Consider the following 57,671-nt stretch of genomic DNA (forward strand, 5'->3'; position numbering starts at 1 on the left):
TGGGCCTAGGAGGACTCGAACCTCCGACCTCTTCGTTATCAGCGAAGCGCTCTAACCGCCTGAGCTATAGGCCCGCACACAGACGAGCGACGAGATTACCGCACCCGGGCGTCTGCACCCAAAACGCTAGTCCCGGTCGGCCAGCGTCACCTCGACGCCGCCGATCAAGTCGGTGGTCAAGTTGTAGATGAAAGCGCCGATCGTGGCCGCGGCGGTGAGCAAAACGATGTTCACCAGACCGATCAGCACCGCAGCGCCGAAGATCGTGCCGGCCGACACCAACTCGGCGCTGCCGCTGGTGTTGTTCAGCAGATCGCCGACGTTGCTGTTGAGCTTGCTCCAGACACCCATGCCGCCCAAGACCAAGTAGAGGAACGCCACCGCGATCATCCAGACGAAGAACAACGCCACCGACAACACCAGCGACACCTTCAAAGTGCTCCACGGGTCGACCCGCCGGATCTGCATGCTGGCGCGCAACGGCCCGGGCGTCCGCGGCGACGCCACCCGGATGCGGCCTGCCGACCGCACCGGTGCGGTCACGCTGGCGTCTCGCTCGGCCGCCGACTTCCGTTGTGCTGCGCGGGGAATCGCGCCAGACAGGTCGGGCAGTTCACTGGCGTAAGCATCGCTTTCCCGGCTCTCGTTCGGTGCGGGCGGCGCAGCGGCGTCGGGCGGTGGAATTTTCGAGGTGCCCGGTACGGCGGTGCCGGCGATGAACCGATTCAGCCGTGCCTCGGCATTGGATGCCGCCGCGCCGCGCCCCGGCACGCGCTGTTGCGCCGGCGACGGGCGGGCGGGCGGCCGCGTGCGCGGCGTCGCGGCAGTGTTGGCGCCTGTTCCGTTCGGGCCGTCGCCCGGTCCGGAATGGCCCGGCTCGTTCGGTGACGTCACCACGGCTCCTAACTGTGCACCCGGTCGCCTGCGCGGCCGGCGATCGCTTGCGCCTCGGCCCAGCCTAATCACCCGCTAGGCGTCCGCCTCCTCGTCGGGAGCCTCAGCCTCTTCGGCGTTGCGTGCAATGGCTAACAGTGTGTCGCCCTCGCCCAAGTTCATCAACCGAACACCCTTGGTCTGCCGCCCGGCCTTGCGGACCTGCTTGGCCTTCGTCCGGATCACCCCACCGCCGGAGGTGATCGCGTAGACCTCGCTGTCGTCGTCCACGATCAGCGCCCCTACCAGCCTGCCACGGCGGGAGTCGTACTGGATCGTCAGAATGCCCTTCCCGCCGCGGCCCTGCGCGGTGTACTCCTCGAGCGCGGTGCGCTTGGCGTACCCGCCGGAGGTCGCGACCAGCAGGAATGTGCCCTCACGCACCACGTTGAGCGACAGCAGGTAGTCGTCGGTGTTGAACCGCATGCCCTGCACACCCGAAGTCGCCCGGCCCATCGGCCGCAGCGCCTCGTCGGTCGCCGAGAACCGGATCGACTGGCCGAGAGCCGACACCAGCAGCAGATCGTCGTCGGCGGAACACAGCATCGCACCGACCAGCTCGTCGCCGTCGCGCAAGTTGACCGCGACAATGCCGCCCGACCGGTTCGAGTCGAAGTCGGTCAGCTTGGTCTTTTTGACCAGCCCGTTGCGGGTGGCCAACACCAGGTAGGGCGCATCCTCGTAGCTCTTGATCTGGATGACCTGGGCGATCCGCTCCTCGGGCTGGAAGGCCAGCAGGTTGGCGACGTGCTGGCCGCGCGCGGTGCGGGATGCCTCCGGCAGGTCGTATGCCTTGGCCCGATAGACCCGGCCCTGGGTGGTGAAGAACAGGATCCAGTCGTGCGTCGAGCACACGAAGAAGTGCCGCACGATGTCGTCCTGCTTGAGCCCAGCACCCTGGACGCCCTTGCCGCCGCGCTTCTGGCTGCGATACAGGTCGGTCTTGGTGCGCTTGGCGTAACCGGTCTCGGTGATGGTGACGACGACGTCCTCGCGGGCGATCAGGTCCTCGTCGTTGACGTCGCCGTCAGCGGCGATGATCCGGGTGCGACGGTCGTCGCCGTGCTTGTCGGCGAGCTCGGCGAGTTCGTCGTGGACGATCTGGCGCTGTCGTTCCGGCTTGGCCAGGATGTCCTCGAGGTCGGCGATCTCGGCCTCAATTTTTGCCAGGTCGTCGATGATGCGCTGGCGCTCCAACGCGGCCAGGCGCCGCAGCTGCATGTCCAAGATCGCCTGGGCCTGGATCTCGTCGACGTCAAGCAGCTCGATCAGGCCGGTTCTGGCGATGTCGACGGTCTGCGACGCGCGGATCAGCGCGATCACCTCGTCCAGGGCGTCAAGGGCTTTGACCAAACCGCGCAAGATGTGCGCGCGCTCGTTGGCCTTGCGCAGCCGGTAAGTGGTGCGCCGGATGATCACGTCGAGTTGGTGTGCCACGTAGTGCCGGATCATCTGGTCGAGCCGCAGCGTGCGCGGCACCCCGTCGACGATCGACAGCATGTTGGCACCGAAGCTGGTCTGCAGCTGGGTGTGCTTGTAAAGGTTGTTCAGCACCACCTTGGCCACCGCGTCACGCTTGATCTCCACGACGATGCGCAGACCGACCCGGTCGCTGCTCTGGTCCTCGATGTTGGAGATGCCGGCCAGCCGCCCGTCGCGAACCTGCTCGGCTATCGAGGTGATGAAGTTGTCGTGATTGACCTGATAGGGCAGCTCGGTGATCACGATCGAGGTGCGACCGCGCGAATCTTCTTCTACCTCAACGACTCCGCGCATCCGGATCGAACCCCGACCGGTGGTATAAGCATCGTTGATGCCCTGCGAGCCGACGATCAGCCCGTGGGTCGGGAAGTCCGGACCCTTGACCCGCTCGCACACCGCAGCCAGCGTGGTTTCCTCGTCGGCCTCGTGGTTGTCCAGACACCAGTACACGGCCTCCGCGAGCTCGCGCAGGTTGTGCGGCGGAATGTTGGTGGCCATGCCGACCGCGATGCCGCCCGAGCCGTTGGCCAGCAGGTTGGGGAACCGGCTCGGCAGCACCGTCGGTTCCTGCACCCGGCCGTCGTAGTTCGGGGTGAAATCGACTGTCTCCTCGTCGATTTCACGCAGCATTTCCATCGCGAGCGGGGTCAGCCGTGCTTCAGTGTTGTGGCTGACAAAGCCGTTGGTGACGAAGGCGTGGTCCTCCGTGTCGACACGGAGGCTGTACACGGGCTTTATACCGGCGCGAAGCACGGAAGCTACTCGTGCGAAGTAGAACCGACCGTCGGTCAAGTCCGTCGCGATGGCACGGACCTCGGGGTCGGCGATATGTGTCAGGATCTCCTCGCCGCGAGTTCGCCAGCGCTGGACGCGATCGACGTTGTGGCGCGCAAGCCAATACTGATCCGCCCGAGAGCCACCCGCATGCCGGCGGATGAACGCTGCCAACCCCGGGACATGGTCGCCATCCATGCCCCTACACGGAGGCAGGGAACTCAGGATTGCGTTGAGCTTCAGCTGCTTCGCACCACCGAAACCGATTTGGACCGCAAACAACTCGGCTTGCGCACGGTTGGTGATGACCACTTTGTGTTCGCCAACCGCGTGGAGATAGCGCCGCGACACGATACCGAATTCAAGGAGCATCTGTTGTACGTCAGCCGCGAGCTGCCGGCTTCTCGTCGAATACGAGATCTGAATTGCGTTGCGCGGCAATGCAGAGCAGGACCCGTCTCCTTCGAAAAGGGCCCCCAGGAACGCCCGCTTCACCGCCGCGGGTGACTGCCACAACCAATCTGGAACGACCTTGTCTTGCGATCGCTGGCCCGTTAGCTCACCGAGTCGACTCTGTTTCAATGCGGTCAGATTTTGGATGTCGAGTTCGTGCAGCATTGATCCCGAGGCGATTCGACGGGTCGAGACGTAACGTTGCCCCCCCACGACAGCGTCGTAAGCCGTAACCACCGTGGAGAAGTAATTACGGTCGAGGTTGTTGAAACCCGCGCGCCCCTCGGAAACGAAGCCCTCACTGATGAAGGCGCCGAGCAGCAGAGCTTCCATCGTCGGCTGCCAGTCGGCAGGGCCTAGCTCGATCGGCGGGGTTCGCTGCAGCACGACGTGGTCTTGATGACCGATTTCTGAGATCAGCTTCCACAACAGCGTGGGCACACCACCGATCTCGATGAGACATAGCAGGGGGTGGTTCGCCGTTCCAGTTAACTCGTAACCTTCGGCTGTGCAAACCGTGTACGTCTGGTGCTCACCCGAGTGAAACAGCCGGTCAGCCCGAACGGGGTTGCCGTGTCGGTCAACAACTTTCAAGTCAGCTTCGTTGTCGGAATTACGTACGGCGCCAGGGACGACATCTTGGATCCGCACCGACTGCCCTAACGGTAAGCGGACCAGCGCGTCACCGGTCACGCAGTAGCGCATCGCGGCCGCTGGGTCGTTGCCCGGTGAGCCGAAGTTTCCCTGGCCGTCGACCAACGGGTAGCGCAGCGACCACGGTTGCGCCATCCGCACCAATGTGTCGTAGATCGACGAGTCGCCGTGCGGGTGGTAGTTACCCATCGTCTCGGCCACGGAGCGGGCCGATTTCGCGTGTCCGCGGTCCGGGCGGAACCCCGAGTCGAACATCGCATAGAGCACCCGGCGGTGCACCGGCTTGAGTCCGTCACGTACTTCGGGCAACGCGCGGCCGACGATCACGCTCATCGCGTAATCGATGTAGCTGCGTTGCATCTCGTGCTGGATGTCGACGGGTTCGATACGGTCGCCGGCTTCGCCGGCCGGCGGCAGCGTGGTGTCAGTCATGGGTTCCTTCGGTCGCTGGAACTAGCCGTCTCGACGACTTAAACATCGAGAAAGCGGACGTCTTTGGCGTTGCGGGTGATGAAGCTGCGTCGGGCCTCGACGTCCTCGCCCATCAGGATCGAGAACAGCTCGTCGGCCGCGGCAGCATCGTCGAGCGTGATCTGACGCAGCACCCGCACCGACGGATCCATCGTGGTTTCCCACAGCTCCTTGGCATCCATCTCGCCGAGGCCTTTATAACGCTGGATGCCGTCCTCGGTGTTGATCTTTCGACCTGCGGCGCGGCCGGCCTCCAGCAGACCGTCGCGCTCACGGTCGGAGTAGGCGAATTCGGGCTCGCTGCGCTGCCACTTCAGTTTGTACAGCGGCGGCTGCGCGAGGAACACGTGGCCGTTTTCGATTAGCGGCCGCATGAAACGGAACAACAGTGTCAGCAGCAGTGTCGAGATGTGCTGTCCGTCGACGTCGGCATCGGCCATCAGTACGATCTTGTGATAACGCAGCTTGGTGAGGTCGAACTCGTCGTGGATACCGGTGCCCAGCGCGGTGATGATCGCTTGGACTTCAGTGTTTTTCAGCACCCGGTCGATGCGCGCCTTCTCGACATTGATGATCTTGCCGCGCAGCGGCAGGATCGCCTGAAACATCGAGTCGCGGCCGCTCTTGGCCGAGCCGCCGGCCGAATCACCTTCCACCACATACAGCTCCGACTTGCGGGGATCGGTGGAACGGCAGTCGGCCAACTTACCGGGCAGCCCGCCGATATCAGTTGCGCTCTTGCGGCGAACCAACTCTCGTGCTTTGCGAGCCGCCAGGCGGGCCTGCGCGGACGACACCGCCTTGTTGACGACGGTCTTGGCATCGGCAGGGTTTGCCTCGAACCAGTGGCTGAGCTGTTCGTTGCAGATCTTTTGCACGAACGACTTGACTTCGGTGTTGCCCAGCTTCGTCTTGGTCTGGCCCTCGAACTGCGGCTCGCGGACCTTCACCGAGATGACCGCCGCCAGACCCTCACGGATGTCGTCGCCGGTGAGGTTGGAGTCCTTCTCTTTGAGCAGCTTCTTGTCTTTGGCGTACTTGTTGACCACCGTCGTGAGCGCCGCGCGGAAACCCTCTTCGTGGGTACCGCCCTCGTGGGTGTTGATGGTGTTGGCAAAGGTGTGCACCGATTCCGAGTAGCCGCCGTTCCACTGCATGGCGATTTCCACTTCATGGCCGGGACCCTTCCCGGAGAAGTCGACGATGGTGGAGTGGATCGGGCTCTTGGTCCGGTTGATGTGCTTGACGTAGTCGACCAGACCGCCCGGGTAGTGGAAGGTGCGGTGCTTGACTTTGTGCGGCGCAACCGATTCCGCGACTTTCTCTTCCGCGGACTTGGGGGCTTCGGCGGTGTCGCTGACGACTTCGTCGACGACGTCTTCCCGGCTGACCCGTTCGTCGGTGAGGTTGATCGTCAGACCCTTGTTGAGGAAGGCCATCTCCTGCAGCCGGCGGGCTACGGTCTCGAAGTCGTAGTTCGTCGTTTCAAAGATGCCCGAATCCGCCCAGAACCGGACTGTCGTGCCGGTCTTCTTGGTTTTGTCACCCTGTTTGAGAGTGCCGGGCACAGAGCGGTCGTAGGTCTGATACCACTCCGAACCGTCGCGGGAGATTTCCACTTCGAGTCGAGTCGACAACGCGTTGACCACCGAGACGCCCACGCCATGCAGACCGCCGGAAACCGCGTAGGCGCCGTCGTCGCCGCCGAACTTGCCGCCGGCGTGCAGTTGAGTCATCACGACGTCCACGGTGGGAACTCCGGTGGCATGCATTGCCACCGGGATGCCGCGGCCGTTGTCGGTGACCTGGACGCCACCGTTCTCCAGGATCTCCACATCGACCGTGTCGGCGTAGCCCGCCATCGCTTCGTCGATGGCGTTGTCGACGACCTCCCAGACCAGGTGGTGCAATCCGCGCTCTCCGGTGGAGCCGATATACATGCCGGGGCGCTTACGGACCGCTTCCAGTCCCTCGAGAATGGTGATGGAATCGGCGCCGTACTCTTTCGGATTCTTCTTCGGGGCAGCCACGATCGGAAGGCTCTCCTTGGGGTGCGCGCGCAGGCAGTCCGATGACTGTGCGCTGGTTCTCGCCCAGTCTACCGTCACGACAGGTCCGGACTGATTCTGTAAGGGCGTTTCTACACAGCTATCTGAGCCGTGTACGGAATTTTTCGATCTGTCCTGCGTCCTGACGCTTGACAAGCGCCTTTTTCGCGTTGTGACGGCCCTCAGCGCAACGGTATCGCCGGCTCATCCGTAGGTGTCGCGCGGTCCTCGCCCGGCGATATGCAGCGGGCCCTTGCGCCACGACGGGGCGGTCGGGCCGGTGATCCGCAGGCTGGTGACCACGCCGTGGCCCACCTCCGCCGCGATCTTGGCCAGCACCTGGTTCTGGATGAGACGTAACTGCGTGGCCCACGCCGTGGACTCCGCCGTGACGCTGAGCACCCCGTCGCGCAGGCCGGTCGGGGTGGCGTGTTCGGCGATGTGGGCGCCGACGACTTGCGGCCACTGACCGAACACCGCGCCCTCGGCGACCCTGGACGACCATCCGTTTTTTTTCGCGACGTCACGGGTGGCGCTGGCGAGGGGCTGCGGGTCGCGCGCGTCGGGGCCGGGCCCGGACCAGCGCCGGCGGCTCGCGCCGGCCACCCGGCGGGCCGGGGGTAACCGCCGACCGCGGCCGACGTCTTTACCTTGGATGCGGGCCGCGCCACGGGCTTCTTCCAACACCCGTCGCACCAGATCCATCCCTTGCATTCCACTCAGATGTTCGGGCGGTACAGAGCCCGGCGTCTCGTCGTCGTTCATCCCGTCACCGCCGATACAGGTCCGTTGTCGTCGTCGTTCATCCCGATGTGAACCCAGGTGGCATCCCAGTCGCGCGGAATGTCGTCGGGCACCGCCGCGGTCACCAGCACCTGCTCCGCGGATCCAGCCACCGCGGCCAGCGCTTCGCGACGGGCGACATCGAGTTCGGCGAATACGTCGTCGAGCAGCAGCACCGGATCGCTGCCGTCCGCGCGAAGTAATTCATAGGCGGCCAGTCGCAGCGCCAGTGCCACCGACCACGATTCCCCGTGGCTGGCGAAGCCTTTCGCCGGTTGTTCACCCAGCCGCAGTTCGAGATCGTCGCGGTGCGGGCCCACGAGACACACACCGCGCTCTAGTTCGGCACTGCGGCGCGCCGCCATTTTTTCCAGCAGCGCCGCCTGCAGAGTCGCGACGTCAAGCCGATCGGGTTCGACCTCGACGCTGGCGCGGTAGGCGATCGCGACCGGCCGCGACGCCGGTGCCAGCAACTGGTAACTCTTTTGTACTTCTGGCGCCAACTCGTTGGTCAAAGTCATTCGGGCGGACATCAATTCGGCGCCGTGCGCGGCAAGCTGCCGGTCCCACACGTCGAGGGTGTCCATGGCGCCGCGGTCGCCGCGAAATCGCGCACCGGACGCCGACTTCAGGAGCGCCGTGCGCTGCCGCAGCACCTTGTCGTAGTCGGCCCGGATCCCCGCCACCCGCGGACGCCGCAGCGCAGCCAGATCGTCGAGATATCGTCGCCGATCGCCGGGGTCGCCGCGGACCAATGCGAGATCCTCCGGTGCGAACAACACCGCCCGCAGCACGCCGACGACTTCGCGCGGACTGCGCACCGGCGAGCGGTTGAGCCGCGCCTTGTTCGCCCGGCCTGCGGCGATCTCCAGATCGACCGCGCATTCCCGACCTTCGTTGACGACGATCGTCGACACCACGGCCCGTTGCGCACCGATCCGGACCAGCGGCGCGTCAGTGCCGACCCGGTGCGATCCGAGAGTCGACGAATACCACAGGGCTTCAACAAGATTCGTCTTACCGAAACCGTTGGAGCCGACGAAGACCGTCCGCCCCGGTGGCAACTCTAGCTCGACGTTCGCCCAGGACCGAAAGTCACGTAAGCCGAGATGGCGGACGTACACCGGACGACTAACCGGGCAGACGAACCGGCATTAGCAAGTAGACGTAGTCCGTCTCGAGAGCCGGGAAGGGTCCAGTGCCGGTGGGTTGGGCGTGGTCGCCGGCCGGTCGTAACACCGCGGGACGGCTCGGCGTGGTAAAGCCGAACGCCACCCGGTCGGAATGCAGTGAGCTCAGGCCGTCGGTGAGATAGGTCGGGTTGAACGCGATGGTCAGCGGTTCACCGGCGAATTCCGCCGGAACGTCTTCCTCGGCGCGACCGACATCGTCGGCTCCGGCCGACAGCCGAAGCGTGTCGTCGGCGAATTCCATCCGGATCTGGGCGCCGCGGTCGGCGACCAGCGCCACGCGCTTGATGGCCTCGGTCAACTCGGCGACTACGACGGTGGCGACGGCTGTGTGTTCGCCGGGCAGCAGTTGGCGAAATTTCGGGAACTCCGCATCGAGCAGCCGGGTGGTGCTGCGCTTGCCTTTTCCGCTGATACCGAGCAACCCATCTTTGCCGACGGACGAGCCGGCACCCAACGACAAGTGCACGTCGGCGCCGTCGGTCCCGCTCTTGGCCGCCTCGGACAGCGTCTTGGCCGGCACCAACACCGCGGCCTCGACGTCGGGTGCGGCCGCCGACCAGGTGAGCTCGCGAACAGCCAGCCGGAACCGGTCGGTCGCGGCCAAAACCACTGACTGTCCAGAGATTTCGACTCTGATGCCGGTCAGCATCGGCAACGTGTCATCGCGGCCGGCGGCGACCGCGACCTGGCCGATCGCCTCGGCGAACACATCCACCGCCAGCACACCGGTCTCGTCGGGCAGCGCCGGCAGCGTGGGGTAGTCCTCGACGGCCATCGTCGGCAACGAGAATTTCGCGCTTCCGCAGGCCAGCGCGACCCTGGTGCCCTCGACCTGCACCTCGACCGGCTTGTTCGGTAGGGCCCGGGTAATGTCAGACAGCAACCGTCCTGACACCAAAGCTTTTCCCGGAGAACCTATTTCGGCCGCCAGACGGACTTCGGCAGACACCTCGTAGTCGAATCCGGAAATTGTCAAGCCGTCATCGGAGCCGGTCAGCAACACACCAGCCAGCACCGGCACCGTCGGCCGGGACGGCAGGGTGCGCGCCACCCATGCCACTGCGTCAGCGAAGTCGTCGCGCACCAGGCGGAACTTCAAGTCGGTCAGGCCGACGGCGGTCGTCGCCACGTCCATTGCGTCCCTTCAATCACCTCGAACAGCACGGCTGACTTCAGCGGCTGCGCCCCATCTGAGGCGTGCTGTTTCCCGCCGACGGACGCCCGTGCCCGTACTCGTTGCGACCACCGAACCGGCTGTCGAACCACAACCGTAGAGCGTCGGAGGCCATCTTGAAAGCTAATCGGAAGCAGGGACATGCGGGCCTTTCGAGGCTCACGGCCGGGATGTGGAACGGCTCGTCCCCAACAGCTTTTTCTGAAGAGCAAATTACTGAGATATCTCAATAACAGTAATAAGGCCTGTGCAGTTTGTGGACAGCCTGGTGTCTGGGCTGCTGGAAGTGCCGGGTGGGTTGTGTATGACCTGGGGTCGGGTTGGGTGGTTTGTGTGCATCGGTTGGGGAGTGGTCGCGGTTGTGCACGGACCGGGTGGTCGCACGACGGCTCTGCGCAGGTTGCGCACAGGGGCGTGCACAGGCTTGTGCTGTGACTGGTGGTGCCGACGGGGCCGAAGTTTTTTGAAATTCCAGGTGACGAAGGGCCCTGGTGAGCCCCGGGTGATAGCCGACCGGTGGTCCAGACCGATCAACGCTTGGAGCGCTGACGAATCCGAGTGGTGAGTTCTTTGACGTGATCGAAGACTTCACGGCGCTCGGCCATTTCGGACAGGATCTTCTTCTGGGCGTACATCACCGTGGTGTGATCGCGGCCGAACGCCTGGCCGATCTTGGGCAGGGACAGATCGGTCAGTTCGCGGCACAGATACATGGCGATCTGTCGCGACTGCGCCAGCGCCCGGGTTTTGCCGGGTCCACGCAGTTCTTCCACCGTGGTGTCGAAGTACTCGGCAGTGGCGGCCATGATGGTCGCGGCGCTGATCTGCATGGTGCTGGCATCGGCGATCAGGTCACGCAACACGATCTCGGCCAGGGACTTGTCGATCGGCGCCTTGTTCAGCGAGGCGAATGCGGTGACGCGAATCAGCGCGCCCTCGAGCTCGCGGATGTTGCGTTCGATGCTGCTGGCAATCAGCTCGAGCACATCGTCGGGCACATTGAGCCGCTCCATCTGCGCTTTCTTGCGCAAAATGGCGATGCGGGTTTCCAATTCCGGCGGCTGAACGTCGGTGATCAGTCCCCACTCGAACCGGGTTCGCAGCCGATCCTCAAGTGTCGCAAGTTGTTTGGGCGGACGATCGGAGGAAATCACGATCTGCTTGTTGGCATTGTGCAGGGTATTAAAGGTGTGGAAGAACTCTTCTTGGATGCCTTCCTTGCCTTCGATGAACTGGATGTCGTCGACCAGCAGCACGTCGACATCGCGATAGCTGCGCTTGAAGGCGACCTTGCGGTCGTCACGCAGCGAGTTGATGAAGTCGTTGGTGAATTCCTCGGTTGAGACGTACTTGACGCGCATCCCGGGGAAGAGTCGCTGGGCGTAGTTACCGGCGGCATGCAGCAGGTGCGTCTTGCCTAGGCCCGACTCGCCCCAGATGAAGAGCGGGTTGTAGGCACGGGCCGGTGCTTCGGCTATTGCCAGCGCCGCGGCATGGGCGAACCGATTGGAAGCCCCGATGACGAAGGTGTCGAAGGTGTAGCGCCGATTCAAGCTCAGGCCGGCGGCGGCCTCGGCGGCTTGGCTGTGTGGGCGTTCGGAGAAATACGACGGCCAACTCTGGTGTGCACTGGCCAGGGCTTCGCCGTCTTCGTCGATCTCGTCGATCTCGTCGGCGTCTTCGAATGCCGTGTTGGTTCGGTCGTCGGATTCATTGGAGGCCAGTGGGGAGATGCGTACGCCGAGTTCGATCTGCTGTCCGAGCCGGCGGCTCAGCGCATCGGTGATCTGGGTTCGCAGGTGTCGTTCGATTTCGTTTTGTACGAAACTGCTCGGTACGGAGAGCAGGGCGAAACCTTCGACGATCGTCAGGGGCTGTACCAGGTTGAGCCACGCCCGTTGCTGCGGTGTCAGTGGCGACACATACGGTGCGCCGACAATTGCGGTGCCGTCTGTGGAAAGTTCACCATTGAGTTCCGAGACGACCGCACTCCAGACCGTCGCGAAGTTTGATCCGGGGTCCTCGGTCAACGACGGGTCCCCCTGAACTGATGTGAAAGGTCTACCGATGGTTCCGACGACGAACTGTCCACACCGTTATCCACAGGTGTGGACAGGACAGCGACCAACGAGGCACAACTCACCCCGGATAGCCCGACGGGTCGGCGCTCGAGACGGCCAGTAAAACGTAGCTGGCTAGGAGGCCGATCTGCCACCCTTACTTCGTTGTCTAGCGCCGCTTCGGTATGAAACAGCACCGACCGAAGCTAACAGCTTTCGCCGCTTGCAGCCAACCGTTCTGCAACATTTAAAACCGGTTGACCAAGATCGCCTGCCGGACCGGTGGCGGGTGTGGCGGCGGTCGAAGGTATTCCTGGCGTCGGCGCGCGATTTAGCCTGGTTTGACCGGGCGAACGCCGGTCAGTACCCTCAAACAGTCGTCCCGAAAGCGGGCGATACGGCTGCGATTCGGACGATTCGGTCCGGACGGCGCGTCGACTACCAGCAAGACATGAAGCCTATCGAGGCGTCGTGGGGACACGTGTGACCCACCGACACGGGAGACCGGGTCGGGCGCGACGTCAGATGCAGCAAGGAGAGAGTCGTGGCAAAGGGCAAGCGGACCTTCCAGCCGAACAACCGGCGCCGTGCCCGTGTGCACGGCTTCCGGCTGCGCATGCGAACTCGGGCCGGCCGGGCCATCGTGTCGAGCCGGCGCAGCAAGGGCCGTAGTTCGCTGACTGCCTGATCTTTCGGTGTAGTGGCGGTGCTTTCCGCGCGTAACCGCATGACGCGGTCGACCGATTTCGATGCAACGGTCAAGCGGGGAAGGAAAGCCGTCCAACCGAACATGGTCATCTACATGCGACGTGCAACCGGAGACCCCAAACTCGGGCTGATCGTCTCGCGATCGGTCGGGTCTGCCGTGCAGCGGCATGGGCTGTCCCGCCGGCTGCGGCACGTCGCGCGTGACGTGCTGGCCGACCGCAACGGTTCCGAGCACGTCGTGATCCGTGCGCTTCCGAGTAGTCCCGGTGTCCCGTCGGCCCGCCTGGGTGAGGAGCTGCGAGCCGGCCTGCGCCGTATCGAAGCGGCGGGGCGCAAGCGGTGAATGCCATAACGTCAGGGATGCGCGGCGCCGAGTCCGCCGCCGTCCGCGGCGTCATCTTCGTCATCCAGCTGTACCGGCACATGGTGTCGCCGCTGCGATTGCCGACGTGTCGCTTCACCCCGACGTGCAGTCAGTACGCGGTCGACGCGCTGGCCGAGTACGGGCTGATTCGGGGGAGTTGGCTGGCGACCGTCCGGCTGGCGAAGTGTGGTCCGTGGCATCGGGGAGGATGGGATCCGATACCGGAGCGCCAGCGAGCCGCGGCCCAAGACCGGGAGAACCCAGCAACGCCAGGGGCCCGTCGTTGCTAAGGAAGAGTGATTCTGTTGTCGTTTGATCCGTTCAGCCTGGACTACTTCTATTACCCGGTCTCGGCGATCATGTGGCTCTGGTACAAGGTATTCGCCTCGTTCCTGGGAGCGACGAACTTCTTGGCCTGGACACTGTCGGTGATGTTCTTGGTTTTCACCCTCCGGGCGATTCTGTACAACCCCTTCGTCCGGCAGATCCGGACCACGCGGCAGATGCAAGAGTTGCAGCCACAGATCAAGGCGCTGCAGAAGAAGTACGGCAAGGACCGCCAGCGGATGGCGTTGGAGATGCAGAAACTGCAACGCGAACACGGATTCAATCCGATTCTCGGCTGCTTGCCGATGCTGGTTCAGGTGCCGGTGTTCCTCGGGCTCTATCACGTGTTGCGTAGCTTCAACCGCACCACGAGCGGCCTCGGTCAGCTGGGTTTGTCGCCGGAGCGCAACCGGGCGCTCGGCAACTACGTCTTCAGCGCGCAGGACGTCGGGCACTTTCTGGACGCCAACCTGTTCGGCGCGCCGCTGGGCGCGAGCATGACTCAGCGGGGCTCGAGTCTGGCGGCATTCGAGGGTTTCGACTTCAGCCGCCCGGCGGTTGTCGCGGTGGGCGCCCCGGTGATGATCCTGGCCGGCATCGCCACCTACTTCAACAGCCGCGCGTCGGTGGCCCGGCAGAGTGTTGAGGCCGCGGCCAACCCGCAGACCGCGATGATGAACAAGCTGGCGCTCTACGTCTTTCCGCTCGGCGTGGTGGTCGGTGGACCGTTCCTGCCGCTGGCGATCATCTTCTATTGGTTCGCGAACAATATCTGGACCTTCGGTCAGCAGCACTACGTGTTCAGGATGATCGAGCAAGAAGAAGAAGAGAAGAAGCGCGAGGAGATCGAACGCCGGGCCGCCAACGCGCCGGTGCCGGGGGCGAAGCCGAAGCGATCAGCGGCCAAGGCGACGGCGGGCGGCGACGGCGAGGGCCCGGCCACCGGGCCGCCGCAGCCCGACAGCGGCAACCGGACGCCGCGGCCGGGCGCCAAGCCGAAGAAGCGCGGGCGCTGAAACACCACTGTCGGATTATCGAACCGGACAGCAGACTTCACCGGGCGAGGCCCGGGCACGGGAAGGGAAGTAGGCACGAGATGACAGACCCGCAAGCAGCGACCAACGGAAACGACGCGCACGACGCGCCGGCCGAGCACGAGTTGGAAGGCTTCGCCAATGGCGCCGCGCCGGCCGAGGGCGACGGCGATGGTGAGGGCGACCAGGAAGAGCGACTGGTCGCCGAGGGAGAAATCGCCGGCGACTACTTGGAGGAACTGCTCGACCTCCTCGACTTCGACGGGGACATCGACCTGGACGTCGAAGGCAGCCGCGCGATCGTGAGCATCGACGGCAGCGAGGACCTGAACAAGTTGGTCGGCCGAAAGGGCGAGGTGCTCGATGCACTGCAGGAGTTGACCCGACTGGCCGTGCACCACAAAACGGGTGTGCGTAGCCGGCTGATGCTCGACGTGGCGAGCTGGCGCCGGCGCCGACGCGAGGAGCTCGCCGCGTTGGGGGACAAGGTCGCCAAGCGTGTACTCGAAAGCGGCGAACGCGAAGAACTTGCACCGATGACGCCGTTTGAGCGGAAGATCGTCCACGACGCCGTCGCCGCTGTCAGCGGGGTGCACAGCGAGAGCGAAGGCGTCGAGCCGGCGCGCCGTGTGGTCGTTCTGGCCGACTGAACCAAGGACATAGTTACACCTGTGTAGTTCGGGTTCGCCTCGGCGGCGGGTACGGACGGGAGGAATGTTTCACGTGAAACATGTCAATTCCCGCGACCGCGAGAGGGCGCTCTTGCCGGTGCCAGATACGGCGCCGCCGATATTCGGCGATCGGTTGAATCTCGCCGAACGCTACGCTCGACTGCTCGCGACTGCCGGCGTGGAGTGGGGCCTGCTGGGTCCGCGTGAGGTCGACCGGATCTGGGATCGACATCTGCTGAACTGCGCGGCCGTTGCGGAACTGGTCGAGGCGGGCGAACGAATCGTCGATATCGGCAGTGGCGCCGGGCTACCGGGACTCCCGATGGCGATCGCGAAACCCGGCCTGCGGGTCGTGCTGGTCGAGTCGTTGCTGCGGCGCACCGAATTCCTGCGCATGGTGATCGACGAACTCGGCCTCGACGCCGAGGTGGTCCGCGGCCGGGCCGAGGATTCCGAGGTCCGCAAGATGGCCGGCGGAGCCGACGCGGTGACGTCGAGGGCGGTGGCATCGCTAGACAAGCTGGCACGCTGGAGCCTGCCGCTAGTCAGGCAAGGTGGTCGGCTGCTGGCGATCAAAGGGGAGCGTGCATCCGACGAGGTGCGCGAGCACCGGCGTGTGCTGAGCAAGTTAGGCGCCGTGGATGTCAGGGTGGTGGAATGTGGCGTGAGTCTTTTATCCCCGCCGACAACGGTGGTGGTGGCTCGGCGGGAGAAGCCGGAATCGCTCCGGAATCCGCCGCGCCGACGATCGAGCAGGGAGAGCCAATGAGCGCGCCAGACAACCCCCTCGGCCCGGGCGCCGGCCTGGTTTCACGTGAAACATCGGAGTTGGACACCCCGATTGGAGCGGCGGCCGAGCGGGCGATGCAAGTGCTCTCCAGGTCCTGCACACCGCTGAGCCGCCCACCGCAGCGCCGCCTGTTCACCATCGCCAATCAGAAGGGTGGCGTCGGGAAGACCACGACGGCAGTCAACCTCGCGGCCGCCCTGGCCGTCCAAGGACTGCGGACGCTCGTCGTTGATCTCGATCCACAGGGCAACGCAAGCACCGCGCTGGGCATCGAGGACCGGCACTCCGGGACCCCGTCGTCCTACGAAGTACTCCTCGGTGAGATACCGCTCCAGGACGCGATGCGGCAGAGCCCACACAGCGACCGACTTTTCTGCGTGCCGTCCACCATCGACTTGGCCGGCGCCGAAATCGAGTTGGTCAGCATGGTGGCCCGCGAGAACCGGTTACGCACCGCACTCGCCGAACTCGACCGGCTCGATCCAGCAGCCCCCTTCGACTACGTCTTCATCGACTGCCCGCCGTCGCTGGGGCTGCTGACCATCAACGCATTAGTCGCCGCACCGGAGGTGCTGATCCCAATTCAGTGCGAGTACTACGCGCTGGAGGGAGTATCGCAGTTGATGAACAACATCAATCTGGTCAAGGCGCACCTGAATCCCGGACTGGACGTCACCACCGTCGTCCTCACCATGTACGACGGGCGGACCAAGCTGGCCGACCAAGTGGCCGACGAAGTCCGCCGCTTCTTCGGCCCCAAGGTCCTCAAGACCGTGATCCCGCGCAGCGTCAAAGTCTCCGAAGCGCCGGGCTACGGCATGACGATCATCGACTACGATCCCGGTTCGCGCGGCGCGCTGAGTTACCTCGACGCCAGCCGCGAGATCGCGGAGCGGGGCCTGACGACAGCTGATGGAGGGGACCAACGATGACTCAACCGACGCGTAAGAAGGGCGGCCTGGGCCGGGGACTCGCCGCGCTGATTCCCACCGGGCCAGCCGACGGGGAGACCGATCCTTCGCGCCGCGGGGGTCTACAGATCGGCGACGCGGCTGCCGACATTCTGATGGGCGGCCCGCCGGCCGCGCCCGGGTCGGACATCGGCGCGGTGTATCGCGAAATCGACCCGACTCAGATCCAGCCGAACCCGCGTCAGCCGCGGCAGGTCTTCGACGAAGAAGCGCTCTCCGAACTCGTGCACTCAATCCGCGAGTTCGGGCTCATGCAACCGATCGTGGTCCGCGACCTCGGTGCGACATCCGGCCCGCGCTACCAGCTCGTCATGGGGGAGCGGCGGTGGCGCGCGGCCCAGACCGCCGGCCTGACAGCCATCCCCGCGATCGTGCGGGAGACCGCCGATGGCAACCTGTTGCGCGACGCCCTCCTGGAGAACATCCACCGGGCACAGCTGAATCCATTGGAGGAGGCGGCGGCGTACCAGCAACTGCTCGACGAGTTCGAGGTCACCCACGACGAATTGGCCGCCCGGATCGGCCGGTCCCGTCCGTTGATCTCCAACATGATCCGGTTGCTCCGGTTGCCGATTGCCGTCCAGCGCCGAGTGGCCGCGGGGGTGCTGTCGGCCGGCCATGCCCGTGCGCTGCTGTCGCTCGAAGCCGGAGCGGAGGCGCAGGAGGCACTCGCCGCGCGGATCGTCGCCGAGGGTCTGTCGGTCCGGGCGACCGAAGAGGCGGTCACGGTCGCCAACCGCAGCGAGCCCAGCAAGCCGTCGTCGCCGAAACGCAAGCCGATCCACATGCCCGGGCTGCAAGATATCGCCGAGCAGCTGTCGGACGCCTTCGACACCCGTGTCACGGTCAGCCTGGGCAAGCGCAAGGGCAAGATTGTGATCGAGTTCGGCTCGGTGGACGATTTACAGCGCATTGTCGACTTGATGAAATCGTCGAAGAACTGACCGGGGCTACCAACCCGTTACGTCACTGTGACATTCCGCCCGATCAGGCCGCGCTGACATGCCGAGAACCACCGAATCCCTTTGTGCGCGAAGCGAACTCGCTACGAAGGCCCAGGCGGGCCGGACCGGGGACCGGTCGCGGGTCCGAAACCTCGCGTCGGCCGGAATCCGGACGGCCCGAGCCCGGCCCGCGCGGGTTCCGCGGCCGTCGGCATCGGGGTACGCTTTGCTGCGGGGTGGGGGACCACCCGCTCGCGGGGAAGACGGACCGCAATGGACCGCCCCCCACGGAGGCCCAGGAGTTCAGTGACTGCTCGAATCACACCGCTGCGACTCGAAGCCTTCGATCAGCTTCCTAAACACGCGCGCCGCTGCGTCTTCTGGGAAGTCGACCCCGCGACTCTCGGTCAACAAGATCAACTCGCCGACCCGGAATTCGAAAAGGAAGCGTGGCTGTCGATGGTCATGCTGGAGTGGGGATCGTGCGGTCAGGTTGCCTCCGCGGCCGCCACCGATTGCGCCGAGGGGGAATCGACGTGCCTCGGCTACGCCTTCTACGCTCCGCCGCGGACTGTCCCGCGAGCCCGCCGATTTCCGACGGCGCCGGTGTCACCCGACGCCGTCTTGTTGACCTCGATGCGGGTCGAGCCCGGACCCGACGCTGACGAGTTGCCCTACAGTCTCGTCGCGCAGGTGGTCGACGAGTTGGTCCGGCGCGGCGTGCGTGCGCTGGAAGCGTTCGGCCGAACCGAGGGCGTCGCCGACTTGGCGAGCGTGCCAGACGTCGATCCCGAGCTGCTGCCGGTGCTCGAAGTGCTGGGGGACTGTTCGGCCGAGCAATGCGTGATCGATGCCGAGTTCTTGCTCAACGTGGGATTCGTTGTGGTGGCTCCGCATCCGTACTTCCCGCGGTTGCGGCTGGAGTTGGACAAGGGCCTGGGCTGGAAAGCAGAAGTCGAGGCGGCCCTGGAGCGGCTGCTGGACAGCGCGGCGTTGCAACAACCGCTCGCGGCGGGAGCGCGGAGCGGCTCTTCGGCGTCTGCTAAGAGCCGCTGGCCCGGCCCGCCTGCTCGACCGCCAGTTCGTGGGCGAGCAGCTCGGCGAACGTGAATGTGCCAGTGGGCCGGTCGTTCTTGCCGAGCAGGTAGAGCCGCTTGATGGCCGCCAGAATTCCCTCGGCTATCGCGTCGCGGGTCTGGGTAGTGGTCAGCATCGCGCGGTCTCGCGGGTTGGTGATGTAGCCGACGTCGACCTGCACGGTGGGCATCCGGGTCAGCCGCAGCAGATCCCAGGTCCGCCCGTGGCTGCGGCAATCCCGTAAACCTGTGCGCGCCACCACTTCTCGCTGGACGAAGTCGGCAAGACTGCGGCCGATGGTCGAGACCGAACCGTGTGAGTTGCCGAAGTGGAACGAGGCGACCCCGCTGGCCGAGGGGCCGGCCTGGGTTTCACACCGCAGGCTGATCATCAAGTCGGCGCCGACGGCGTTGGCCGTCGCGGCGCGCTCGTGGTTCGACGGACTGCGATTCGTGGGCCGCGACAGGAAGGTCTCCATGCCGATCGCGGTCATCCGACCTTCGAGTCGACTTGCCAAGTCCCACAAGATATCCGCTTCACTGATCGGACCCTCCGGCCCGTGGGCGATCAGACCGTGGTCGGTGCCGCCGCGACCGGGATCGATGATGATCCGCTTGCCCGACAACCGCGGGCCCGATCGACGCACCAGCTCCTCTTCGCGAATCGCATGCAGTGAGCCGCCGGTGACCCGCGAGCTGAGAAAGTACAACGACCGCAACGTTTCTGGGCCGCAGATACCGTCGGCGTACAGCCCGTACTCGCGCTGGTAGGACATCAGACCGGTGTGGGTCTGCAAGCCGAAGTACCCGTCGACCAAGGCGGTGTAGAAACCGAGATCCTGCAGCCGGGCCTGCAGCGTCGCCACGTCGTCGCCGTACATCGGCGCACCGAACTGGTGGTGCAGGGTCCGAGCGCCCAGTCGATACGACGCTTCACGCAGCGCGCGGTGGGTGGCTTCGCCGACGATGCCGTCGACCAGCAGTCCGCGATGCTGCTGAAATGCCCGAACCGCGTGGTCGAGATCGGCGTCGAAGACATCGGCCGCGACGTGACGCCCGGTGCTGAGGTCGGTGTCTTCGCCGTCGAGATGACCGAGCGCGATCAGCGCGACGCGAATCTCGGTGACCGCGGCGCTACGGTCACCACGGCGCAGCTGATCGCCGTCGCCGCGGTGCGGTCTTGACATTGCAAGGCCTCCGGTGAGCCGTGTGCGCCGCCCTGCCGCTCTTTGACAGGCTTTGCGGTATTGTCGCAGACGCTCGGCGATTTAGGGAAAACGCCAGGCTGATCGCGCCGATCTAGCCGAGGCCCGGAACAGCGTCGGAAAGCTCACGCAACAGCGCCGCTTTGCCCTTGGCGCCGACGATGCGTTTGACCGGTTCGCCGTCCTGGAACAAGATCAGCGTCGGGATCGAGACGACGTCGAAGTTGCGGGCGGTCTCGGGATTGGCGTCGACGTCCAGTTTGGCGACGGTCAGTCGGTCGGCGGCGTCCGCGGCAATCTCGGCCAGCACCGGCGCGACCATCTTGCACGGCCCGCACCAGGTAGCCCAAAAGTCAACCAGCACAGGTGTTTTGCTGGACAGCACGTCGCTGTTGAACGAAGCGTCGGTAACATCCACCGGCGTTCCGGCCGACTCGGTCTGTGTCATCGCAGGTACTCCAATCAGAGGGTTGCTGTCGCCGGTTCTCCGGCGGCCTTGGTCTGGGTGCGCTCGCCCAGGTCCGCGTGCTCGGCCAGCCAGCGCTCGGCGTCGATGGCGGCCGAACACCCGGTGCCGGCGGCGGTGACCGCCTGCCGGTAGGTGTGGTCGACCAAGTCGCCGGCGGCGAACACACCGGCGGCGGAGGTGTAGGTGGTGCGGCCCTGGACCAACACGTAGCCGTCCTCGTCGAGGTCGATCTGGCCGCGCACCAGTTCCGAGCGCGGGTCGTGGCCGATGGCGACGAACACCCCGGTCACCGGCAGGGTCGATGCTTTGCCAGTTACCGTGTCGCGCAGCTGCAGGCCGGTCACGGTGTTCTCGCCCTGGACGGACACGACGGCGCTGTTGGTCACGAACGTGATCTTGTCGTTCGCGCGGGCGCGGTCGAGCATGATCTTGGAAGCCCGAAACTCGTCGCGGCGGTGTACCAGAGTGACGCTGCGCGCGAACTTCGTCAAAAACGTCGCCTCTTCCATGGCCGAGTCGCCACCGCCGATCACGGCAATGTCCTGATCCTTGAAGAAGAATCCGTCGCACGTCGCACACGAGCTCACGCCGCGGCCGAGCAGCTCCTGCTCACCCGGTACGTGCAGGTAGCGGGCGGCGGCACCCATGGCCAGAATCACGGCACGAGCCGCCACGGTCTCGCCCTCGGACGTCGTGACAGATTTCACGGCGCCGTCCAGCGACACCGACTCGACATCTTCCATGCGCAGGTCGGCGCCGAAGCGCAGCGCCTGCTCGCGCATCTGGTCCATCAATTCGGGACCCTGAATTCCCTCCCGAAAACCCGGGTAGTTCTCCACCTCGGTTGTCGTCATCAGCGCCCCGCCGAACGAGGTTCCCTCGAAGACCACCGGAGCCAGTTGTGCACGAGCGGCGTAGAGCGCCGCGGTGTACCCGGCGGGCCCGGAGCCGACGACGATCACGTCATGAACGGTTGAGGAACGCATTCCACCCTTTCCGATACTTAGAACTCGTCTCACTGGAACGCCAGGGTAGGCGGTGCTGTTCCCGCGAACATTACGGACGGCGGACGATCCTGTCAGCCGACAGGCCGGTGTTGACGGAACTGCAGGTCGGCGCCACCGCGAGCGCCGCAAACGTGTCCGGCGCGTCGCCGGCCAGCACGAGCAGCACGGCCGGATGTCCGGCGATGTCGATCGGGCGGGCGCCGAGCACCGGGGCGTTCGCCGGATAGCCCAAACCGCCCAGGCACGACGCGCGGCGGCGCGGATCGGCCAGCGGCCCGAGGTCCGGGTCGCGGTCCAGCAGGGCGAGGATCTGTTGATCCGACAGCGGAATTGTCTGCGGCGGCCGCGACACCGTGATGTGTTCGATGGTGGTGGGCCGGCTCGGCAGCGGTGCCGGCGCTGTGATGAGTGCGCGGGTTCCGAGCCAAGCCGCGACGGCGACCGCGGCCAGGCCGGCCGCAGCCACTGTCATCCGCGCCGCGCGTGGTAGCCGCCCGCGTTGCACCGCATGCGCCGCGCGCAGGCCGGCGCCGATACGAACGACAACCTCGGGGTCGACCGGTGGTGCCGAGGACTCGTCGGAGCCCAGCGCGGCGACCTCGCGCCGCACCCGGTGCAACGCCGCCATCGTCTGGCGGGCGTCGGGGTCGATCCGGATTCGCTTGCGCAGCCGGGCCGCGGTGTCGTCGTCGAGCAGTCCTGCCTGCAGGTCCGCCAGAGAATCGGCGGTCGGCGCATCGTCACGCCCGTCGTGATCCATCTCCGCCATTGTCCGTCATGCGCACGCGGACCGACAGCTGATTCGGCGTCCAGTAATGCCTACGCGAGAGATAGGCCGGTTTGGAGTGTGCTGCTGCATCGACTGGGCATGCCGACCGCGTCGGAGTGCGCGCCCAGATCCCCTCAACCGAACGGTAGAGGAGCGGAATCGTTACCAGCACAACATCTTTGACAGACCCAATGGTAAGCGGCACCGCCACCACGCTGGCGTCGGGTGGCCCGCTGTGCGGGGGTGTCCGGTGCCGCGAGTTCGGACCGGTAGTGAGGTCATGAGCAGTGCGCGCCCACACGACCGTATCGAGGGGTTCGGATGACGCCGACCGGCTCCGCATATACCCCCCGTGGTATCGTGGTGGCTGGTCCCGGGCGCACCATCCGCCCAGCATTGGCGAGACCCGCGCGGTTTCACACGTGCTAACCCGGCAGACCGATGGGAGTAATGCATGGATGCCAAAACGTGGGATGCCCGCTACGGTCAGGACGACCTGCTTTGGGGTACAGCGCCGAACATGTTCGTGGCCGACGAGCTGTCGACGCTGGAACCCGGCCGGGCATTGGATGTGGCGTGCGGTGAGGGGCGCAACGCGATCTGGCTGGCGAGCCGAGGCTGGCAGGTGGTCGGCGTCGACTTCTCGGAGCAAGGACTGAAGCGCGCAGGGCAGCTGGCAGGCCGAGCTGGGGTCGTCGAACGAGTCGACTTCCGGCTCGTCGACGTGGTGACCGACGCGTTGCCCGCCGAATCGTTCGACGTGGTACTCGTCGCCTACCTGCAGCTCGAGCAGGGCGCGCGCCGCGCGGCGCTGCGCAACGTCGCGGCAGCGGTTGCCCCGGGCGGCACCATGCTGGTCGTCGGCCATGACACCACCAACCTCACCGTGGGCACCGGCGGTCCGCAGGACGTTGCGGTGTTGTTCTCCCCGCAGGACGTGGTTGCCGACCTCGGCGGCCTGCCAGGGCTTGCGGTGCAGAAAGCGCAGCGCGTCCGCCGGCAGGTTCCGGGCAGCGAACGCGACGCGGTCGACGTGTTGGTGCGCCTGCGGCGTCAAACGGGCGGGGAAGAGACTCCGCCGTGCGGCTAATCGGTCGGACGCTGCTGGGCCGGGTCGGCCTGCAAGTAGCCGAGGATCGCGGCAAGCCGGGCCCGGGCGCGGGCACAGCGACTTTTCACCGTGCCCTCGGCCACCCCTAACAGGCGGGCGGTGTCGGCGACCGAGTACCCGTGCATGTCGACCGCAACCACCGCGGCGCGCTGCTCGACGGGCAGCCGCATCAGCGCCCGCTGCACCGCGATCGCCGTCTCGACCTGCGCGGTTCGATCCGGGACGGGGTAGGCGTCGTCGAGGAGCGTGGTCAGGTGAGTCTTGTTGCGCCGCAACCTATCCAGGCAGGCGTTGACGACGATGCGATGCAGCCAGCTGCTCACCGCGGCATCGTGCCGAAACGAGCCGGCGCCGCGGTGCGCGGACGCCATCGCTTCCTGCAGTGCGTCCTCGGCGTCCTCGGTGCAACGACTCGTCAGCCGGGCAACGCGGTGCAGTTGCCGATGGTGGCGGTAGAACAGCTCCTCGAAGGCGAAGCGGTCTCCTGCGACATGCGCCGCCAGCAGCTCAGCGTCGCTGCGTTGTCCCGGGCGTTGCCGGCGAACCTTCGTGGAGCCCACCGCCGGACAGTAACCAATAGACCGATGCCCGGCACTTCACCCGATCAGGCCGGTCAGGACTTGGCTTGGACGGTGACATCGGAGAGGCTGGCACGGCTGACCCCGTTCTCGGTTCCGAGCGTCGAAATCCACACCAGCACATACTGAGTCGGCGAGGACGCTTTGACCGCAATGGTGTTGTGCCCCGGGTGCATTGCGGTCGGTTGGGACAGCACCGCGGTGTCTTCGAGCGTGCCCGGCGTGGCTGTCGCCGACGAGCGGATCTGGATCTTCGTCCCAGTGCTGGCCAGGTCGACGTTGACGGCCCCGACCACGGTCGGTCGCGGCAGCTTCAGGAGCAGGCCCACGCCGCTCTTGAAGCCGGGGAACGGTGCCGGGTCTTGATAGATGTCGGTCTCCCACGCTGTGCCCGGACTGCCGTCGATCGCGAGCGCAGCCGAGGCGGGGTTGTCGGCTGCACCGCCGGGGGAGTACACCGTCGCGCTGACCGGCTTGATGATGCTGCCCGCAGCCGCAGCGGAACTCGAACTGGTCGAGGGTCCGTTGAGGCCCAGCTGGTCCTTGTCGAGGCCGCCGACGTCGCCGAACATCTTGCTCAGCACCGACGCCAGGACCAGCAGCGTGACCACGATCACCGTCGCAGCGGCACCAACCCCGATGGTGATGGCCCGGCGCCGACGGATGCGTACCTGCGCCGCGTCCGCGGAACCGGCGCGCTCGGTTCGGGAGGGCTCCGGCGGCGGCCCGCTCTCGTCGATCGGGGTCAGCAGCTCGGTCCGGTCGGCTACCACGGTGGCCTGCTGCAGGAGGTTCACAAGCGTTGCTGCGCTGCGTATCTTGCCGTCCAACTGGATCGAGTGGAGGGCTGCCGCGGAAATCTGGAAGGGGATCTCCTCGTCGATCGCACTCGGGTCGAGGGCGTAACCGGCCGAATCGCACGGTGCCGGAGCCATCCCGCTGGGCTCGCCGTGTTCCGGTAGCGGCCACCGGTTGACCAGCAGCGCATACAACGCGGCGCCAATCCCGCGGATGTCGGCCTCGGGGCTGATGCCGGGCATCGTCGCCGGGAAGGCCAGCACCACGTCGCCCTCGATGCTGACACGCACCCGGCCGGGATGATCGATCGACAGGGCGACGCCGGCGTGATGGGCGGCCTCGGCCGCAGCGGCCAGGGTCTGCATCGCGCGCGCCGCGCCGGCGGCCGACGGCGAGGTGTCGGCGACCTCCTGCAACGAGCCGCCCCGGACCCATTCGGTGACGACGAGTCCGCCGGTCCCGATGTGGACGACGTCGAGGATGCGGGCGATCCCCAGCTTGTCGATGCGACTCAGCTTCATAGTGCGAGCGAGGATCTCGCGGACCTGCTCGTCGGGAAGCTCCCCGTCGGGATCCACGAAGGTCAACGCCACCTGCCGATTCAGCGCGGTGTCCAGCGCCTGCCAGAACTGCAGGTGCGGCGCGCCGCCGTGGAAAACCAGCAACCGATAACGCCCGCGGGCGATGCCGGCACCCGGCACCAGGTGCTGTTCGCCGGAGCGCGCGGCCGACTCGATGGGCACGTCGGGATGGAAATCGTCTGCCACCGGTGACGATGCGGGTGGCGCAGCCGCCCGGGAAGGAGCCGGAACGGCTGGGCTGGCGGGCGCCGAGGATGAGTCGGAGACGGCGTTTGCCACGGCGCCGTCCGACGAGCCGTCGTTCATCTCCGCTCCTCTCCCCAGCCCCTCCCTGATCGACCGTCCCGGGTGCCTGGCCAGGAGGGACTCCGCCGCGTGGTACCCCGCCGCCGCAGCCGGAATCCTGCGCTCAGGGTACGTGACGATGCCGGGGCGCAACAGTTGATCTCGGCCAACGACTTTCAGCGACGAGACGTCGGCTGACCTGCCAGAAGGCGGCAGCGGCGCGGCTTTGCCGCCAGCCGCACCGGCACCGATCCAGCCGCGGACCTTGGCCAGCGCCGCCTGAGCCTCGGGCACCTGTGCGCGGACCATGACCACGGCCACGATCGGCGCCATGATCAGCGCAAGCACGAACAACCGGAGCAACGAGCCGGCGCCGCCATATGCGGTCAGCCGTTGCATGCCCAGCAGCACGTCCACTACGTACGCGACCAACCCGGCCAGCAGCGACGCGGTCGCCGTGACCAGGATCGTCCGGACCTCTTCGACACCGAGGAGGTGACCGCCCGCTGTCCGCAACGCGTTGCGCAGCAGGACGTAGCCGGCGACCGCGCCGGCCAGGAAGCCCAGCCCATTGGCCAGCCCCAGGTAGCCGGCGACCAGGTCGGGGTTGGCGGTGAGGTGCGGCGCGACCAGCGACGCCGCGATCTTGACGATTGTGATGACCACGATGATCGCGAGCGGAATCCAGGGCTGCTGGCGGGCATAGAATACCCGCAGCATCAGCAGCACCACGGCGTACGGGAGCAGCGTGAACGCCGACAGTGCGATCGCGGCGCCCAGGTGGCCGGCGTCGACGTCGCCGAAACGGCCGTAGGCGAACAACGCGCTGCCCATCGCCGACCCGCCGACCGTCATGAACGCCACCGTCGGGATCAGCGTGATCATCGTCAGTCGGGTGGCCAGCGACAGGTCGGCGAGTACGGCACCGGTGTCGTCGGCGGCGGCGTTGCGGCTCAGCCGCGGCATCACCACCGTCAGCACGGTCACGCCGATCATGCCGTACGGCAGCATCAGCACCAGCCAGGTGTAGTTGTAGATGGCCGGCCCGGAAGCGGCTGCGGTGCTTGCGATCTGGTTGGTGACGATCAGTCCGATCTGACTGATCAGCACGTAGAGCAGCATCGCGGCGGCCATCGCGCCGAAGCGCTTGAGCCGGGCGTCGATGCCCCACAGCGGGCGAAGGCTGATGCGGCGGCGCCGGACGGCCACCACCAGCACGGCCGTCTGCGCGAAAACGCCCAGCGTGGTGCCGATGCCGAGGATCAGCAGCTTGGCGTTGCCCATTTCCACCGGATCGACCGACAGCTGTCCCGGTGCCGCCAGGTAGGCGCCCAGGGTGGCGATCGCGACGACGTTGTTGACTACCGGCGCCCAGGCCGGCACCCCGAATACGTTGCGGGTGTTGAGGATTGCCATGAAGACCGAGGACAGGCCGTAACAGATCACCTGCGGCAGCAGCAGATAGGCGAACGCGACGGTCAGCGGTTCGTTCACCTGCGGGTCGCGGCCCAGCATCAGCCGCACCAGCAGCGGCGCGGCCGCCACCGACAGCAGCGTCGCGCCGAGCAGCACGGTGGTGGCCAACGTCACCAGGCGGCGCACGAACGCCGCCCCGCCGTCGGGGTCGTCCTTTTCGGCGCGGGCCAGCACCGGCACGAAGATCGCGGTGAACGTCGCTTCCAGCACCAGCGCGGCGACCAGGTTCGGCAGCTGGTTGGCCACGGTGAAGGCGCTGGACAACGCGGCGCCCAGGATCGCGGCCAGCAGCACGATCCGGGCGAAGCCGGTGACGCGGCTGACCAGGGTCGCCAGCGCCATGCCCCACGACCGGGACACCAGGGCGGCGTCGGAGAGCTCAGGGCGGGCCGGCGGCTGGGAGCCTTGGGACGACACCAGGCCGGTCGGCGGCAGCGCCCCGGTGGGCGGTCCCGAAGTGCGGCCGTGGCGCTGCGGCCCCGGCCCGGCCCGGCTCATGCGTTCTGCCCGGCGTCGACGGCGTCCGGCGGGTCGGGCGGACGATCAAGGTCGGCGCGGTCCGGCTGACCGCGGAAGCGGTGCCACAGCCGTCGTCCCGCCAGCGCCACCAACACCGCGGCCGCGCTCATCGTGATCGCGAACAGCACCTTGCCGTAGGCGTTCGAATGCACCGAGAGCCGCACCGGCTCACCGAGCGGCACGCCGCCGGGAGTGTGCAACGCGGCGTCGATCGCGACGCGCTGGGTGAAGTTGACTTCGATCGGCACCCGCATCGGCAGGTATCCCGGTGGCAGTTCGATCTCGCCGGGATCGGCCACGGTCATCCCGGGCGGCACGTCCAGGTGCAGCCGCACCCGGATCGGAACGGCCAGGCCGTTGTGCAGCGCCAGCGGCAGCGGGCTGTGCTCGGTGGCCAGCGTGTAGGAGCCCGTCGGAGCGACGATGGTGACCGCCCCGAACAGGTCGTCGAGCACGTGGGCGACCACGTCCAGCTGCTGGGCAGCCAGCCCGTTGCGGGTGTCCGGCGGGTCGGCCTGGCTGACCGAACGCAGCATGTCTTCGCGTAGCGGCGCGGTGTAGCTCACGCCGGTCAACCCGGTGCGGGTGTCGGTGGTCAGGGCTGCGGTCAGGCCGTCCAGCCGGGTCATCTCGGCGGAGATCTTGGCGACGACGGCGTCGCTGAACCGGCCAGGTGCGCCGGCGTCGGGTTGCGCAGTGCCGTTGACCGCCGCAACGGTCGACGCCTCGCGGATCAGCGTAGGCAGCGGGCGCGCTACCGCCAGGCCGGAGTGGATCGCCGTCGCCAACGCGGTGAGGATCGCGCCGGCGTCGTCGGGTCGCAAATTCCAATTGCTCGGCGGCAGCAAGATCTGGGTGCGCGGGTCGACCTTCGGCTGCAGCGCGCGCCACAGCATCGAGCCCAGCGCATCTTGACGACGAGCGACGTCCGAGTCGTGCCGAAGCCGAATCTGTAAGGCGGAGTTGAGGTAGCTGGGTGTGACCGGATCGGACCCGGCGGCCGCCAAGGCGGCACCGACGGCCGGGTCGAACGGCGCGAACACCACTTGCTTGGACAGCCGTTGCGGAGCCGTGTTCGGGGTTGGCGGCAGCGGGGCTTCGGAGTCGCCGACGGCGGAGTCGGCCGGGGCGATCACGACGGTGTTGCCGTTCGCGCTGAGCAGCTCGACGCCGCGGCGGGTCAGCGAGCCGTCCGGGAGCAGGGTGGCGCCACGAACCGCGGCGACCCCCAGGATCTGGTCGACGATGTCACCGGCCCCGCTGGTGGCGGTCACGCCGAGGCCGGGTTCGCCGGTCCGCTGGACGGCGTCGAGGTCGGCTAGCGCGTAGGGCAGCGGCGCGACGCACATCCGGTGCGCCAAATCCCGCAGCCGGTTCAACCAGGTGGTCGCCGCTGCCTGCCCGATCCCGGGGTGGGTCGGGGTGCCGGGCTCCTGCGCGGGGCCGGCGGGTGAGTCGGAGACGACGTAGCCGGCGGTCATCGCGTTGACGGTGACCAGCAGGTCGGGGTCGACGGCCAGGCATACCGAGCGGCCGACGGCCCCGTCCGGATCGACGGCATGGCTGGTGGCGAACTCCGCAGCGCCCAGCAGCACGTCCAGCCGACCGCCGCCGGCCAGCGACGTGGCGAGCTCGTCGTCCATCAGTCGTACCGGAATCGTGCCGCCGGGGACGCCGGGCGCCAGGCGCGGCCGGTCGGCCAGCGGCCACAGCATGGTGACCGAGACGGGTCTGGCGGTGTCGGGCGCGATCACGGCACCCAGCGCGTCCCCTGAGGTGTCCAGCGGATCCGCCGGCACACCCAGCACGGGCAGCAGGAAGCGGGCGTTGTCCAGGCGCGCCGGCTCGCCATAGTCGGGCGTGCCGTTGACGTTGACCAGCAACGGGTAGACGCCGGGCGTGTCGATCTCGAGTGAGTGCTTGGTCGCGGAGCGCATCGGGGCCGTCAGCGTGAACGCCGTCTGCTGGCCGCGTGGCAACTCGTGGGAGACCGTCTGGAAGTCCATCGCAGCCTCGTACTGGTCGGTGTCGCCGTCGAGGTTGGTGCGCAGGCCCAGCGACGTGGGCACCGCTGGTGCATGCTCCAGGCGAAGCATCACGTCGTGGACCGGCCGGTCGCCGATGTTGGTGACGGTGCCGACGACGGTCACCACCGGCTCGCTGGTGGTGGTAGCGACCTGCGGGGTGACCTGGTCGATCCGGACCTGGACGAACGGGTTGGCGCCGGGCTCACCCGCCGCGGCGGTCGGGACGACGCCGACGCCGAGCATCCCGGCTACTGCCACAAGGCGCGCCCACGCGCCCCACCGGAGTCGCGGCGCCGCCGACCCGCGGGTCGTCCTCGCACGCGGGCGGCGCCCCCACCTCACATTGCTCTGCATCGTCATCGGCGGCTACGGCCCGGGACCGCGACCGTTCTTGCGGCCCCGGACGGGCTCGTCAGCCCGGCGGATGCGGGTGCGTGAATGGGTTTGCGGACGCCGACGTGGCGTGCTGGGCGGCAGCGGCGGAAGCGCGGCCTCGCCGTCGCTCTGCAGCTTGTCGATCAGCTCGTCGGCCACTTCGGCCAGCTTGCGCTCGTCGGCGTAGGCCAGCCGGGACGGCAGCTCGGGGATCGGCACCCACGCCACCTCGGCCACCTCGACGTCCTCGTCGCACAGCTCGCCGCCGGAGAAACGCATCAGATAGTGATGAACGGTCTTGTGCACCCGCCGGCCGTCGGTGACGAACCAGTAGTCGATGCGGCCCAGCGCCGCCAGCACGCTGCCCTGGATCCCGGTCTCCTCGGCGACTTCCCGGATGGCGGTCTGTTCTGCCGTCTCACCGAGTTCGATGTGGCCCTTGGGTAGGGACCACAGCATCCGGCCGCGTCGATCCACGCGACCGATCAGCGCAGCGACCTGCTCTGCTCTCGGACGGTCGATGTTGTCGATGACCAATCCGCCGGCCGAGGTCTCGTGCACGGTCCGCAGCCGTTCCACACCTCGGCTTGCCGGACGCCGCGGGCCGGCCTTCGCCGGCTTGGCGGGCGTGCCGGCGGTCGGCGGCTCGATGCCGGATTTCGCTTCGCCTGACCCTGCCGAGCGCCGACCGCGGCGCCTCCCCCGACGCCGACGCGGTTGCGGATTTTCGCCGTCGGACACCCAAGCGATAGTAGCTGGCGTACTCGGACGGGCTGGGCGCACTCGCCGGTAGTGAGCTGCGGGATCGGGCTGTTAGCCCGGATTGCCGGGCTCCTCGGCGGCGGCGCGTCGCCGGACTAGTCTGCTTCCCGTGCCCCAGGATGCCGAGGATGCCGAGCTGCTGGCCGCCGCCGCGGTCGCGTTGAACAGTCACGCCGCCGTCCTGCGCGAGCTCGGCGCGTTGTTCGCTGGCGCCGGACACCAGCTGTATCTGGTCGGCGGCTCGGTGCGCGACGCCGTGCTGGGGCGGCTGAGCAACGATCTGGACTTCGCCACCGACGCGCGCCCCGAGCAGCTGCAGAAGTTGCTGCGCTCCTGGGCCGACGCGCTCTGGGACACCGGCATCGAGTTCGGCACCATCGGCGCCGAGAAGAACGGTCAGCGCCTGGAGATCACCACGTTTCGGGCCGACCGCTACGACGGGGTGTCACGCAACCCGGAGGTCCGATTCGGCGACTCGCTCGACGACGACCTGGTGCGCCGCGATTTCACCGTGAACGCGCTGGCGGTACGCGTAACCGCCTCTGGGGCAGCTGAATTCGTCGATCCGCTGAACGGTTTGGCGGCGCTGCGGGCGCGTGTGCTGGACACCCCGGCGCCGCCCTCGGTGTCGTTCGGCGACGATCCGTTGCGGATGCTGCGCGCCGCAAGGTTCGTCTCGCAACTGGGTTTCAGCGTCGCGCCGCGGGCGCTGGAGGCGATCATTGAGATGGCCCCGCAGCTCGAGCGGATCACCGCCGAGCGGGTGGCCGCCGAGCTGGACAAGCTGTTGCTGGGCGCCGATCCGGTGGCCGGCATCGACCTGATGGTGCAGACCGGGATGGGCGATGTGGTGCTGCCCGACGTCGGCGGCATGCGGATGGCCATCGACGAGCACCACCAGCACAAGGACGTCTACGAGCATTCGCTGACCGTGCTGCGGCAGGCCATCGCGCTGGAAGATGACGGGCCGGATCTGGTGCTGCGCTGGGCGGCGCTGCTGCACGACATCGGCAAGCCCGCCACCCGCCGCCACGAAGCCGACGGCGGGGTCAGCTTCCACCACCATGAGGTGGTCGGCGCCAAGATGACCCGAAAACGCCTGCGCGCGTTGAAGTATTCGAAGCAGCGTGTCGACGACGTCTCGCAGTTGGTCTATCTGCACCTGCGGTTCCACGGTTACGGCGGTGGCACCTGGACCGACTCGGCGGTGCGGCGCTACGTCACCGATGCGGGACCGTTGTTGCCGCGGCTGCACAAGCTGGTACGCGCCGACTGCACTACCCGCAACAAGCGGCGGGCCGCCCGGCTGCAGGCCAACTACGACGAGCTGGAGACACGGATCGCCGAGCTGGCCGCCAAGGAAGACCTGCAGCGGGTGCGCCCTGACCTGGACGGCAACGAGATCATGGAGCTGCTCGGCATCCCGGCGGGTCCGCAGGTGGGCCAGGCGTGGCGCTACCTCAAGGAGCTGCGCCTGGACCGTGGACCGCTGACCCACCAGGAGGCGACGGCCGAGCTGACGTCGTGGTGGGCAGCGCGCGGGAACCGGTAGCCGTCGGCGCCCGTCGGATCAGGCATGGAGTACTGCCTGAGCGCCGGTGACGGCGCAGCGAACATGTGGGACCGCGGCCCGGATCTCGACCTCGACGGCGACGGCCGCCTCGATGCGGTCGCCCTCGACGTCGATCACGACGGTCTGGCCGACGACGCGCTGGCCGACCTGGACGGCGACGGCATCGCCGACCACGCCGTGCTCGACGTACACGGCGCCGAAGAGCGGTATTTCACCGACGACGGCACCGGAACCTGGGCGGTCGCCGCCGAACGGCCGCCGCGACCGGCCACCGGCCTGCGTTGGTTCGGTCTCGACGGTGTCGAGCACACCGGCGCACCGCTGACCGAGTTCGGCGCCGAGGGTGTCCGCTTTCTGGACAGCGACGGCGACGGCCTGGCCGACCGCGCGCTGATCACCGGGCCCGACGGCGTCACCGGCTACGTCGACACCGACGGTGACGGCCGGTGGGACGTCAAGCTGACCGACACCGACGGGGACGGCGCCGCCGACGCCGCCAGCGCGCTGCCGCCCGAAACGTAGGTCCCTGGCTACCGGCCGGGGCCAGGCGGACCGGCGAACGCCTGCGCGATCGTCAGCCAGTGCGCGGCGTCGTCGCCGACGGCGGTCACGTCCAGATCCCGCAGCGGGCGTCGTTGGGTGACCAGGAAACAGAAGTCCTCGGCCGACCCGGTGACCCGTTGCGCCGCCTCGACAGGTCCCCACGTCCAGGTGCTGCCGTCGGGCGCGCACAGCTCCACCCGGAACGGCTCGCTCGGCGGCGGCAGCTCGTTGATGACGAACGCGAAGTCGCGGGTGCGCACGCCGATGTGGGCGATGGAACGCAGCCGGGCCGTCGCGGGCCGGGTGACGCCGAGCGCGTCGGCGACGTCCAGGCCGTGTGCCCAGGTCTCCATCAACCGGGCGGTCGCCATCGACGGCCCGCTCATCGGCGGGCCGAACCACGGCAGCTTGCGCCCGCCGTCCACGCTCAAGAGCGCGTCGTGCAACTGCACGCGCGTCGCCCGCCAGTCGGCGAGCAACGCGGCCGGCGGAACGGCGGCCAGCTCGTCGGCGGCGGCGTTGACGAACCCGATCGGGTCCTCCAACGCGGTCGTCACCACACCGGCGAAGGCGTCGGCGTCGGTGACCGACATCAGCGCGGCGCGGTCGGTCCACAGCAGGTGCCCGATCTGATGCGCCACCGTCCACCCCGCGGCGGGTGTCGGCGTGGTCCAGCGATCGTCGGCCAGCGGCGTAACCAGCGCGTCCAGCTCGTCACTCTCGGCACTCAGGTCGTCGACAATCTGCCAGAGGTCGGTCATCTGGGTACCTTAACGATTCGCCGCGCGCCCGATGACGACGTGTGCGGCCAGGCCGCAGAGGTAGACGACGCTGCCGGCCGCGACCAGCGCCGGCGAGCGCCCGTCGTCGGGCATGACGAAGGCCGCCACCGTGATCGCGGCCAGGAACGACACCCAGAACAGCGAGTCCTGCACGGCGAACACATGCCCGCGCAGCGCGTCGTCCACGTCGAGCTGGATCGCGGTGTCGGCGCACAGCTTGACCACCTGGCCCAGACCCCCGAGCAGGAAGCCACCCGCCACCAGCACCCACAGCTGCAGACCGACGCCGACAACCTCGACGACGGCGGCGATCGCCAGGGCGCCGTTCGCGGCGGCGAAACGCCCCCACCGGCGCACGGCCACCGGCGTGACCAGGTTGGCCAGAAATGATCCGGTGCCGGCCGCGGCGACGAACAGCATCGCGTTGCCCAGCGCCGAGACCGGGCCCGGGTCGCCGCTGCGCACCAACAGCAGCACCAGCAGCGAGTTGATGCCGAACACCATCCGATGCGCGGCGAGCCCGGCCAGCGTGGCCGCGACGGTGGGACGATCCAGCACGGTCCGCACGCCGTGCAGCCAACCCGTGATGACGGCATAGACGACCGACCCGTGGATCGCGCGCTGGGTGTCGTCGGGTCCCAGCACGTGGTCGGCGAACCGCAGCGAGAATAGCAGCGCGATCAGCAACGGGACGATGACCAGAAAGATGGTCGACGCGGCGCCGGCGTTGCCGGACCCGAACAGCTCGCGCGGCACCAGCATGAAGTTCGCGCCGAGGAACGCCGCGATCGCGCCGACCGCTGACGCGATCGAGTTCATCGTGACGACCTTCTCGCCCGGCACCACATGCGGCAGCGCGGCCGACATGCCCGACGAGACGAAGCGGGCCAGGCCGGTGACCACCAGCGCGCCGCACAGCACCAGGACGTCGCGGACCCCCAGCGCAAGGCAGATTCCCACCAGCGCCGCCGACAGCACCCGGCCGATGTTGGCGGACACCAGCACCAGCCGACGGTCCCAGCGGTCCATCAGCGCGCCGGCGAACGGGCCGAGCAGCGAGTACGGCAAAAACAGCACCGCGAATGCGCCCGCGATGGCCGGCGGGCTCGAGGCCCGCTCGGGGTTGAACAGCAGCGCTCCGGCCAACCCGGCCTGGAAGAGGCCGTCGGCGAATTGGCTCGCCAGTCGCAGTTCCAGCAGCCGCCAGAAATCGGGCAGCGCCCGCACCGAGTGCCAGGCGGCCACCGGCGCGCGCGGATGAGTCACGGAACCTGCTTCCCATGGCCCAGGCGGTGTCCGGGGCGCGGAGCTACAACACTACAAATTCTCGTCCAGCGGAGCACTTGATGACCATGGCCGTCGGGCTTGGATGCCATGATGGGGGAGTGGCGCAGCCCGAGGACCCAGAGGATTTCATCGCCCCTGCCGCACACCGAGTGCGGGCGGGCACCTTGCTTCTGGCGAATACGGATCTGCTCGAGCCGACGTTCCGCCGCAGCGTGATCTACATTGTCGAGCACAACGACGGCGGCACGCTGGGGGTGGTGCTCAACCGCCCCAGCGAGACCGCCGTGTACAACGTGTTGCCGCAGTGGGCCAAGCTGGCGTCGAAGCCGAAGACGATGTTCATCGGCGGACCGGTCAAACGTGACGCGGCGCTTTGCCTGGCGGTGTTGCGAATCGGCGCCCCTGCTGACGAGGTGCCGGGGCTGCGCCAGGTGGCCGGCCGGATGGCGATGGTCGACCTGGACGCCGACCCCGGGGTGATCGCCCCGGCGGTGGAAGGCGTCCGCATCTTCGCCGGATACTCCGGCTGGACGATCGGCCAGCTAGAGGGCGAGATCGAGCGCGACGACTGGATTGTGTTGTCGGCGTTGCCTTCTGACGTCCTCGTCGAGCCGCGGGTGGACCTCTGGGGCCGCGTGCTGCGACGTCAGCCGCAGCCGCTGTCGATGCTGGCCACCCACCCGATCGACGTCAGCCGCAACTAATCGGGGGCGCGCCGGGTCGAGTCGAGCGCTAGGCACAATGCCGGCAGCGCATCGGGGCGAACACGATGGAACATAGTCATGCCACGACGCTCCGCTCGGGGCCAGCGCCGCAGCCAACTCTCGCGCAGGGATGCGGTGCATCAAAGGCTACTGAGGCGGGATTCCTCCAAATCGAATCCCCTTTCGATGGAACGCAATACTGACGCGTTGATGCGTCCTTCGCGCCGAGCATGCAGCACTTCTGTGCGCTCGACGCCCAGCATCTCGAGCCGCAACGCCAGATAACGGCGCCGTTCATCGCCATCACCTTCAGCGGCATCCGACTCATGATGAGACGGGGCGGTCATTTGCAGGCGCCGCACCCTCGCCGCGTAGAGGGCGCGCAAGGACTCTGCGGTGTCATCGGCGCGCTCATCGCTGGGCAGTTGTGCGTCCAACCACTCCAGAGCGGCACACGCTGCGCGCAGGCGGGCTGCGGTCTCTTCGCCCTGGAAACCCTTGAGCCGCAGCCCGAGCCGGTGCAGCAACCAAGGAAGGCTCGCGCCCTGTATCACCAGAGTGGTAAGGACGACCGCCCCCGCTATCAGGATCACCAGGTCACGATCGGGAAAGGGTGAGCCGTCCGCGCGACGCAAGGGAACGGCCAACGCGGCGGCAAGCGATACACCGCCGCGCATGCCGGCCCAGCCCACGACGACGCGCTGCCGCCATCGACTCGGCTCTACCGGTTGACCGCGCGACCTCTCCAGAATCGGTCCCAGCAGCGTGAATAGGAACCGCATCAGGACCACAGCGACAAATACCACCGCTAACGTCAACAGCAGGTGCGGGATCGGTCTGCTCGGCGCCGACCAGTGCACTTGTCGGTGAAGTTGGATACCAACCAGAATGAACAGCACCGCGTTGAGCAGGAAGACCAACACTTCGAGGAAGGCCAGTGCTTGTAGGCGGGCACCCGGCGAATAGATGTCGCTCATCCGAGCACCGACGTAGATGCCGGCGATGGCGGTGGCCAGAACTCCTGACATGCCGGCGGCGTCGGCGGCCGCGTAGGTGAAGTACGGCGTGGCCAAAGAGACGGTGATTTCCAGCGCCGGATGGTTCATGCGTAGCCGCACCCTCACCATCAACCAGGCAATAGCGAGACCAAGGGCCGCGCCGCCCACCGGTCCCAACAGCAGCGTGAGGACGAGGTGGCCCGGGTGTACTGCCCCCGCTACCGCGGTGCCCACGGCGCCGGTATAGAGCACCAGAGCGCACCCATCGTTGGTGAGGCCCTCGCCCTCGATGATCGTCGTGAGTTCCTCCGGCGCGTTCAGTCGGCGAAAGACCGCGGTGGCCGAAACGGTGTCCGTTGGCGCCACAATGGCGCCCGTCACGAGGGCCACCACAAACGACAGCCCGATGAGGCCGGTCAAGATGACTGCTACCGCAACCGTGGTAGCCAGCACCAATCCGACCGCAAGCAGGACGACAAGCCGGGCATGCCTGCGCAATTCGTCGGGAGCTACAAAAAGCGCCGCATAGTAGATCAGTGGCGGCAGGAACAGATAGAAGACGACTTCGGGCGAAATTTCCGGGGACGGGGTCCACGGAAACCAGCTGAGGAAGACGCCGACGCCAACCAAAAAGATCGGGTAAGGCACCCCGACGCGCTCAGCCCCCCAAATTGCAGCGATGGCCGTTGCCGGGCCGCACAGCAACAAGATCGTGTAGGTGACGGGTATCAAATCCGCGCCTTTCGTGGGAACGGGCGGCTCACTGACGATGCTGCGGCTGGCTGGGAACAGGTCCTACGGCGGCAGGATGAAGATCCCTGGACCCCCGTCCAGTCAGGTCAACGAACCTGTCCACGACTTCCTACGCTAGCGCCGCCGACGTCCATCGAAAATGGCCGTCACCTGGTGAACGGCTGCCGTTTTTGGACGCGCTTGGAGGGGTAAAGCAGAAAACATGACGATAACGGCCGGTGAACGACAGATACCGCGGTCCTTCTCGGATGTGATGAAGCGGGTGTTTCTCGGCAAGCCGCTGACCACTGACGCCTTGAAATCCGAGAAGCTGTCGAACCCCGTCGCACTAGGGGCGCTGTCACCCGATGCGATCTCGTCGACCTCCTACGGCGCAGAGCAGACTTTGCTCGAATTGCTGCCGCATGCCGGGCTGGCCGCATTCGTCTTGCTGCTGCCCATCACCGGCGTCATCTTGGTGATTCTGACGCTGGTGTCGGCGTCCTACCGGCAGGTGGTGATGACCTACGCCCGCGCCGGCGGATCGTACATCGTCGCGCGGGAGAACTTCGGGCCGCGGGTGGCCCAGGTGGCTGCCGCGGCACTGCTGATCGACTATGTCGTGACGGTAGCGGTGCAGGCGGCGGCGGGCACCGTGGCTGTGGTGTCGGGATGGCCCACGCTCGGCCCCTACAGCTTGGAGATCACCGTCGCCGTCGTCATCTTCATCTGCTTCGCGAACCTCCGGGGGCTGCGCGAAGCGGGCCGGCCGTTCGCGATGGCCACCTACGCCTTCGTGGTGATGATCACGGCGACGATCGTCACCGGCGTCATCCGCGACGTTTTCTGGGGCCTGCCGAAATATCACCCCGAGCACCTGGCCGGGGCCGTGCCGGTGCATCAGGGCAGCGGTCTGGTGATGGGCGCCACGATCCTGGTGTTATTGCGCTCGTTCGCCAACGGTGGCTCGTCGCTGACCGGGGTGGAGGCGATTTCCAACACGGTCGACCTCTTCCGAAAGCCGCAGGGCCGCAACGCCCGCCGGGTGCTCACCGTGATGGCGTGCATCCTGGGTTTCCTGTTGGCCGGCGTCGCCTACCTCGCGTACACCACCCACGCCAGCCCGTATCTCGCCGGCTACCCGTCGGTGCTCTCCCAGATCGCCGAAGCCGTGTTCGGCAACGGGTGGATCGGCAAGGCGTTGTATGTCCTGGTCCAGGTGTCCACCGCAGCGATCCTGTTCACCGGAGCCAACACCAGCTTCAACGGTTTCCCGGCACTCACCAATTTCGTTGCCGGGGACCGTTTCCTGCCGCGACAGTTGAGCAAACGCGGCCATCGTCTGGTTTTTTCCAACAGCATCGTCGCGCTGATGGTGTTGGCGGTGGCGCTGCTGGTGGCCACCGGCGGATCGGTCAGTGCCCTGGTGCCGTTTTACGCGATCGGGGTGTTCACCGGCTTCGCGATGGCCGGCTTCGGCATGAGTAAATACCATCTCTCGCGCCATGAGCGCGGGTGGCGACGCAAACTGGTGATCAACTTTTCCGCCGGGGTCATGTCGGCTGTCGTCGTAGGCATCTTCGCGGTGGCCAAGTTCACCGAAGGCGCGTGGCTGGTCGTGGTCGTCTTCCCGGTGCTGGTGCTGGCGTTGATGCGGTCCAATCGGGAGTACCGGTCCGAGGCCGCGATCTTGGAAGCGTTCCGAAACGATCGTCCTGAATTGACCAGGTACGCCCGGCACCGGGTGTTCGTCTTGGTCAACTCGGCCGATCTCGCGGTGCTCGAAGCCCTGCGCTATGGCAGGGGCCTGCGCGCGGATGAGATGACGGCGGTACATTTCGTGCTCGACGCGACCTATGCCGGGCAGGTCCAAGAGCGCTGGGACTACCTGCGCCTGGACGTCCCGCTGCGGTTGGTGGACTGCCCAGACCGGCAGATCAACCGGGCGGTGCAAGAGTTGGTCATCACCGCACTGGAAGAACACGTCGACACCAACGTCACCGTGCTATTGCCGCACCGGATGTATGCGCCACTGCCCGGGCGATTCCTGCACGACCGCACGCCCGAGAAGATCGCGCGGGCTGTCGGTCGGATCCCGGACGCCGCTGCCACAGTCGTGCCGTATGACGTGCAGTCCCGCATCGACGACGCTTTTCCCGGGAGATTGGGGCAACGGATCTCTGATCGGTTCGGCAGGCTGGAAGCGCGGATATTGCGAAGCGACAGCCACATTGTCGACCAATACGAACATCCCGAACAGCCGTCAACCGTGACCGCGGTGGATGACCTCATCCCGGGGCGCCAAGCAACCATGCAGGGCCGGGTCAGTCGAGTCGAGGACGTCACCAAGCACCGACGGACATTCCGCTCGGTGGTGATCGGCGACGACAGCGGCGATCTGCATGTCACGTTCACACCGGGCCGGAAAGGGACGGATGTCGAGCCTGGCCAGGTGCTGCGGATCACCGGCAAGGCGCACCAAACCGACAACGGCCCGGTAACGATGACAGACCCCGACTTCCAGGTGATCGAGCAACCGGCGCAGCATTCGTCGAAGGACGACTGACGGCCGCGCTCCAGGACTTGTTGCGGGCCGCCGAGTACTCGTCGCCCGGGTAGCGACCCCGACGGAAAGTTCGACTGGTGGCGGCCAGGGCGGCTTCGACGGCCCGCGCTTCAGCCGCGATGTCAGAACGCAGGTGGGCGGCGCTTCAATGGCAGCTGAGCACACAGGCCGCGCAGGTGCCGGCGCAACTTCCCGCGGACTCGTCCTGACGCAGTGCGAACCGCGCGGTCTGGTACGACCCGGCGGCGACGGTGCCCAGCGCACCGACGATGCAGACGCAGACGACAGTCAGCGCGGTGGCCGCCGGTGCGGCCAGGGCCACCGCTCCGGCGACGGCCAGCATGGTTGCGGCGGCCAGTTGTGGGGGCGCGACAGATCGCATCACCAGCCCGACGGTGCTGGTGCCGGCGGGACGAGCCAGCGACCGCAACCCGAGAACGGCCAGGACCACCGCCACGCCGACGCACAGCACTCCTGCGATGAGCATGGGGACACCATACGAGGCGTCCGGGTCCGGTGCAGCGCCGGTGTTAGTGAGCCAAGGCCTGCGGCGGCGCGATCGGCGCGGCGACTGCCTGCGGCGGGGCGACCGGCGGCGCGGCTGCCGGGGGTGGCGGCGCGGGCTGGTTGGACCCCGGCGGTCCGGCCCGAAAGCCGTTGATGATGCCGTCGGTGGCCTGCGCCTCGCCGACGCCTCCGCCAGCCTCGGTGGTCACGGCCAGCGACACCAGGTACTTATCCGGTCCGGACGCGACGATCAAGTGCCGCCGCGAGGTGTTGAGCATCATCTCGTTTTGCCGATAGGTGCCCTCGATGAGCGACGACGGGGAGCCGTTGTAGTCGACCAGCGAGGCGTCGGTGTCACGCCAGCCGGGCAGCTGCCGGCTGTCGATGTAGCCGTGGCTGATCGCCTCGTGCGGATCGAAATCGCCGACCAGCCGGTACACCACGAGCTGGGCGTTGGGCGTGTAGAGGCTGGGGCTGCGGCGATTAGCGATCACCACGAACGCGTCGGGCACATTGGGGTCGGGAACCTGGGTCCAGCCCTGCGGCACCGGCAGGACGAGGTCGAGCGCGGTGAAGCCGGCGGCTTTCTGCGGCTCCATCTGCACGCCCTTGCTGGTGAAGAAGTCGCGCAGCGTCCCAGCGGTGGCCGGCACCAGCGCCGGCGGCGCGGCAGCGGGCGGCTGCTCCGCGGCGGCGGGGGCGACCGCGGGCCCGGGCTGTGCGGCCTGCGGTGCCAGCCCCGGCATCGGGTTGCCCAGCGCTCCGGGGTTGCCCAGCGCTCCGGGGTTGCCCAGCGCTCCGGGGTTGCCCAGCGCTCCGGGAGCGGCTTGCGGTGCGGGTGCGGGGATCGGAGCGGGAGCGGGAGCGGGCCGGGGCGGAAACACCGGGTCGGCCGACGCGGTGGGGCCCGCAGCGCCCAACACACCGGCGGCGCCGACGGCAAGCCCCGCGACCGTTACTCGCCAGCTACGGGACAAGTGCTTCATGAGGGTCGGTCCTTCCGAGATTGCCCGGGTGTTTCGAAGACGCAGAAATCGACTGTAACCAGGGACAAGCAGCGGCTTCCAGCGCTGCAACCGACCCTTGACACACCTGGAATGAACCCCTGACCGGTCTGCAATCCAACCGAGACCGTCGGTGGTCGGCGGGTCGCTCGACACCGCCCTTATAACCTGTTGGGCGTGACCGACTCCGACCCCGACGCGCCGCGGTACCGCTACACCGCGGACCTGGCCGGCCGCATCGAAGCGACCTGGCAGGACAACTGGACCAGGCAGGGGACCTTCAACGTGCCCAACCCGGTCGGCTCGCTGGCGCCGACGGACGGCACCGACCTCTTCCAGGACCCCGACGCCAAGATGTTCGTCCAGGACATGTTCCCCTACCCATCGGGCGAGGGATTGCACGTCGGCCATCCGCTCGGTTACATCGCCACCGATGTCTATGCCCGCTACTTCCGGATGCGGGGCCGTAATGTGTTGCACGCGTTAGGCTTCGACGCTTTCGGGTTGCCTGCCGAGCAGTACGCCGTGCAGACCGGCACCCACCCGCGCACCCGTACCGAAGCCAATATCGTCAACTTCCGACGCCAGTTGGGCCGGCTGGGTTTCGGCCACGACAACCGGCGCAGCTTCTCCACCACCGACGTCGACTTCTACAAGTGGACGCAGTGGATCTTTCTGCAGATCTACCACGCGTGGTTCGACGTCGCCGTCGGAAAAGCCCGCCCGATCTCCGAGCTGATCACCGAATTCGACTCTGGTACACGCCAATTGGACGATCGTCGGGAGTGGTCGACGTTGTCAGCGGGTGAGCGTGCCGATGTGATCGACAGCTACCGGCTGGTCTACCAGTCGGACTCGATGGTGAACTGGTGCCCGGGCCTGGGCACCGTGCTGGCCAACGAAGAGGTCACCGGCGAGGGCCGCAGCGAGCGCGGCAATTTCCCGGTGTTCCGCAAGCGCTTGCGGCAGTGGATGATGCGGATCACCGCCTACTCCGATCGGTTGCTCGACGACCTCGACGTGCTGGACTGGCCGGAGAAGGTCAAGACCATGCAGCGCAACTGGATCGGACGTTCCACCGGCGCGGCGGTGCTGTTCTCGTCGTCGGCGGGCGACCTGGAGGTGTTCACCACCCGGCCGGACACCCTCTTCGGCGCAACGTATCTGGTGCTGGCGCCCGAACACGAGCTGGTCGACACCCTGGGCGGGGCGCAGTGGCCCGACGGCGTCGACTCGCACTGGACTTACGGCGAAGCGACCCCCGCGCAGGCGGTCGCCGCCTACCGGAAGGCGATCGCCGCAAAGTCCGACCTTGAGCGACAGGAGAACAAGAACAAGACCGGTGTCTTCCTGGGTGCCTACGCGACCAACCCGGCCAACGGCGAGCAGGTGCCGGTCTTCATCGCCGACTACGTGCTGGCCGGATACGGCACCGGCGCGATCATGGCCGTCCCCGGACACGACCAGCGCGACTGGGAATTCGCCGGCGAGTTCGGCCTGCCGATCGTGGAAGTCATTGTTGGTGGCGATGTTTCGCAAGCGGCCTACACCGGCGACGGCGTCCTGGTGAACTCCGACTACCTCAACGGGTTCGAGGTCGAGGCAGCCAAGGAGGCCATCATCGCGCGGCTGGAGTCCGACGGCCACGGCCGGGGCAGCATCGAGTACAAGCTGCGCGACTGGCTTTTCGCGCGGCAACGCTATTGGGGCGAGCCGTTTCCGATCGTTTACGACAGTGACGACCGCGCGCACGCGTTGGACGACGCCGACCTGCCGGTCGAACTGCCGGACGTGCCGGACTACTCGCCGGTGCTGTTCGACCCCGACGACGCCGGCAGCGAGCCGTCGCCTCCACTCGGCAAGGCAACCGACTGGGTCAACGTCGAACTCGACCTCGGCGACGGGCTGAAGCCCTACACCCGCGACACCAACGTCATGCCGCAGTGGGCCGGCAGCTCCTGGTACGAGCTGCGTTACACGGATCCGCACAATCCAGACCGGTTCTGCGACAAGGAGAACGAGGCCTATTGGATGGGCCCACGGCCGGCCGAGCACGGACCGGACGATCCGGGTGGCGTCGACCTCTATGTCGGCGGCGCCGAGCATGCGGTGCTGCACCTGCTGTATTCACGGTTCTGGCACAAGGTGCTCTACGACCTCGGCCACGTCAGCTCCCGCGAACCCTACCGGCGACTGATCAACCAGGGCTACATCCAGGCCTTCGCCTACACCGATTCCCGCGGTGCTTACGTGACGGCGGCCGACGTCGTCGAGCGTGACGACAAGTTCTGCTATCCCGGGCCGGACGGCGACATCGAGGTCTTCCAGGAGTTCGGCAAAATCGGTAAGAGCCTGAAGAATTCGATCTCGCCGGACGAGATGTGCGACGACTATGGCGCCGACACCCTGCGGGTGTACGAGATGTCGATGGGCCCGATCGAGGCATCGCGCCCGTGGGCCACCAAGGATGTGATTGGGGCACAACGTTTTCTGCAGCGGGTGTGGCGACTGGTGGTCGACGAGAACTCCGGCGAGACTCGGGTGACCGATCGCTCAGAGCTGGACACCGGCACGCTGCGGCTGCTGCACCGCACCATCGCCGGCGTCGCGGAAGACTATGCGGCCCTGCGCAACAACACCGCGGTGGCCAAGCTGATCGAGTACACCAACCACCTGACCAAGCAGCACCGCGACGCAGCGCCTCGGGCCGCGGTCGAGCCGCTGGTGTTGATGCTGGCACCGGTGGCGCCGCATCTGGCCGAGGAGCTGTGGGAGCGGCTCGGGCATCCGAGCTCGCTTGCCCACGGCCCGTTCCCGGTGGCCGATCCCGCCTATCTGGTCGAGAACACCGTCGAGTATCCGGTGCAGGTCAACGGCAAGGTCCGCGGCCGAATCACGGTGTCCGCCAGCGCCGATGCCGATGCGGTGGAGGCCGCGGCGCTGGCCGACGAGAAGGTGCAGGCGTTCCTGGCCGGCGACACACCGAAAAAGGTGATCGTGGTCGCCGGAAAGATGGTCAACCTGGTCGTCTAGGGTGCCAGCCAGAAGCCAGGGTTGTGCATAACGGAAAATCACCACCCTGGCTTCTACTTCGCGGGAAATGCGCGTCAGCCGCGAGGCCGCAGGATGACCTCGTGCAGATGGCCGTCGGGCGGCGTGTGGATCGCCTGTGCGACCGCCGCGGCGACGGTGTCCGCCCGCAGGAATCGCTCGGCGTCGTATTCGCCGCCCTCGAAAGACACCAACTCCCGCTGCATGTCGGTGTCGGTGCGGCCAGGGTAGACGGTGGTGACCCGCAGCGCCGGCTCGCTCAGCCGTAACGAGTCGGCGAACGCGCGCAGCGCGAACTTGCTTGCCGAGTACGACGCCATGTTCTCCGACGCTCTGCGGCCCGACCCGGAGTTGATGAACACCACTTGCCCCGCGGCGCGTCGCAGCGCTGGCAGCAGTGCAAGTGTAACAGCCACCGCGCCAACGACATTGACGTCGAACGTAGTGCGCCACTGCTCGACGGTCGATTCGGCGATGCGCCCGGGAATCGACACGCCGGCATTGTGCACCAGCACGTCGAGCGCACCGATCGCGGCGGTGACGTCCGCGATGGTGTCGGTGTCGGTGTCGGTCACATCCAGCGGCAGCGCCGTGGCGCCGAGCCGCTCCGCGGTGGCCTGTAGCGCAGGCGACGGTCGCCCGGCCAACACCAGAGTGTGTGTCGGTGCCAGGGCGGCGGCGATCGCGGCGCCGATCCCGCGGCTGGCGCCGGTGACGAGTGCGGTCCGCATGGCTGCCAGAGTAGCCAAGCTCGACAGCGACTTACGCGGTCGCGCCGCCGTTGGTCGCGGCGGCCGGTGCAGCCGCCTCGCTGGCAGCCAGGTGCTCCAGCGGCGCCAGCGCCGCGGTCAGCGCGTCCACTTCAGGCTGGCTGAGCTGACTCAACAGCGTGACCAGGGCGGTGATCCGGTTGCTCAGCGACTCTCGGTGCACGGCCAGGCCCCGCGGGGTGATGTCGACCAGCACGGCGCGCAGGTCCGACGGGTCCCGCGAGCGCTTGACCAGGCCTATCTTCTCCAGCCGACGGATCGCCACCGTCGTGGTGGGCGTGCGAACGCGTTCATGAGCGGCCAGGTCGGTCATCCGGATCGGGCCTTGATCCAGCAGAGTGACCAAGATCGACAGCTGTGCCAGGGTGAGGTCGTTGGCCGTCGCGGCACCGGCGCTGGGATCGCCGCGGCGCAGGATCGAAAACAGCTTGGAAAGCGTACGGTGAAGTCCCTCCGCCAGCTCGGTGAGCTCGGGCACGGTGGCTTCAGTTTCCGCCATAGTTCGTCAGTCTAACCTGTCTGCTGTTCGGAGGCCCACATTCGGGTTGCGCTCTCACAGCACCTGTGACAAGAAGCGCTGCAGCCGCTCGGTTTCCGCGGCCTCGAAAACCTGCGCCGGCGGGCCGGTTTCTATCACCCGACCGTGGTCCATGAACACCACGGTGTCGGAGGTCGACCTGGCGAAGGCCATTTCATGCGTCACGACCAGCATCGTCATGCCGTCGGAGCCGAGGTCCGCGATCAGCGCCAGGATGCCCTTGACCAGTTCGGGATCCAGTGCCGAGGTCGCCTCGTCGAACAGCATCACCTGCGGTTCCATCGCCAACGCCCGCGCGATTGCGACGCGTTGCTGCTGGCCGCCGGACAGCGCCCCGGGCCGGCTGTCGGCCTTGTGCTTCATGCCGACCCGGTCCAATTGGGCCAGCGCCGATTCGCGGGCCGCGTCACGGGACAGGCGCTTCAGCTTGCGCGGCGCGAGCATGACGTTGTCGAGCACGCTGCGGTGCGGGAAGAGATTGAAGTGCTGAAACACCATGCCGATCCGCTGACGCACCAAGTCGGGGTCGTCGCTCAGCACCGATTCACCGTCGAGCAAAATGTCGCCCTGGTCTGGCTCGTGCAACCGGTTCAACGTGCGCAGCAGGGTTGACTTCCCGGACCCGGACGGCCCGATCACCGCGACGGTGTTGCCGGCGGGGGCGGATATGTCGACGCCGCGCAGCACCGTGTCGCGCCCGAAGGCCAAGTGAATTCCCTTGCCTTCCAGGGATACTGAGCTGGTCATATGATCTCCTGACTGGTGGGCAAGGCCTGCGGATCGGCCGGTCTGCCGTGCCGAAGCCGATGGTCGACGACGTTGACCAGGTGGGTCAGCGGGATGGTCAGCATCAGGTAGAAGGCGCCGGCGGCGACCAGCGGCGACAGGCTGCCGGTTTGCGCGTTCAGGTCACGGGCGACCTGGAACAGCTCGCGCTGGCCGGCGATCAAGCCCAGGAAGTACACCAGCGCGGACCCCTTGAGCAGCGCGATGAACTGGTTGACCAGCGCGGGCAGCACCCGTCGGATCCCTTGCGGAATCACGATCAGCCGCATCGACGCGCGGTAACTCAGCCCCAACGCGCGGGCGGCGTCGAGTTGCCCGGGCTCGACGCTCTGGATGCCGGCGCGGAAGATCTCTCCGATGTAGGCCGCCGCGGTCAGCCCCAGCGCGGCGATACCCAGCGGATAAGGGTTGTTGTCGGTCAAACCGCCCACGATCGGGCCGATCCCGAGCCCGATCAGCAGGATGATCACCACCTCGGGCAGGCCGCGGAAGACGTCGGTGTAGATCCGCGCCGGCCAACGCAGCCACCGGGCCCGCGATATCCCGGCGACGGCCAGCCCAATGCCGAGCGCCAACCCGATCACACCCGAACTCACCGTCAGCAACAGCGTGTTCGGCAGGCCCGTGGTCACCATCGCCGGGATGGACTGCTTGTAGAGGTCCCAATCGAAGAAGGAATCCCGCAACTGCGTCAGCGTCGACTTCGGCGGCGCGGCCTCGTCGATTGTGCGGTGATTGCGTTCGGCGATCGCCGCGAAGTCCGGAAGATGCGGCGTCGGCGCCGATTTCGACCCCGGTTGCCAGCCGCGCGGCAACGGTCGCGGGACCCAGTCGGTGTACAGCTGCGACCAGGTCCCGTCGGCGATCACCGCGTCCAGGCCGGCGTTCAGCGCCGCGATCAGTGGCTGGTTGTCCTTTGACACCGCGTAGGCCACGAAGTTGCCCAGCCCGAAGGTGTAGCCGGCGACGGCGGCAGAGTCGCCCGGCCGCATCACGTCGGCGGCCTCCATGGCGGGCGCCACCCAGGCGTCGATCTGATGGGTCTTCACGCTGGTGTAGACGCCGGTGAAGTCGGGGAACTTCACCGGCTCGATATGCAAGGTGTCGACGACGTAGGCCTCCTCGACAGTGCCTTGGACGACGCCGATTCGCTGTCCGGGCCCCAAGTCGTCGAAGCCGTCGATCGGCGAACCGGACGGCACGATCAGGGACAGGTAACCGAAGTCGTAGCCGTTGGTGAAACCGACTGTGCGACGGCGCGCTTCGGTGGCCATGATCGACGACGAGGCGACGTCGAAGCGCCGCGACGCGACCTGGGCGAGCAGGCCGGCGAATTCGGTACCGGCGAAGACGACCTGCAGGCCGAGCTTGGCGGCGATCGCCCGCAGCAACTCGTTGTCGTAGCCGGTGTAGCGTCCGGCGCTGTTCAGGCAGCTGGTCGGCGGGCCACCCGACTGGGTGCCGACGACGAGCGTCCCGGGTGTGCGCAGGCCCAGCGCGTTGATGTCCACCGAACTCAACGGCTCCACATCGGCGGTCGTGTACTTGTCCTCTCGCGGCCGGTTGGCGGTGGCCAGTTTTCGCGGCAGCGCGACCGCGCCGTCTTTGCCCACCGGCTTGCACAGGTTGTTGTCCGCGGTGGCGGGTGCGATCGGGGCCAGGATGTAGGTCAGCAGGACAGTAGCCAGCAGGGCAACAAGTTTCGACGCGCTGGCGGTCATGCCCGATCACGCCACCGGCACAGCTGTTCGGCGTCGCCCAGCTTGCGATAGTCGGGGGAATTGACATTTCCCCCAACTGAAGTCGGAGGATTCCGCGCAGCGTCCGGCTGTCTCGGCGCGGCAAGCCGCGCCGCCGTAGGCCGCCCGCTGAAGGCGGTTCGGGCCGACTCGCTCTGTCCCTTGCGGGCGCCACAACCTGCCTTGCCAGCGGCCTCGCGAGTTGGTATTGCTCGGGTTCCGGCCCCAGGCGATGTCCTGCCCTGCGAACCCGCGCAAAGCATAGCCGGTAGGTCCGACACCGACAGCCAAGCCCACGCGCTCTTTGAACGCCGGGCTGCGCCCGGCGACATGCGGGATGGCCTCACCCCGGACCAAGGTCCGAGGCTTGCGGCCAAGAATTCGGTCATGCCCCCACGGTAGGCGCGGGCGGCGACTCGCCGGCGAGCACGCCGCGCAGGATCTCAGTCAGTACCAGTGGCTGGTCGCTCTGCACGGAGTGGCCCGAATTCTGCACGGTCCGGACGCCTTGGAATTGCTGTGCCCGCCCGGCCAGTTCGTGGGCGTCCTCGTCGGTGACGAAGGGCGACTCCCCGCCGCGCACCAGCCTGACCGGGACCGACAGCCCCGAGACGTCATCCCAGAGACGGTCGAAGTCGGGGAATTCCCGGATGGTGTCCCAACGCCAGGTCCAGTTACCGTTGTCGAGCTGGCGGGTATTGTGAAAAACCCCGCGCCGCAGCGACTTCCGGTCGCGATGCGGTGCTGCGGCAGTGGTGATCGCGAGAATCGACTCGAAACTGGGGAATTCTCGTTCACCCTGCAGCAGTGCGACGGTGCCCTGCTGTTCCTTGGTCATGTCGGAGACCCGCTTCATCGCCGAGGGCGTGACGTCGATCAGCACGAGTTCGCGCACCAGCTGTGGCGCGATCGCCCCCAGCCCGATCGCGGTCAGCCCGCCCAGCGACATGCCGACGACAAGTTCGGCCTCCGGGGCGAGGCCGTCGATGACCGGTGCGATGGCGGCGGCGTTGTTCTGCGGCGAGTAGTCGCCGTCTTCGCGCCACGCCGAATGCCCGTGGCCGGGCAGGTCGACCGCCAGCGCGGGCACCCCCAGGCCGACGACAACGGTGTCCCAGGTGTGCGCGTTCTGCCCGCCGCCGTGCAAGAACACCACCCGCGGCGACTCCTCGCCCCACTGCAGCGCGCTGATGCCGCCGGCCTCGACCCGCCGCACCGGCGGCAGCGGACCGGTCACGCCGGCCTGCTCGGCGTTTTCGGCCAGCAGACCGAATTCGGACAGCCTCAGCAGCTCGTCGTCGGCAATGTCGGTCATGGCTCTCGACACTAAAGGACATAGCGTGCTCGTCACTCCCGTCACCACAACTCGGGGGTGTGCTTTTTGCCCGCTCTGAGCGAAATCCGTCGGTGTATGCCCCGAATTCGCTACGAGGTGGGCACATCGGTACATGCCCCAGAAACGGCCGCACAACACCAGAAACGGCCGCACAACGAAAGTGCGGTGGCGCCGCGCGAAGCGACCCCACCGCACATTCGGCACAACTCAGTAATCAGCCCTCGATGATGAACTCTTCGAGCTGGGTCCGGGCGATGTCGTCGGGCAGCTGCTGCGGCGGGCTCTTCATCAGGTACGCCGACGCCGCGACCACCGGTCCGCCGATGCCACGGTCCTTGGCGATCTTGGCCGCCCGCACCGCGTCGATGATGACGCCGGCCGAGTTCGGCGAGTCCCACACCTCGAGCTTGTACTCCAGGTTCAGCGGCACGTCACCGAAGGCGCGGCCTTCGAGGCGCACGTAGGCCCACTTGCGGTCGTCCAGCCAGCCGACGTGGTCGGACGGGCCGATGTGTACGTCCTTGGTTTTGAACTCGCGCTGCAGGTTCGACGTGACGGCCTGGGTCTTGGAGATCTTCTTGGACTCCAAGCGCTCGCGCTCGAGCATGTTGAGGAAGTCCATGTTGCCGCCGACGTTGAGCTGCATGGTGCGGTCGAGTTGCACACCGCGGTCCTCGAACAGCTTGGCCATCACGCGGTGCGTGATGGTCGCACCGACCTGGCTCTTGATGTCGTCACCGACGATCGGCACGCCGGCATCGACAAACTTCTGAGCCCACACCGGGTCGGAGGCGATGAACACCGGTAGCGCGTTGACGAACGCCACACCAGCGTCGATCGCGCACTGGGCGTAGAACTTGTCGGCCTCTTCCGAACCCACCGGCAGGTAGGACACCAGCACGTCGACCTCTGTGTCGCGCAGCACCTTCACCACGTCGACCGGGTCGGCGTCGGACACCTCGATGGTGTCGGCGTAGTACTTGCCGATGCCGTCGAGCGTCGGGCCGCGCTGCACCGTCACGTTGGTCGGCGGCACGTCGGCGATCTTGATGGTGTTGTTCTCCGACGCGAAGATCGCCTCGGACAGGTCGAAGCCGACCTTCTTGGCGTCCACGTCGAAGGCGGCGACGAACTTGACGTCGCGGACGTGGTACTGGCCGAACTTCACGTGCATCAAGCCGGGCACGGGGCTGTTCTCGTCAGCGTCGTAGTAGTACTGGACGCCCTGTACCAGCGAGGACGCGCAGTTGCCGACGCCGACAATGGCGACTCGGACCTCGGGCTGTGCCCCCTGCGCCCGTTGCGCTTTGTGCTCACTCATACGGCGTTCTCCTTGACTCTTTCTCGGGGGGATTTCTTCGGCTCTAGGCCTGCTCGGCGCTGCGTTGCGCAACACGTTCGGCCGCGATCAGCTCGTTGAGCCAGTTGACTTCACGCTCACTGGACTCCAGCCCGAGTTGGTGCAGCTGGCGGGTGTAGCGGTCCAATGAGTTAGTGGCCCGCGTGATTGCTTCACGCAGACCTTCTCGTCGTTCTTCGACCTGGCGGCGACGGCCCTCCAGGATGCGCATCCGCGCTTCGGCGGGTGTGCGGTTGAAAAAAGCCAGGTGCACGCCGAACCCGTCGTCGGTGTAGTTGTGCGGTCCGGTGTCAGCCACCAGCTCGCTGAAGCGCAGCCGGCCCGCGTCGGTCATTTCGTACACACGCCGAGCGCGACGCACCGGCGTTCCGGCCGGGGCGGCGTTCTCGGCGATCAATCCGTCGGCTTGCATCCGCCGCAGTGCGGGATAGAGGGACCCGTAGGAGAACGCCCGGAACGCTCCGAGTAGACCGGTCAACCGTTTCCGCAGCTCGTAGCCGTGCATAGGTGACTCGAGCAGAAGTCCCAGGATGGCGAGCTCAAGCACCGAGGCACCTCCTTTGCTCGATTGAGTGCGACGCTGCTATGTCGCCTAACAGTCTCGGGTAATAGTATCGGGCCGATATATTCGGCGCTACTTTGGGATTCCAGCTGCCGTTCTCGCGCCGTTCAACCACTGGTCGCCAGGGGGCCAAGCCGGTTGGAATCAGCGTGTTCGCGTGCCTGTTGACGACGGGTCCTGCCGGGCACGGCTGCAGCAGGCGCTGCGTGGCTCGGAAACGTGACCGGCCTACCGCTCCGAACCGGCCGCGCGGACGTACTCTGGTCATCGTGCGGTTGCAGCGACAGGTGGTGGACTACGCGCTTCGGCGTCGGTCGCTGCTTGCTGAGGTCTACTCCGGCCGCACCGGCGTCTCGGAGGTCTGCGACGCCAACCCTTACTTGCTGCGCGCGGCGAAATTCCACGGCAAGGTCAGCTCGGTCATGTGCCCGATCTGCCGCAAGGAGCAGCTGACGCTGGTGTCGTGGGTGTTCGGCGACCACCTCGGCGCGGTGTCGGGCTCTGCGCGGACGGCCGAAGAGTTGGTGTTGCTGGCGTCGCGGTTCGACGAGTTCTCCGTACATGTTGTGGAGGTATGCCGAACCTGCAGCTGGAATCACCTGGTCAAGTCGTATGTGCTCGGCGCGACACCCGCGGCTCGTCCGGCGCGCAAGTCACGCAGCACCCGGACGGCGCGCGACGGTGCCCGCACGGCCAGTGAATAGCGAAGGGCAGCAAGACCACTCAGCCGCTGACAACCCGCGAGGGTCAGGGGCCGACCGCGGGTCTGAACAGCCGCGACGGAGCTCTTCGTCCCGGCCACCGGTTCCCCCGGACGACCGGCTGACCACGATCCTCCCGCCGGTCACCGACGACGCACCGGACCGCTTCAAGGACCCGATCGACGCCGTGAAGGCCGCCCTGGACGGCCGGCCGACGTCGCGGTCCGACCGGCGTGACCCGATGGAGATGGCCTCGGCCGCACTGGACGCCAAATCGCCGCCGAGCAAGAAGCCATTGCGCCCGGAGTGGGCGCGGCACGTCAACTCGACGTGGGTCCGGCGCGGGGTCTACCTCAGCGCGGTCGTGATCCTGCTGCTGCCGATCGTCACCTTCGCGATGGCCTACACAATCGTCGAGATCCCCAAGCCGGGGGATATCCGCACCAACCAGGTCTCCACGATCCTGGCCAGCGACGGTTCGGAGTTGGCGAAAATCGTTCCGCCTGAAGGCAACCGAGTCGACGTCAACATCGACCAGGTGCCGGTGCACGTCCGCCAGGCGGTGATCGCCGCCGAGGACCGCAACTTCTACTCCAACCCCGGTTTCTCGTTCACCGGGTTCGCCCGAGCGGTGAAGAACAACATCTTCGGCGGCGACACCCAGGGTGGATCGACGATCACCCAGCAATACGTCAAGAACGCATTGGTGGGATCACAGCGCGCCGGTTTCGGCGGCCTGGTCCGCAAGGCCAAGGAACTCGTGATCGCGACCAAGATGTCCGGCGAGTGGTCCAAAGACGATGTGCTGCAGGCCTATCTGAACATCATCTACTTCGGGCGGGGCGCCTACGGCATCTCCGCGGCGTCGCGGGCCTACTTCGACAAACCCGTCGAGCAACTCACCGTCGCCGACGGCGCGCTGCTGGCCGCGCTGATCCAACGCCCGTCCACGCTGGACCCGGCGATCAACCGGGAGGGCGCCCAGGAGCGGTGGAACTGGGTGCTTGACGGGATGGTCGACGACAACGCCTTGTCGGCGAAAGACCGCGCAGCCCAGCAGTTCCCGCCGACCGTGCCGCCCGAACGAGCCCGCGAGCAGAACCAGACCACCGGACCCAACGGGCTGATCCAGCGGCAGGTGACCAAAGAGTTGCTCGAGCTGTTCAACATCGACGAGCAGACGCTGAACACCCAGGGACTGCAGGTCACCACCACGATCGACCTGACGGCGCAGCAGGCCGCCGAGCACGCGGTGGCGAAATACCTGGCCGGTCAGAACGCCGACATGCGGGCCGCGGTGGTGTCGATCGACCCGCACAACGGCGCGGTGAAGGCCTACTACGGCGGCGACGATGCGCACGGATTCGACTTCGCGCAAGCCGGATTGCAGACCGGGTCGTCGTTCAAGGTGTTCGCGTTGATCGCCGCGCTCGAGCAGGGCATCGGCTTGGGCTACCAGGTGGACAGCTCGCCGTTGACGGTCAACGGCATCAAGATCACCAACGTCGAAGGCGAGGGCTGCGGGGTCTGCAATATCGCCGAGGCGCTGAAGCGATCGTTGAACACCTCCTACTACCGGCTGATGCTCAAGTTGAAGAACGGCCCGGAGGACGTGGCCGAAGCCGCGCACCAGGCCGGCGTTGCCGGCAGCTTCCCGGGTGTCTCGCACACGCTGTCCGAGGACGGCAAGGGCGGCCCGCCCAACAACGGGATTGTGCTGGGCCAGTATCAAACTCGTCCGATCGACATGGCATCGGCCTACGCGACGCTGGCGGACTCCGGCATCTATCACCGCCCGCACTTCGTGCAGAAGGTGGTCAACTCCGAGGGCAAGGTCCTCTTCGACGCCACCAACTCCGATAACTCCGGCGAGCAGCGGATTCCCAAGGACGTCGCGGACAACGTGACGGCGGCGATGCAGCCGATCGCGGCGTACTCGCGCGGACACGCCCTGGCCGGCGGCCGGCCGTCGGCATCCAAGACCGGCACCACCCAGTTCGGCGACACCGACGCCGACAAGGACGCCTGGATGGTCGGCTACACCCCGTCGCTGTCGACGGCGGTCTGGGTGGGCACCGTGGGCGGCGACATTCCGCTGGTTACCAGGGGCGGCGCGGCGGTCTACGGTTCCGGTCTGCCGTCGGACATTTGGAAGGCGACGATGGACGGCGCCCTGAAGGGCACCAACAACGAGCCGTTTCCCAAACCCACCGAGATCGGCGGATTTGCCGGCGTTCCGGCCGCGCCACCGCCGCCACCACAGCTGACGGTCATCCAGCCCACGCTGGAGATCGCGCCGGGCATCACCATTCCGATCGGTCCGCCGACCACTGTTACAGTGGCGCCCGCGCCACCGGCGCCGCCGGGCGCGCCCGAGCCGGGACCGCCGCCCCCGCCGTGACCGTCTCCGATCGTGTCGACATCTCACCGGGCCGATTGGCCGGCGATCTGCGCTCCGCCGATGACCGGGATTGCCCGAGCCGCAGCGATTTTCTCGGCGCAGCGCTGTCGAACGTCGTGGGCGGCCCGGTGGGCCGGCACGCGATCATCGGCCGCACCAGGGTCCTGACGCCGCTGCGGGTGATGTTTCTGATCGCGCTGGTGTTCCTGGCGTTGGGCTGGTCGACCAAGGCGCCGTGCCTGCAGACGATCGGCGCCGGGCCGGGTGACCAGCGCGTCGCCAACTGGCAGAACCAGCGGGCCTACTACGAGCTCTGCTACTCCGACACCGTGCCGCTCTACGGCGCAGAGTTGTTGAGCGAGGGCCGATTTCCATACAAGTCGAGCTGGATCGAGAAGGACGGCAGCGGCAAACCGCAAACCCGCTACGACGGCACGCCGGCGCTGCGCTACATGGAGTATCCGGTTCTCACCGGGATGTACCAGTACGTGTCGATGTCGTTGGCCAAGACCTACACGGCGGTGAGCAGGATGATCCCGCTGCCGGTGATCGCCGAGGTGGTGGTGTTCTTCGACGTTTCCGCGCTCGGGTTGGCACTGGCCTGGCTGGCCACACTGTGGGCCACTGCCGGCCTGGCCGGGCGGCGGGTGTGGGACGCCGCGCTGGTAGGGGCCTCGCCGCTGGTGATCTTTCAGATCTTCACCAACTTCGACGCGCTGGCAACGGCTTTGGCGCTCGGTGCACTGCTGGCCTGGGCGCGACGGCGGCCGGTGCTGGCGGGGGTGCTGATCGGTCTGGGCGGCGCGGTCAAGTTGTATCCGCTGTTGCTGCTGGGCCCGTTGCTGGTGTTGAGCGTTCGGACCGGACGGTTCCGCGAGCCGACCCGGACCGGGGCCGCGGCGGTGGTGACGTGGTTGCTGGTGAACCTGCCGGTGCTGGTGCTCTTTCCGCGCGGCTGGTCGGAATTCTTCCGGCTCAACGCCCGACGCGGCGAGGACATGGATTCGCTCTACAACGTCGTCAAGTCGTTCACCGGCTGGCGGGGCTTCGATACGGACCTGGGTTTGTGGCAGCCGCCGAACAACCTGAATATGGTGGTGCTGGCACTGTTCGGATTGTCTTGTGCGGCAATCGGCTACATCGCACTGACCGCGCCGCGCCGACCACGGCTGGCGCAGTTGGCGTTCTTGGCGGTGGCCGCGTTCTTGTTGACCAACAAAGTGTGGAGCCCGCAGTTCTCGCTGTGGCTGGTGCCGTTGGCGGTTCTGGCGTTGCCGCACCGGCGAATCCTGTTGGCGTGGATGACCATTGACGCGCTGGTCTGGGTGCCGCGGATGTACTACCTGTACAGCGTGCCCGATCGCGGGCTGCCTGAGCAGTGGTTCACCACGACGGTGCTGCTGCGCGATGTCGCGGTGCTGCTGCTGTGCGCGCTGGTGGTCCGCCAGATCTATCGGCCCGGGGACGATCTGGTCCACTGGGGCGGGCGGGTCGACGATCCGGCCGGCGGAGTGTTCGACCGCGCCGCCGATGCGCCGCCGAACTGGCTTCCCGATTGGCTGCGACCGTTCGGGCTGCGGCGACCCGTCGCGGCGACGTAGTCGCGCTCGGTGCCGGATTTCGCAAGCCCGGCCACCGTCCGGTAGCCTAGGACGGTTGCCGACGCAGGCGACCCTCCTGCCACGGAGAAATGAGCCGTGGCCGCAAACGACCATAGGAGGTGATGAGGTTCCCATGCGTCCATACGAAGTCATGGTCATCCTCGACCCCACCCTTGACGAGCGCACCGTTGCTCCGTCGCTGGAGACCTTCCTCAACGTCGTCCGTAAAGACGGCGGCTCTGTGGACAAGGTCGACATCTGGGGTCGACGCAGGCTGGCGTACGAGATCGCCAAGCACGCCGAGGGCATTTACGCGGTCATCGATCTCAAAGCCGCCCCCGCGACGGTGTCCGAGCTCGACCGTCAGCTCAGCCTGAACGAGTCGGTGCTGCGCACCAAGGTGATGCGCACCGACAAGCACTGATGATGTTGCCTGTTGGCGAATGACCGCAGCACGTCTGAGCCGTTGCGTAGGCTCAGCGTGACCTTTGTAGAGCATTCGCCGATTCTGAGCTGACCCGTACGGACCTAGGAGGTCTCAGTGGCTGGTGACACTGTCATCACGGTTATCGGAAACCTGACCGCCGACCCCGAACTGCGTTTCACGCCGTCCGGCGCGGCCGTCGCGAACTTCACCGTGGCGTCGACCCCGCGGATGTTCGACCGTCAGACCAACGAGTGGAAGGACGGCGAAGCGCTGTTCCTGCGCTGCAGCATCTGGCGGGAGGCCGCCGAGAACGTGGCCGAGAGCCTGACCCGTGGTTCGCGCGTGATCGTGAGTGGACGGCTCAAGCAGCGTTCGTTCGAGACCCGTGAGGGCGAGAAGCGCACCGTGGTCGAGCTCGAGGTCGACGAGATCGGGCCGAGCCTGAAGTACGCCACCGCGAAGGTCAACAAGGCCAGCCGCAGTGGCGGCGGCGGTGGCGGCTTCGGCGGCGGCGGCGGATCCCGTCAGGCCGCACCTCAGGGTGGCGGCGGCAGCGCCGGCGGCGACGACCCCTGGGGCAGCGCCCCGGCATCGGGTTCGTTCGGCGGCGGCGACGACGAGCCCCCCTTCTGATTTTGTAAAGAACTTTCTGCACCAACAGAACGAAAGAGAAAGACATGGCGAAGTCCACCAAGCGGCGTCCGGCACCGGAAAAACCGGTCAAGACCCGCAAATGCGTGTTCTGCTCCAAAAAGGGCCAGGACATCGATTACAAGGACACCCAGTTGCTCCGGACCTACATCAGCGAGCGCGGCAAGATCCGTGCCCGCC

The 57,671-nt window shown here is 67.0% G+C and carries 48 protein-coding genes and 1 tRNA gene (1 of these 49 running past the window's edge); 21 read left to right on the forward strand and 28 right to left on the reverse strand.

What is annotated here, in order from left to right; genetic code table 11:
* The 8 genes from ABDV69_RS07295 to dnaA all read right to left on the reverse strand — a co-directional run bounded on the left by ABDV69_RS07295 (position 1) and on the right by dnaA (position 11,995).
* Positions 1-74, reverse strand: a tRNA-Ile gene (locus tag ABDV69_RS07295).
* A 52-nt stretch (positions 75-126) separates the two neighbouring features.
* Positions 127-894: a DUF3566 domain-containing protein gene (locus tag ABDV69_RS07300; protein WP_343572908.1), complete on the reverse strand. Its 768-nt coding sequence runs from the start codon at positions 892-894 to the stop codon at positions 127-129.
* A gap of 75 nt (positions 895-969) precedes the next feature.
* Positions 970-4,728: an intein-containing DNA gyrase subunit A gene (gyrA, locus tag ABDV69_RS07305; RefSeq protein WP_343572909.1), complete on the reverse strand. Its 3,759-nt coding sequence runs from the start codon at positions 4,726-4,728 to the stop codon at positions 970-972.
* Between the two features lie 38 nt (positions 4,729-4,766).
* On the reverse strand, positions 4,767-6,797 hold the full coding sequence (gene gyrB / locus ABDV69_RS07310; protein ID WP_343572977.1) for a DNA topoisomerase (ATP-hydrolyzing) subunit B: 2,031 nt from the start codon (positions 6,795-6,797) through the stop codon (positions 4,767-4,769).
* A 222-nt stretch (positions 6,798-7,019) separates the two neighbouring features.
* Positions 7,020-7,580 (reverse strand): DUF721 family protein, encoded by a 561-nt coding sequence (locus tag ABDV69_RS07315; protein WP_343572911.1) that lies wholly within the window; start codon positions 7,578-7,580, stop codon positions 7,020-7,022.
* Positions 7,577-8,722: a DNA replication/repair protein RecF gene (gene recF / locus ABDV69_RS07320; RefSeq protein ID WP_343572913.1), complete on the reverse strand. Its 1,146-nt coding sequence runs from the start codon at positions 8,720-8,722 to the stop codon at positions 7,577-7,579. Before recF ends, ABDV69_RS07315 begins: the two co-directional genes overlap by 4 nt.
* Positions 8,723-8,729: 7 nt before the next feature.
* Complete coding sequence (gene dnaN, locus ABDV69_RS07325; RefSeq protein WP_343572914.1) at positions 8,730-9,926, reverse strand: DNA polymerase III subunit beta; 1,197 nt, start codon at positions 9,924-9,926, stop codon at positions 8,730-8,732.
* A 569-nt stretch (positions 9,927-10,495) separates the two neighbouring features.
* Positions 10,496-11,995, reverse strand: a complete 1,500-nt coding sequence (dnaA, locus tag ABDV69_RS07330) for a chromosomal replication initiator protein DnaA (protein ID WP_343572916.1) — start codon at positions 11,993-11,995, stop codon at positions 10,496-10,498.
* A 574-nt stretch (positions 11,996-12,569) separates the two neighbouring features.
* Here dnaA and rpmH point away from each other — a divergent pair.
* From rpmH to ABDV69_RS07375, 9 genes are all read left to right on the forward strand, one after another.
* Entirely contained in the window at positions 12,570-12,713 is a 144-nt protein-coding gene (gene rpmH / locus ABDV69_RS07335) for a 50S ribosomal protein L34 (RefSeq protein WP_343572918.1), read from the forward strand.
* A gap of 18 nt (positions 12,714-12,731) precedes the next feature.
* Complete coding sequence (gene rnpA, locus ABDV69_RS07340) at positions 12,732-13,076, forward strand: ribonuclease P protein component (protein WP_343572979.1); 345 nt, start codon at positions 12,732-12,734, stop codon at positions 13,074-13,076.
* A gap of 17 nt (positions 13,077-13,093) precedes the next feature.
* Positions 13,094-13,387: a membrane protein insertion efficiency factor YidD gene (yidD, locus tag ABDV69_RS07345; protein ID WP_343572980.1), complete on the forward strand. Its 294-nt coding sequence runs from the start codon at positions 13,094-13,096 to the stop codon at positions 13,385-13,387.
* 9 nt (positions 13,388-13,396) lie between these two features.
* Positions 13,397-14,440, forward strand: coding sequence for a membrane protein insertase YidC (gene yidC, locus ABDV69_RS07350; protein WP_343572982.1), 1,044 nt, complete (start codon positions 13,397-13,399; stop codon positions 14,438-14,440).
* A gap of 80 nt (positions 14,441-14,520) precedes the next feature.
* Positions 14,521-15,108 (forward strand): R3H domain-containing nucleic acid-binding protein, encoded by a 588-nt coding sequence (locus ABDV69_RS07355; protein ID WP_343572920.1) that lies wholly within the window; start codon positions 14,521-14,523, stop codon positions 15,106-15,108.
* Between the two features lie 64 nt (positions 15,109-15,172).
* A complete protein-coding gene (rsmG, locus tag ABDV69_RS07360; RefSeq protein ID WP_343572922.1) occupies positions 15,173-15,898 on the forward strand; it encodes a 16S rRNA (guanine(527)-N(7))-methyltransferase RsmG in 726 nt (241 codons plus the stop codon).
* Positions 15,895-16,851, forward strand: a complete 957-nt coding sequence (locus tag ABDV69_RS07365) for a ParA family protein (RefSeq protein WP_343572923.1) — start codon at positions 15,895-15,897, stop codon at positions 16,849-16,851. Before rsmG ends, ABDV69_RS07365 begins: the two co-directional genes overlap by 4 nt.
* The gene (locus ABDV69_RS07370) at positions 16,848-17,834 is read left to right on the forward strand and encodes a ParB/RepB/Spo0J family partition protein (protein ID WP_343572925.1); all 987 of its coding nucleotides are present in this window, start codon (positions 16,848-16,850) and stop codon (positions 17,832-17,834) included. The genes ABDV69_RS07365 and ABDV69_RS07370 overlap by 4 nt, the downstream gene beginning before the upstream one ends.
* Before the next feature lie 306 nt (positions 17,835-18,140).
* Positions 18,141-18,944 carry an acetyltransferase gene (locus tag ABDV69_RS07375; protein ID WP_343572927.1) on the forward strand — a complete coding sequence of 268 codons (804 nt, stop codon included), beginning with the start codon at positions 18,141-18,143 and terminating at the stop codon, positions 18,942-18,944.
* Here ABDV69_RS07375 and ABDV69_RS07380 read toward each other — a convergent pair.
* From ABDV69_RS07380 to ABDV69_RS07395, 4 genes are all read right to left on the reverse strand, one after another.
* Positions 18,877-20,097, reverse strand: a complete 1,221-nt coding sequence (locus ABDV69_RS07380) for an N-acetylmuramoyl-L-alanine amidase (protein ID WP_343572929.1) — start codon at positions 20,095-20,097, stop codon at positions 18,877-18,879. The two genes, ABDV69_RS07375 and ABDV69_RS07380, sit on opposite strands and share 68 nt — an antisense overlap.
* A gap of 112 nt (positions 20,098-20,209) precedes the next feature.
* The gene (gene trxA, locus ABDV69_RS07385; RefSeq protein ID WP_343572930.1) at positions 20,210-20,563 is read right to left on the reverse strand and encodes a thioredoxin; all 354 of its coding nucleotides are present in this window, start codon (positions 20,561-20,563) and stop codon (positions 20,210-20,212) included.
* Between the two features lie 14 nt (positions 20,564-20,577).
* Positions 20,578-21,570, reverse strand: coding sequence for a thioredoxin-disulfide reductase (trxB, locus tag ABDV69_RS07390; RefSeq protein WP_343572931.1), 993 nt, complete (start codon positions 21,568-21,570; stop codon positions 20,578-20,580).
* A 70-nt stretch (positions 21,571-21,640) separates the two neighbouring features.
* The gene (locus tag ABDV69_RS07395) at positions 21,641-22,351 is read right to left on the reverse strand and encodes a hypothetical protein (RefSeq protein WP_343572933.1); all 711 of its coding nucleotides are present in this window, start codon (positions 22,349-22,351) and stop codon (positions 21,641-21,643) included.
* Between the two features lie 463 nt (positions 22,352-22,814).
* Between ABDV69_RS07395 and ABDV69_RS07400 the strand changes: the two genes are divergently transcribed.
* Positions 22,815-23,450: a methyltransferase domain-containing protein gene (locus tag ABDV69_RS07400; RefSeq protein WP_343572934.1), complete on the forward strand. Its 636-nt coding sequence runs from the start codon at positions 22,815-22,817 to the stop codon at positions 23,448-23,450.
* Here ABDV69_RS07400 and sigM read toward each other — a convergent pair.
* The 4 genes from sigM to ABDV69_RS07420 all read right to left on the reverse strand — a co-directional run bounded on the left by sigM (position 23,447) and on the right by ABDV69_RS07420 (position 30,851).
* Entirely contained in the window at positions 23,447-24,031 is a 585-nt protein-coding gene (gene sigM, locus ABDV69_RS07405; protein ID WP_343572935.1) for an RNA polymerase sigma factor SigM, read from the reverse strand. The two genes, ABDV69_RS07400 and sigM, sit on opposite strands and share 4 nt — an antisense overlap.
* Positions 24,032-24,084: 53 nt before the next feature.
* Positions 24,085-27,687 (reverse strand): murein biosynthesis integral membrane protein MurJ, encoded by a 3,603-nt coding sequence (murJ, locus tag ABDV69_RS07410; protein WP_343572937.1) that lies wholly within the window; start codon positions 27,685-27,687, stop codon positions 24,085-24,087.
* Complete coding sequence (locus ABDV69_RS07415; RefSeq protein WP_343572983.1) at positions 27,684-29,978, reverse strand: hypothetical protein; 2,295 nt, start codon at positions 29,976-29,978, stop codon at positions 27,684-27,686. Before ABDV69_RS07415 ends, murJ begins: the two co-directional genes overlap by 4 nt.
* 123 nt (positions 29,979-30,101) lie before the next feature.
* Positions 30,102-30,851, reverse strand: a complete 750-nt coding sequence (locus ABDV69_RS07420; RefSeq protein WP_343572939.1) for an NUDIX hydrolase — start codon at positions 30,849-30,851, stop codon at positions 30,102-30,104.
* A gap of 130 nt (positions 30,852-30,981) precedes the next feature.
* On the opposite strand from ABDV69_RS07420, the gene ABDV69_RS07425 reads away from it, so the two are divergent.
* Together ABDV69_RS07425 and ABDV69_RS07430 are read left to right on the forward strand one after the other, a co-directional pair.
* Positions 30,982-32,424, forward strand: a complete 1,443-nt coding sequence (locus ABDV69_RS07425) for a CCA tRNA nucleotidyltransferase (RefSeq protein ID WP_343572941.1) — start codon at positions 30,982-30,984, stop codon at positions 32,422-32,424.
* 24 nt (positions 32,425-32,448) lie between these two features.
* The gene (locus ABDV69_RS07430; protein WP_343572943.1) at positions 32,449-32,967 is read left to right on the forward strand and encodes a pullulanase; all 519 of its coding nucleotides are present in this window, start codon (positions 32,449-32,451) and stop codon (positions 32,965-32,967) included.
* Positions 32,968-32,975: 8 nt separating this feature from the next.
* Here ABDV69_RS07430 and ABDV69_RS07435 read toward each other — a convergent pair whose 3' ends face one another.
* Complete coding sequence (locus tag ABDV69_RS07435) at positions 32,976-33,749, reverse strand: TIGR03084 family metal-binding protein (RefSeq protein WP_343572945.1); 774 nt, start codon at positions 33,747-33,749, stop codon at positions 32,976-32,978.
* Positions 33,750-33,758: 9 nt separating this feature from the next.
* Positions 33,759-35,036 carry an MFS transporter gene (locus tag ABDV69_RS07440; RefSeq protein WP_343572947.1) on the reverse strand — a complete coding sequence of 426 codons (1,278 nt, stop codon included), beginning with the start codon at positions 35,034-35,036 and terminating at the stop codon, positions 33,759-33,761.
* An 86-nt stretch (positions 35,037-35,122) separates the two neighbouring features.
* On the opposite strand from ABDV69_RS07440, the gene ABDV69_RS07445 reads away from it, so the two are divergent.
* Positions 35,123-35,761 (forward strand): YqgE/AlgH family protein, encoded by a 639-nt coding sequence (locus tag ABDV69_RS07445; protein ID WP_343572985.1) that lies wholly within the window; start codon positions 35,123-35,125, stop codon positions 35,759-35,761.
* Positions 35,762-35,901: 140 nt separating this feature from the next.
* Here ABDV69_RS07445 and ABDV69_RS07450 read toward each other — a convergent pair whose 3' ends face one another.
* Positions 35,902-37,491 (reverse strand): Na+/H+ antiporter, encoded by a 1,590-nt coding sequence (locus tag ABDV69_RS07450; RefSeq protein WP_343572949.1) that lies wholly within the window; start codon positions 37,489-37,491, stop codon positions 35,902-35,904.
* Between the two features lie 223 nt (positions 37,492-37,714).
* Between ABDV69_RS07450 and ABDV69_RS07455 the strand changes: the two genes are divergently transcribed.
* Positions 37,715-40,057: an amino acid permease gene (locus ABDV69_RS07455; RefSeq protein ID WP_343572950.1), complete on the forward strand. Its 2,343-nt coding sequence runs from the start codon at positions 37,715-37,717 to the stop codon at positions 40,055-40,057.
* A 145-nt stretch (positions 40,058-40,202) separates the two neighbouring features.
* Here the strand turns inward: ABDV69_RS07455 and ABDV69_RS07460 are convergent, their stop codons facing one another.
* Positions 40,203-40,544: a hypothetical protein gene (locus ABDV69_RS07460; protein ID WP_343572951.1), complete on the reverse strand. Its 342-nt coding sequence runs from the start codon at positions 40,542-40,544 to the stop codon at positions 40,203-40,205.
* A 43-nt stretch (positions 40,545-40,587) separates the two neighbouring features.
* On the reverse strand, positions 40,588-41,550 hold the full coding sequence (locus ABDV69_RS07465) for an LpqN/LpqT family lipoprotein (RefSeq protein ID WP_343572952.1): 963 nt from the start codon (positions 41,548-41,550) through the stop codon (positions 40,588-40,590).
* 186 nt (positions 41,551-41,736) lie between these two features.
* Between ABDV69_RS07465 and leuS the strand changes: the two genes are divergently transcribed.
* Complete coding sequence (gene leuS / locus ABDV69_RS07470) at positions 41,737-44,601, forward strand: leucine--tRNA ligase (RefSeq protein ID WP_343572987.1); 2,865 nt, start codon at positions 41,737-41,739, stop codon at positions 44,599-44,601.
* 74 nt (positions 44,602-44,675) lie between these two features.
* Here the strand turns inward: leuS and ABDV69_RS07475 are convergent, their stop codons facing one another.
* The 7 genes from ABDV69_RS07475 to ABDV69_RS07505 form a co-directional block, all read right to left on the reverse strand.
* Entirely contained in the window at positions 44,676-45,350 is a 675-nt protein-coding gene (locus ABDV69_RS07475) for an SDR family oxidoreductase (protein WP_343572953.1), read from the reverse strand.
* A 31-nt stretch (positions 45,351-45,381) separates the two neighbouring features.
* Positions 45,382-45,888, reverse strand: a complete 507-nt coding sequence (locus ABDV69_RS07480; protein ID WP_343572954.1) for a MarR family transcriptional regulator — start codon at positions 45,886-45,888, stop codon at positions 45,382-45,384.
* A gap of 54 nt (positions 45,889-45,942) precedes the next feature.
* Positions 45,943-46,674: an amino acid ABC transporter ATP-binding protein gene (locus ABDV69_RS07485; RefSeq protein WP_343572955.1), complete on the reverse strand. Its 732-nt coding sequence runs from the start codon at positions 46,672-46,674 to the stop codon at positions 45,943-45,945.
* Positions 46,671-48,434, reverse strand: a complete 1,764-nt coding sequence (locus ABDV69_RS07490) for an ABC transporter substrate-binding protein/permease (RefSeq protein ID WP_343572956.1) — start codon at positions 48,432-48,434, stop codon at positions 46,671-46,673. Before ABDV69_RS07490 ends, ABDV69_RS07485 begins: the two co-directional genes overlap by 4 nt.
* A gap of 403 nt (positions 48,435-48,837) precedes the next feature.
* Positions 48,838-49,767 carry an alpha/beta hydrolase gene (locus ABDV69_RS07495; protein ID WP_343572958.1) on the reverse strand — a complete coding sequence of 310 codons (930 nt, stop codon included), beginning with the start codon at positions 49,765-49,767 and terminating at the stop codon, positions 48,838-48,840.
* 235 nt (positions 49,768-50,002) lie between these two features.
* Positions 50,003-51,109 (reverse strand): inositol-3-phosphate synthase, encoded by a 1,107-nt coding sequence (locus ABDV69_RS07500; protein WP_343572960.1) that lies wholly within the window; start codon positions 51,107-51,109, stop codon positions 50,003-50,005.
* A 43-nt stretch (positions 51,110-51,152) separates the two neighbouring features.
* Positions 51,153-51,695, reverse strand: a complete 543-nt coding sequence (locus ABDV69_RS07505; RefSeq protein ID WP_343572961.1) for a PadR family transcriptional regulator — start codon at positions 51,693-51,695, stop codon at positions 51,153-51,155.
* A gap of 284 nt (positions 51,696-51,979) precedes the next feature.
* Here ABDV69_RS07505 and ABDV69_RS07510 point away from each other — a divergent pair, with 284 nt between their 5' ends.
* The 6 genes from ABDV69_RS07510 to rpsR form a co-directional block, all read left to right on the forward strand.
* Positions 51,980-52,414 (forward strand): DUF5318 family protein, encoded by a 435-nt coding sequence (locus ABDV69_RS07510; RefSeq protein WP_343572963.1) that lies wholly within the window; start codon positions 51,980-51,982, stop codon positions 52,412-52,414.
* The gene (locus ABDV69_RS07515) at positions 52,407-54,812 is read left to right on the forward strand and encodes a transglycosylase domain-containing protein (protein WP_343572965.1); all 2,406 of its coding nucleotides are present in this window, start codon (positions 52,407-52,409) and stop codon (positions 54,810-54,812) included. The genes ABDV69_RS07510 and ABDV69_RS07515 overlap by 8 nt, the downstream gene beginning before the upstream one ends.
* Positions 54,809-56,413, forward strand: coding sequence for a glycosyltransferase family 87 protein (locus tag ABDV69_RS07520; RefSeq protein WP_343572966.1), 1,605 nt, complete (start codon positions 54,809-54,811; stop codon positions 56,411-56,413). The genes ABDV69_RS07515 and ABDV69_RS07520 overlap by 4 nt, the downstream gene beginning before the upstream one ends.
* Before the next feature lie 133 nt (positions 56,414-56,546).
* Positions 56,547-56,837, forward strand: coding sequence for a 30S ribosomal protein S6 (gene rpsF / locus ABDV69_RS07525; protein ID WP_343572968.1), 291 nt, complete (start codon positions 56,547-56,549; stop codon positions 56,835-56,837).
* Between the two features lie 117 nt (positions 56,838-56,954).
* Positions 56,955-57,473 (forward strand): single-stranded DNA-binding protein, encoded by a 519-nt coding sequence (locus ABDV69_RS07530; protein WP_343572970.1) that lies wholly within the window; start codon positions 56,955-56,957, stop codon positions 57,471-57,473.
* Positions 57,474-57,517: 44 nt separating this feature from the next.
* Positions 57,518-57,671 carry the 5' portion of a 30S ribosomal protein S18 gene (gene rpsR, locus ABDV69_RS07535; protein WP_343572972.1) on the forward strand. The gene runs 101 nt beyond the window's last position, so 154 of the gene's 255 nt are visible here — the first part of the coding sequence; it begins with the start codon at positions 57,518-57,520; its stop codon lies off the right edge, out of view.

The sequence above is a fragment of the Mycobacterium sp. genome, assembly GCF_039583785.1.
Classification (GTDB): Bacteria; Actinomycetota; Actinomycetes; order Mycobacteriales; family Mycobacteriaceae; genus Mycobacterium.

Excerpts from the sequence above, each read along its gene's own strand:
- ABDV69_RS07380 (WP_343572929.1), bottom strand. The coding sequence starts at position 20,097 with ATGTCAAGACCGCACCGCGGCGACGGCGATCAGCTGCGCCGTGGTGAC.
- ABDV69_RS07415 (WP_343572983.1), bottom strand. The coding sequence starts at position 29,978 with ATGCTCGGCGTCGGCGTCGTCCCGACCGCCGCGGCGGGTGAGCCCGGC.
- ABDV69_RS07370 (WP_343572925.1), top strand. The coding sequence starts at position 16,848 with ATGACTCAACCGACGCGTAAGAAGGGCGGCCTGGGCCGGGGACTCGCC.
- ABDV69_RS07460 (WP_343572951.1), bottom strand. The coding sequence starts at position 40,544 with ATGCTCATCGCAGGAGTGCTGTGCGTCGGCGTGGCGGTGGTCCTGGCC.
- yidD (WP_343572980.1), top strand. The coding sequence starts at position 13,094 with ATGCGCGGCGCCGAGTCCGCCGCCGTCCGCGGCGTCATCTTCGTCATC.
- gyrA (WP_343572909.1), bottom strand. The coding sequence starts at position 4,728 with ATGACTGACACCACGCTGCCGCCGGCCGGCGAAGCCGGCGACCGTATC.
- rpsF (WP_343572968.1), top strand. The coding sequence starts at position 56,547 with ATGCGTCCATACGAAGTCATGGTCATCCTCGACCCCACCCTTGACGAG.
- ABDV69_RS07500 (WP_343572960.1), bottom strand. The coding sequence starts at position 51,109 with ATGAGTGAGCACAAAGCGCAACGGGCGCAGGGGGCACAGCCCGAGGTC.
- ABDV69_RS07490 (WP_343572956.1), bottom strand. The coding sequence starts at position 48,434 with ATGACCGCCAGCGCGTCGAAACTTGTTGCCCTGCTGGCTACTGTCCTG.
- ABDV69_RS07480 (WP_343572954.1), bottom strand. The coding sequence starts at position 45,888 with ATGGCGGAAACTGAAGCCACCGTGCCCGAGCTCACCGAGCTGGCGGAG.
- ABDV69_RS07395 (WP_343572933.1), bottom strand. The coding sequence starts at position 22,351 with ATGGATCACGACGGGCGTGACGATGCGCCGACCGCCGATTCTCTGGCG.
- ABDV69_RS07455 (WP_343572950.1), top strand. The coding sequence starts at position 37,715 with ATGACGATAACGGCCGGTGAACGACAGATACCGCGGTCCTTCTCGGAT.
- ABDV69_RS07315 (WP_343572911.1), bottom strand. The coding sequence starts at position 7,580 with ATGAACGACGACGAGACGCCGGGCTCTGTACCGCCCGAACATCTGAGT.
- ABDV69_RS07445 (WP_343572985.1), top strand. The coding sequence starts at position 35,123 with ATGGCCGTCGGGCTTGGATGCCATGATGGGGGAGTGGCGCAGCCCGAG.
- ABDV69_RS07365 (WP_343572923.1), top strand. The coding sequence starts at position 15,895 with ATGAGCGCGCCAGACAACCCCCTCGGCCCGGGCGCCGGCCTGGTTTCA.
- ABDV69_RS07475 (WP_343572953.1), bottom strand. The coding sequence starts at position 45,350 with ATGCGGACCGCACTCGTCACCGGCGCCAGCCGCGGGATCGGCGCCGCG.
- ABDV69_RS07465 (WP_343572952.1), bottom strand. The coding sequence starts at position 41,550 with ATGAAGCACTTGTCCCGTAGCTGGCGAGTAACGGTCGCGGGGCTTGCC.
- trxA (WP_343572930.1), bottom strand. The coding sequence starts at position 20,563 with ATGACACAGACCGAGTCGGCCGGAACGCCGGTGGATGTTACCGACGCT.
- ABDV69_RS07485 (WP_343572955.1), bottom strand. The coding sequence starts at position 46,674 with ATGACCAGCTCAGTATCCCTGGAAGGCAAGGGAATTCACTTGGCCTTC.
- ABDV69_RS07495 (WP_343572958.1), bottom strand. The coding sequence starts at position 49,767 with ATGACCGACATTGCCGACGACGAGCTGCTGAGGCTGTCCGAATTCGGT.
- ABDV69_RS07355 (WP_343572920.1), top strand. The coding sequence starts at position 14,521 with ATGACAGACCCGCAAGCAGCGACCAACGGAAACGACGCGCACGACGCG.
- ABDV69_RS07400 (WP_343572934.1), top strand. The coding sequence starts at position 22,815 with ATGGATGCCAAAACGTGGGATGCCCGCTACGGTCAGGACGACCTGCTT.
- dnaN (WP_343572914.1), bottom strand. The coding sequence starts at position 9,926 with ATGGACGTGGCGACGACCGCCGTCGGCCTGACCGACTTGAAGTTCCGC.
- rsmG (WP_343572922.1), top strand. The coding sequence starts at position 15,173 with ATGTTTCACGTGAAACATGTCAATTCCCGCGACCGCGAGAGGGCGCTC.
- ABDV69_RS07430 (WP_343572943.1), top strand. The coding sequence starts at position 32,449 with ATGGAGTACTGCCTGAGCGCCGGTGACGGCGCAGCGAACATGTGGGAC.
- murJ (WP_343572937.1), bottom strand. The coding sequence starts at position 27,687 with ATGAGCCGGGCCGGGCCGGGGCCGCAGCGCCACGGCCGCACTTCGGGA.
- trxB (WP_343572931.1), bottom strand. The coding sequence starts at position 21,570 with ATGCGTTCCTCAACCGTTCATGACGTGATCGTCGTCGGCTCCGGGCCC.
- ABDV69_RS07435 (WP_343572945.1), bottom strand. The coding sequence starts at position 33,749 with ATGACCGACCTCTGGCAGATTGTCGACGACCTGAGTGCCGAGAGTGAC.